Origin of the sequence: Pseudomonas sp. A014, assembly GCF_052378495.1 — a bacterium.
In the GTDB taxonomy this organism is placed as follows: Bacteria; Pseudomonadota; Gammaproteobacteria; order Pseudomonadales; family Pseudomonadaceae; genus Aquipseudomonas; species Aquipseudomonas machongensis.
Genome location: NZ_CP199001.1, coordinates 5,640,964 through 5,698,634, shown reverse-complemented (window position 1 = coordinate 5,698,634; position 57,671 = coordinate 5,640,964). Strand labels below are relative to the sequence as shown.

The 57,671-nt window shown below is 62.0% G+C and carries 42 protein-coding genes (2 of these 42 only partly in view); 25 read left to right on the top strand and 17 right to left on the bottom strand.

Annotated features, from left to right (window positions below):
- The 17 genes from ACTYOL_RS26270 to ACTYOL_RS26190 form a co-directional block, all read left to right on the top strand.
- Window positions 1–1,173 carry the 3' portion of an AAA family ATPase gene (locus ACTYOL_RS26270; RefSeq protein WP_065863946.1) on the top strand. The gene continues 426 nt to the left of window position 1, outside the view, so only the last 1,173 of its 1,599 coding nucleotides appear in the window; its start codon lies beyond the left edge, outside the window; its stop codon occupies window positions 1,171–1,173.
- A gap of 375 nt (window positions 1,174–1,548) precedes the next feature.
- Window positions 1,549–5,994: a glutamate synthase large subunit gene (gltB, locus tag ACTYOL_RS26265; RefSeq protein ID WP_054891193.1), complete on the top strand. Its 4,446-nt coding sequence runs from the start codon at window positions 1,549–1,551 to the stop codon at window positions 5,992–5,994.
- A gap of 123 nt (window positions 5,995–6,117) precedes the next feature.
- Complete coding sequence (locus ACTYOL_RS26260; RefSeq protein WP_054891194.1) at window positions 6,118–7,536, top strand: FAD-dependent oxidoreductase; 1,419 nt, start codon at window positions 6,118–6,120, stop codon at window positions 7,534–7,536.
- A gap of 179 nt (window positions 7,537–7,715) precedes the next feature.
- Window positions 7,716–8,780 carry a uroporphyrinogen decarboxylase gene (hemE, locus tag ACTYOL_RS26255; RefSeq protein WP_197890432.1) on the top strand — a complete coding sequence of 355 codons (1,065 nt, stop codon included), beginning with the start codon at window positions 7,716–7,718 and terminating at the stop codon, window positions 8,778–8,780.
- A gap of 198 nt (window positions 8,781–8,978) precedes the next feature.
- Window positions 8,979–10,409 (top strand): N-acetylglucosamine-binding protein GbpA, encoded by a 1,431-nt coding sequence (gbpA, locus tag ACTYOL_RS26250; RefSeq protein ID WP_197890430.1) that lies wholly within the window; start codon window positions 8,979–8,981, stop codon window positions 10,407–10,409.
- 68 nt (window positions 10,410–10,477) lie between these two features.
- Window positions 10,478–11,041, top strand: a complete 564-nt coding sequence (locus ACTYOL_RS26245; protein ID WP_153773292.1) for a type II secretion system protein N — start codon at window positions 10,478–10,480, stop codon at window positions 11,039–11,041.
- A gap of 11 nt (window positions 11,042–11,052) precedes the next feature.
- Entirely contained in the window at window positions 11,053–12,873 is a 1,821-nt protein-coding gene (gene gspD / locus ACTYOL_RS26240; protein WP_444757320.1) for a type II secretion system secretin GspD, read from the top strand.
- Window positions 12,870–14,333: a type II secretion system ATPase GspE gene (gspE, locus tag ACTYOL_RS26235; RefSeq protein ID WP_444757319.1), complete on the top strand. Its 1,464-nt coding sequence runs from the start codon at window positions 12,870–12,872 to the stop codon at window positions 14,331–14,333. The genes gspD and gspE overlap by 4 nt, the downstream gene beginning before the upstream one ends.
- A complete protein-coding gene (gspF, locus tag ACTYOL_RS26230) occupies window positions 14,334–15,536 on the top strand; it encodes a type II secretion system inner membrane protein GspF (protein WP_444757318.1) in 1,203 nt (400 codons plus the stop codon).
- 2 nt (window positions 15,537–15,538) lie between these two features.
- The gene (gene gspG / locus ACTYOL_RS26225) at window positions 15,539–15,985 is read left to right on the top strand and encodes a type II secretion system major pseudopilin GspG (RefSeq protein WP_444757317.1); all 447 of its coding nucleotides are present in this window, start codon (window positions 15,539–15,541) and stop codon (window positions 15,983–15,985) included.
- Complete coding sequence (locus ACTYOL_RS26220) at window positions 15,982–16,431, top strand: pilus assembly FimT family protein (RefSeq protein WP_444757316.1); 450 nt, start codon at window positions 15,982–15,984, stop codon at window positions 16,429–16,431. The genes gspG and ACTYOL_RS26220 overlap by 4 nt, the downstream gene beginning before the upstream one ends.
- Window positions 16,412–16,786, top strand: coding sequence for a type II secretion system minor pseudopilin GspI (gspI, locus tag ACTYOL_RS26215; protein WP_197890420.1), 375 nt, complete (start codon window positions 16,412–16,414; stop codon window positions 16,784–16,786). The genes ACTYOL_RS26220 and gspI overlap by 20 nt, the downstream gene beginning before the upstream one ends.
- Window positions 16,773–17,366, top strand: a complete 594-nt coding sequence (gspJ, locus tag ACTYOL_RS26210) for a type II secretion system minor pseudopilin GspJ (protein WP_200602917.1) — start codon at window positions 16,773–16,775, stop codon at window positions 17,364–17,366. The genes gspI and gspJ overlap by 14 nt, the downstream gene beginning before the upstream one ends.
- 2 nt (window positions 17,367–17,368) lie before the next feature.
- Window positions 17,369–18,217, top strand: coding sequence for a general secretion pathway protein GspK (locus tag ACTYOL_RS26205; RefSeq protein WP_197890416.1), 849 nt, complete (start codon window positions 17,369–17,371; stop codon window positions 18,215–18,217).
- Window positions 18,214–19,326 carry a type II secretion system protein GspL gene (gspL, locus tag ACTYOL_RS26200; protein ID WP_444757315.1) on the top strand — a complete coding sequence of 371 codons (1,113 nt, stop codon included), beginning with the start codon at window positions 18,214–18,216 and terminating at the stop codon, window positions 19,324–19,326. Before ACTYOL_RS26205 ends, gspL begins: the two co-directional genes overlap by 4 nt.
- Complete coding sequence (gspM, locus tag ACTYOL_RS26195) at window positions 19,326–19,793, top strand: type II secretion system protein GspM (protein WP_444757314.1); 468 nt, start codon at window positions 19,326–19,328, stop codon at window positions 19,791–19,793. Before gspL ends, gspM begins: the two co-directional genes overlap by 1 nt.
- Window positions 19,794–19,863: 70 nt before the next feature.
- Complete coding sequence (locus ACTYOL_RS26190) at window positions 19,864–20,211, top strand: YgiW/YdeI family stress tolerance OB fold protein (RefSeq protein ID WP_054891196.1); 348 nt, start codon at window positions 19,864–19,866, stop codon at window positions 20,209–20,211.
- Between the two features lie 48 nt (window positions 20,212–20,259).
- Here the strand turns inward: ACTYOL_RS26190 and ACTYOL_RS26185 are convergent, their stop codons facing one another.
- Complete coding sequence (locus ACTYOL_RS26185) at window positions 20,260–21,504, bottom strand: MFS transporter (protein ID WP_197890402.1); 1,245 nt, start codon at window positions 21,502–21,504, stop codon at window positions 20,260–20,262.
- A 107-nt stretch (window positions 21,505–21,611) separates the two neighbouring features.
- Between ACTYOL_RS26185 and ACTYOL_RS26180 the strand changes: the two genes are divergently transcribed.
- Both ACTYOL_RS26180 and ACTYOL_RS26175 read left to right on the top strand, forming a co-directional pair.
- Window positions 21,612–22,517, top strand: a complete 906-nt coding sequence (locus ACTYOL_RS26180; protein ID WP_153773304.1) for a LysR family transcriptional regulator — start codon at window positions 21,612–21,614, stop codon at window positions 22,515–22,517.
- 52 nt (window positions 22,518–22,569) lie between these two features.
- A complete protein-coding gene (locus tag ACTYOL_RS26175; protein ID WP_054891199.1) occupies window positions 22,570–23,343 on the top strand; it encodes a ParA family protein in 774 nt (257 codons plus the stop codon).
- Here ACTYOL_RS26175 and trxC read toward each other — a convergent pair.
- From trxC to betI, 7 genes are all read right to left on the bottom strand, one after another.
- Complete coding sequence (gene trxC, locus ACTYOL_RS26170) at window positions 23,340–23,774, bottom strand: thioredoxin TrxC (RefSeq protein WP_063541589.1); 435 nt, start codon at window positions 23,772–23,774, stop codon at window positions 23,340–23,342. The genes ACTYOL_RS26175 and trxC overlap by 4 nt on opposite strands.
- 142 nt (window positions 23,775–23,916) lie before the next feature.
- Complete coding sequence (selO, locus tag ACTYOL_RS26165; protein ID WP_444757313.1) at window positions 23,917–25,377, bottom strand: protein adenylyltransferase SelO; 1,461 nt, start codon at window positions 25,375–25,377, stop codon at window positions 23,917–23,919.
- A gap of 163 nt (window positions 25,378–25,540) precedes the next feature.
- The gene (gene mscK / locus ACTYOL_RS26160; RefSeq protein WP_197890398.1) at window positions 25,541–28,846 is read right to left on the bottom strand and encodes a mechanosensitive channel MscK; all 3,306 of its coding nucleotides are present in this window, start codon (window positions 28,844–28,846) and stop codon (window positions 25,541–25,543) included.
- 34 nt (window positions 28,847–28,880) lie between these two features.
- Window positions 28,881–30,623, bottom strand: coding sequence for a potassium/proton antiporter (locus tag ACTYOL_RS26155; RefSeq protein ID WP_153773307.1), 1,743 nt, complete (start codon window positions 30,621–30,623; stop codon window positions 28,881–28,883).
- 255 nt (window positions 30,624–30,878) lie between these two features.
- The gene (betA, locus tag ACTYOL_RS26150) at window positions 30,879–32,576 is read right to left on the bottom strand and encodes a choline dehydrogenase (protein WP_153773308.1); all 1,698 of its coding nucleotides are present in this window, start codon (window positions 32,574–32,576) and stop codon (window positions 30,879–30,881) included.
- A 76-nt stretch (window positions 32,577–32,652) separates the two neighbouring features.
- Window positions 32,653–34,125, bottom strand: a complete 1,473-nt coding sequence (betB, locus tag ACTYOL_RS26145; protein ID WP_112899397.1) for a betaine-aldehyde dehydrogenase — start codon at window positions 34,123–34,125, stop codon at window positions 32,653–32,655.
- 30 nt (window positions 34,126–34,155) lie between these two features.
- Window positions 34,156–34,821, bottom strand: coding sequence for a transcriptional regulator BetI (gene betI / locus ACTYOL_RS26140; RefSeq protein ID WP_054891206.1), 666 nt, complete (start codon window positions 34,819–34,821; stop codon window positions 34,156–34,158).
- A gap of 477 nt (window positions 34,822–35,298) precedes the next feature.
- On the opposite strand from betI, the gene ACTYOL_RS26135 reads away from it, so the two are divergent.
- Both ACTYOL_RS26135 and ACTYOL_RS26130 read left to right on the top strand, forming a co-directional pair.
- Window positions 35,299–37,302, top strand: coding sequence for a BCCT family transporter (locus ACTYOL_RS26135; RefSeq protein WP_054891207.1), 2,004 nt, complete (start codon window positions 35,299–35,301; stop codon window positions 37,300–37,302).
- A gap of 284 nt (window positions 37,303–37,586) precedes the next feature.
- Complete coding sequence (locus tag ACTYOL_RS26130) at window positions 37,587–42,191, top strand: dermonecrotic toxin domain-containing protein (protein WP_444758179.1); 4,605 nt, start codon at window positions 37,587–37,589, stop codon at window positions 42,189–42,191.
- A gap of 21 nt (window positions 42,192–42,212) precedes the next feature.
- Here ACTYOL_RS26130 and ACTYOL_RS26125 read toward each other — a convergent pair whose 3' ends face one another.
- The 4 genes from ACTYOL_RS26125 to gpmI all read right to left on the bottom strand — a co-directional run bounded on the left by ACTYOL_RS26125 (window position 42,213) and on the right by gpmI (window position 47,367).
- Window positions 42,213–42,977 carry a divergent polysaccharide deacetylase family protein gene (locus ACTYOL_RS26125; RefSeq protein ID WP_197890394.1) on the bottom strand — a complete coding sequence of 255 codons (765 nt, stop codon included), beginning with the start codon at window positions 42,975–42,977 and terminating at the stop codon, window positions 42,213–42,215.
- An 8-nt stretch (window positions 42,978–42,985) separates the two neighbouring features.
- Window positions 42,986–44,311, bottom strand: a complete 1,326-nt coding sequence (locus ACTYOL_RS26120; RefSeq protein ID WP_054891210.1) for a S41 family peptidase — start codon at window positions 44,309–44,311, stop codon at window positions 42,986–42,988.
- An 86-nt stretch (window positions 44,312–44,397) separates the two neighbouring features.
- Window positions 44,398–45,690, bottom strand: coding sequence for a murein hydrolase activator EnvC family protein (locus tag ACTYOL_RS26115; protein ID WP_054891211.1), 1,293 nt, complete (start codon window positions 45,688–45,690; stop codon window positions 44,398–44,400).
- 141 nt (window positions 45,691–45,831) lie between these two features.
- Window positions 45,832–47,367, bottom strand: coding sequence for a 2,3-bisphosphoglycerate-independent phosphoglycerate mutase (gpmI, locus tag ACTYOL_RS26110; RefSeq protein WP_153773312.1), 1,536 nt, complete (start codon window positions 47,365–47,367; stop codon window positions 45,832–45,834).
- Window positions 47,368–47,573: 206 nt separating this feature from the next.
- Here gpmI and ACTYOL_RS26105 point away from each other — a divergent pair, with 206 nt between their 5' ends.
- From ACTYOL_RS26105 to secB, 3 genes are read left to right on the top strand one after another with little or no spacing between them, the layout of a single operon-like run.
- Window positions 47,574–47,987, top strand: a complete 414-nt coding sequence (locus tag ACTYOL_RS26105; protein WP_054891213.1) for a rhodanese-like domain-containing protein — start codon at window positions 47,574–47,576, stop codon at window positions 47,985–47,987.
- 1 nt (window position 47,988) lies between these two features.
- Window positions 47,989–48,243 carry a glutaredoxin 3 gene (gene grxC / locus ACTYOL_RS26100; RefSeq protein ID WP_054891214.1) on the top strand — a complete coding sequence of 85 codons (255 nt, stop codon included), beginning with the start codon at window positions 47,989–47,991 and terminating at the stop codon, window positions 48,241–48,243.
- A 39-nt stretch (window positions 48,244–48,282) separates the two neighbouring features.
- Window positions 48,283–48,765 (top strand): protein-export chaperone SecB, encoded by a 483-nt coding sequence (secB, locus tag ACTYOL_RS26095; RefSeq protein ID WP_054891215.1) that lies wholly within the window; start codon window positions 48,283–48,285, stop codon window positions 48,763–48,765.
- Between the two features lie 70 nt (window positions 48,766–48,835).
- On the opposite strand, the gene ACTYOL_RS26090 is transcribed toward secB, so the two are convergent.
- Together ACTYOL_RS26090 and ACTYOL_RS26085 are read right to left on the bottom strand one after the other, a co-directional pair.
- Window positions 48,836–49,279: a hypothetical protein gene (locus ACTYOL_RS26090; RefSeq protein WP_153773313.1), complete on the bottom strand. Its 444-nt coding sequence runs from the start codon at window positions 49,277–49,279 to the stop codon at window positions 48,836–48,838.
- Window positions 49,280–49,355: 76 nt separating this feature from the next.
- Entirely contained in the window at window positions 49,356–51,458 is a 2,103-nt protein-coding gene (locus ACTYOL_RS26085) for a TonB-dependent receptor (protein ID WP_197890386.1), read from the bottom strand.
- Window positions 51,459–51,942: 484 nt separating this feature from the next.
- Between ACTYOL_RS26085 and ACTYOL_RS26080 the strand changes: the two genes are divergently transcribed.
- Window positions 51,943–53,262, top strand: a complete 1,320-nt coding sequence (locus ACTYOL_RS26080) for an OprD family porin (RefSeq protein ID WP_063541571.1) — start codon at window positions 51,943–51,945, stop codon at window positions 53,260–53,262.
- Between the two features lie 58 nt (window positions 53,263–53,320).
- On the opposite strand, the gene ACTYOL_RS26075 is transcribed toward ACTYOL_RS26080, so the two are convergent.
- From ACTYOL_RS26075 to ACTYOL_RS26065, 3 genes are all read right to left on the bottom strand, one after another.
- Window positions 53,321–54,112, bottom strand: a complete 792-nt coding sequence (locus tag ACTYOL_RS26075; protein ID WP_444757312.1) for a hypothetical protein — start codon at window positions 54,110–54,112, stop codon at window positions 53,321–53,323.
- 96 nt (window positions 54,113–54,208) lie between these two features.
- On the bottom strand, window positions 54,209–54,670 hold the full coding sequence (locus ACTYOL_RS26070) for a hypothetical protein (protein WP_153773316.1): 462 nt from the start codon (window positions 54,668–54,670) through the stop codon (window positions 54,209–54,211).
- A gap of 533 nt (window positions 54,671–55,203) precedes the next feature.
- Window positions 55,204–57,671, bottom strand: partial view of an RHS repeat-associated core domain-containing protein gene (locus tag ACTYOL_RS26065; protein ID WP_444757311.1) — the 3' portion only. Its footprint extends 1,837 nt past the window's final position; only the last 2,468 of its 4,305 coding nucleotides appear in the window; its start codon lies beyond the right edge, outside the window — the gene reads right to left on this strand; it ends in the stop codon at window positions 55,204–55,206.

Genomic DNA, 57,671 nt, shown 5'->3' with positions numbered 1-57,671 from the left:
CAAGCGTTGCTGGAGCTGGCGGCAGGCGTTCCGGAAGGGCGCCCGCATGTGTTCCTGTTCGGTGAACCTTCGCTGATTGCCGGGCTGGACGAACTCAGTGTCGAGGAAGAGCGCTTCCACATCATCGAGCTCGCCCCCTACAGCGAAGAAGAGACTCGTGAGTATCTGGAGCAGCGCCTGGAAGGTGCTGGCCGGGGCCTTGAAGTATTCAGCGCCGAGCAGATCGCCGATATCCACGAAAACTCCGACGGCTGGCCAGGAAACATCAACCAGGTTGCCCGCGATACCTTGATCGAAGCCATGATCGCTACCCGCAGTACGGAAAAGCGACCATCCATGGGGTTCAAAATGCCTAAGAAACATGTGCTCGCGTTGTCCGCTGTCGTTGTGGTCGCTGTCGCGGCCGCGGTCCTGATGCCCAAGAAAGGGGACAAGGCACCGACCGAAGCACCTGCGGCCCAGGCCCAGTTGCCACTGGGACAGTCGGGCAATGGCGGACCGACCGTCGAATTCTCCGGTTCTTCGCAGCCCATGCCACTGCCGCTGGTAGGGCAGTCGCAGCCGGTCATGCGTGAGCCGCTGGCCCAGGCTGCAGGCATGGGAGATGGCGACGAGGCGGGCCCTGCCGGTGATACTGCACTGCAGCCTTCAGCGCCCTCTGCTGCCGTTCCTCCCACCGTCACCACGACTGCGCCGCCCCAAGGTGTCGCCGCCGGTCCTGCACCCGCTCCGGCCCAGCCGGTTGCGCCTGTGCAGAAACCTGTCGCAACCCAGCCGGTCAAGCCGGTTGCGCCTGCCGCCAAACCAGCGCCGGCCCCGACCCAGGTGGCGACCGCCAAGCCCGCTGCCAAGCCTGCCGAAAAACCCGCCGCCGGTGGCGCAGGCAACAGCGGCTGGTACAGCGGCCAGAAGCCGGGCAACTATGTGGTTCAGGTGTTCGGTACCAGCAATGAATCCGCTGCCCAATCGTTCGTCAGGGAACAGGGTGGCGACTATCGCTACTTCAAGAAAACCCTGCAGGGCAAGCCGCTGTATGTGGTGACCTACGGCAACTTCAGCAGCCGCGATGCCGCAGCTGCGGCAATCAAGAACTTGCCAGCGAAGGTCCAGGCTGGTAAACCTTGGCCTCGTACCGTCGGCAGCGTTCAACAAGAGCTGGCCACGGCCCGCTGATCCTTCCGGGCGGCACTACCCCCGCCGCCCAGTTGCTGAGCGAATCCCGGACTCGACAAAGCCTGCTGTGCTGATGCGCGGCAGGCTTTTCTGTCCCAGACTGCCGGCCACAAGCCTTCTGTTGCAGTCACGGCTGAAACGCTTCAGACTCTGCTCAAGCCTTTACCACGGCGCATGACGCAAAAACATTCAAAAATGCGACATAAACTTTCAACGATTCGTCGTGAAAATTTGTGAGCTTCCCTGTCGCTGTGCAACAATGGTTTCCCTATACCCACCGCAAAAAAGCTGGCATTCGATCGGCGTGGATGGTAAGTGGTTGTACTAAAAAGAGATTTGCCTTGGTTGAGAGGCGAACCTGGTGAGAAAGTGTCTATGAAAACAGGTCTGTACCATCCCGAAGAGTTCAAGGATAACTGTGGTTTTGGCCTGATCGCCCACATGACGGGCGAGCCGAGTCACCACCTTCTGCAAACTGCCGTCGAGGCCCTGACCTGCATGACCCACCGTGGTGGGATCAACGCAGATGGCAAGACCGGTGACGGTTGCGGCCTGCTGATGCAGAAGCCCGATCAGTTCCTGCGTGCCGTGGCCCTGGAGCACTTCGCCGCCGAGCTGCCCAAGCAGTACGCCGTCGGCATGGTGTTCTTCAATCAAGACCCGGTAAAAGCCGAGGCTGCGCGCGCCAACATGGACCGCGAGATCCTCGCTGCCGGCCTGCAATTGGTCGGCTGGCGCAAAGTGCCGATCGATACCAGCGTGCTCGGTCGCCTGGCCCTCGAGCGCCTGCCGCAGATCGAGCAGGTGTTCATCGGTGGTGAAGGTCTCACCGACCAGGAATTCGCCATCAAGCTGTTCAGTGCCCGTCGCCGTTCGTCCGTGGCCAACGCCCACGACGCCGACCACTACATCTGCAGCTTCTCGCACAAGACCATCATCTACAAAGGCCTGATGATGCCGGCGGATCTCACCGCCTTCTATCCGGACCTGGGCGATGAGCGCCTGCAGACCGCCATTTGTGTCTTCCACCAGCGCTTCTCCACCAACACCCTGCCGAAATGGCCGCTGGCGCAGCCATTCCGCTTCCTCGCCCACAACGGCGAGATCAACACCATCACCGGCAACCGCAACTGGGCCATGGCCCGTCGCACCAAGTTCGCCAACGACCTGATCCCCGATCTGGAAGAACTCGGTCCGCTGGTCAACCGTGTCGGCTCCGACTCCTCCAGCATGGACAACATGCTCGAGTTGATGGTCACCGGCGGCATCGACCTGTTCCGTGGCGTGCGCATGCTCGTGCCGCCAGCCTGGCAGAACGTCGAGACCATGGACGCCGACCTGCGCGCCTTCTACGAGTACAACTCCATGCACATGGAGCCGTGGGACGGCCCGGCCGGTATCGTCATGACCGAAGGCCGCCACGCCGTGTGCCTGCTCGACCGCAACGGCCTGCGTCCGGCGCGCTGGGTGACCACCAAGAACGGCTACATCACCCTCGCCTCGGAAATCGGCGTGTGGAACTACAAGCCCGAGGACGTCATCGCCAAGGGCCGTGTTGGCCCGGGCCAGATCTTTGCCGTGGACACCGAGACCGGTCAGATCCTCGACACCGACGCCATCGACAACCGTCTCAAGTCGCGCCACCCCTACAAGCGCTGGCTGCGTCAGCATGCCACCCGTATCCAGGCGACGCTGACCGACGACCAGGGCGTGGCCAGCTACGATGCCGACCAGCTCAAGCAGTACATGAAGATGTTCCAGGTCACCTTCGAGGAGCGTGACCAGGTGCTGCGCCCGCTCGGCGAACAAGGCCAGGAAGCGGTCGGCTCGATGGGCGACGACACGCCGATGGCCGTGCTTTCGCAGCGTGTGCGCTCGCCGTACGACTTCTTCCGCCAGCAGTTCGCCCAGGTGACCAACCCACCGATCGACCCGCTGCGCGAAGCCATCGTGATGTCCCTGGAAATCTGCCTGGGCGCCGAGCGCAATATCTTCCAGGAATCCCCTGAGCACGCCTCCCGAGTGATCCTCAGCTCGCCGGTGATCTCGCCTGCCAAGTGGCGCTCGCTGATGGCCCTGGAGCGCGAAGGCTTCGACCGTCACCTGATCGACCTCAACTACGAGCAGGATGTCGGCCTTGAAGCGGCCATTCGCAACATCGCCGACCAGGCCGAAGAAGCGGTGCGCAGCGGCAAGACCCAGTTGGTGCTGAGCGACCGCTTCATCGCCCCGGGCAAACTGCCGGTACATGCTTCGCTGGCCGTTGGTGCAGTGCATCACCGCCTGACCGAGCAGGGCCTGCGCTGCGACAGCAACATCCTGGTGGAAACCGCCACCGCCCGCGACCCGCACCACTTCGCCGTGCTGCTGGGCTTCGGCGCCTCGGCGGTCTACCCGTACCTGGCGTACGAAGTGCTGGCCGACCTGATCCGCACCGGCGAAGTGCTGGGCGATCTGGATGAAGTGTTCAAGTACTACCGCAAGGGCATCTCCAAGGGCCTGCTGAAGATTCTGTCGAAGATGGGTATCTCCACCATCACGTCCTACCGTGGCGCGCAGCTGTTCGAGGCCATCGGCCTGTCGGACGAAGTGGTCGGCCTGAGCTTCAAGGGCGTGTCCAGTCGTATCAAGGGTGCGCGTTTCGAAGACCTGGAGAGCGACCAGAAGCTGCTTGCGGCCGAAGCCTGGAGCGCGCGCAAGCCGATCCAGCAGGGCGGCCTGCTCAAGTTTGTCCACGGCGGTGAATACCACGCTTACAACCCGGACGTGGTCAACACCCTGCAGGCTGCAGTGCAGCAGGGCGACTACGCCAAGTTCAAGGAATACACGACGCTGGTCGATCAGCGTCCGGTGTCGATGATCCGCGACCTGCTCAAGGTCAAGGTGGCCGATCAGGCCCTGGCACTGGATCAGGTCGAGCCGCTGGACGCCATCCTCAAGCGCTTCGACTCCGCTGGTATCTCCCTGGGCGCGCTGTCGCCGGAGGCCCACGAAGCGTTGGCCGAGGCGATGAACCGCCTGGGCGCGCGCTCCAACTCCGGTGAGGGCGGCGAAGACCCGGCCCGCTATGGCACCCTCAAGAGCTCGAAGATCAAGCAGGTGGCCACCGGCCGCTTTGGTGTGACCCCGGAATACCTGGTCAACGCCGAAGTGCTGCAGATCAAGGTGGCCCAAGGCGCCAAGCCCGGCGAGGGCGGCCAGTTGCCAGGCGGCAAGGTCAACGGCCTGATCGCCAAGCTGCGCTACGCGGTGCCGGGCGTGACCCTGATCTCGCCGCCACCGCACCACGACATCTATTCGATCGAAGACCTGGCGCAGCTGATCTACGACCTCAAGCAGGTCAACCCGCAGGCGCTGGTGTCGGTCAAGCTGGTGGCCGAAGCCGGCGTCGGCACGATCGCTGCCGGTGTGGCCAAGGCCTATGCCGACCTGATCACCATCTCCGGCTACGACGGTGGCACCGGCGCCTCGCCGCTGACCTCGATCAAGTACGCTGGCGCCCCGTGGGAACTGGGCCTGGCCGAAACCCACCAGACCCTGCGTGGCAACGACCTGCGCGGCAAGGTGCGGGTGCAGACCGACGGTGGCCTGAAAACCGGCCTGGACGTGATCAAGGCCGCGATCCTCGGCGCCGAGAGCTTCGGCTTCGGTACCGCGCCGATGATCGCCCTGGGCTGCAAGTACCTGCGTATCTGCCACCTGAACAACTGCGCCACGGGCGTCGCCACCCAGAACGACAAGCTGCGCAAGGACCACTACATCGGCACTGTCGACATGGTGATCAACTTCTTCACCTTCGTCGCTGAAGAAACCCGCGAGTGGCTGGCCAAGCTGGGCGTACGCAGCCTCGGCGAGCTGATCGGTCGTACCGACCTGCTCGAAGTGCTGCCGGGCGACACCGAGCGCCAGCATCACCTGGACCTCACGCCGCTGCTGGGCAGCTCGCACATTCCGGCCGACAAGCCGCAATTCTGCGAAGTCGACAAGAACCCGCCGTTCGACAAGGGCGAGATGGCCGAGAAGATGGTCGAGATGGCCTTGCCGGCGATCCGCGACCAGGCCGGTGGCGAGTTCGCCCTCGACATCTGCAACTGCGATCGTTCCATCGGTGCGCGTATCTCTGGCGAGATCGCTCGCCTGCATGGCAACCAGGGCATGGCGGCTAACCCGATCACCTTCCGCTTCAAGGGGACGGCGGGTCAGAGCTTCGGCGTATGGAACGCCGGTGGCCTGAACCTGCACCTGGAAGGTGACGCCAACGACTACGTCGGCAAGGGCATGACCGGTGGCAAGATCACCATCGTGCCGCCAGCCGGTAGTCCGTTCGAAACCCAGCACAGCGCCATCGTCGGCAACACCTGCCTGTACGGCGCCACTGGCGGCAAGCTGTTCGCCGCCGGTACCGCGGGCGAGCGTTTCGCTGTGCGTAACTCCGGCGCCCACGCTGTGGTCGAGGGCACCGGTGATCACTGCTGTGAATACATGACCGGCGGCTTTGTCTGCGTCCTGGGCAAGACCGGTTACAACTTCGGTTCTGGCATGACGGGCGGCTTCGCCTATGTGCTCGACATGGACAACACCTTCTTCGACAAACTCAACCACGAGCTGGTGGAAATCCAGCGTATCAGTGGTGAGGCGATGGAGGCCTACCGCAGCCACCTGGCGCGCGTCCTGGGCGAGTACGTGGAAGAAACCGGCAGCGAGTGGGGGCGTGAGCTCTCCGAGAACCTGGACGACTATGTGCGGCGTTTCTGGCTGGTGAAGCCGAAAGCGGCCAATCTGAAGCAACTGTTGTCCAGCACCCGTGCCAACCCGCAGTAAGAGCAGCTGCAAGTGGCGAGCTGCACGCTGCACGTAGAGGCAGCGTACGGTTCGCCCGGCTTAAGTGATCGTCTTGCGGCTTGCAGCGTGTAGCTTGCAGCTGCTGTTGAGAGGTTTTGAAAAATGGCTGAACGTCTGAGCAACGACTTCCAGTTCATCGAAGTGGGCCGCAAGGACCCGAAGAAAAAGCTGCTGCGCCAGCGCAAGAAGGAGTTCGTCGAGATCTACGAACCCTTCAAGCCGCAGCAGTCCGTGGAGCAGGCACACCGCTGCCTGGGCTGCGGCAACCCCTATTGCGAGTGGAAATGCCCGGTACACAACTTCATCCCCAACTGGTTGAAGCTGGTGTCCGAAGGCAACATCCTGGCGGCAGCGGAGCTGTCGCACCAGACCAACACCCTGCCGGAAGTGTGCGGCCGCGTATGCCCGCAGGACCGTCTGTGCGAGGGTGCCTGTACCCTGAACGATGGGTTCGGCGCAGTGACCATCGGCTCGGTGGAGAAGTACATCACCGACACCGCCTTCGCCATGGGCTGGCGCCCGGACATGTCCAAGGTCAAGCCGACCGGCAAGCGCGTTGCGATCATCGGTGCCGGCCCTGCGGGCCTGGGCTGCGCCGACGTGCTGGTGCGTGCCGGTGTAACGCCGGTCGTGTTCGACAAGAACCCCGAGATCGGTGGCCTGCTGACCTTCGGCATCCCCGAGTTCAAGCTGGAAAAGACCGTGCTGAGCAATCGCCGCGAAGTCTTCACCGGCATGGGCATCGAGTTCCGCCTGAACACCGAGGTGGGCAAGGACATCACCATGGAACAACTGCTCGCCGAGTACGATGCAGTGTTCATGGGCATGGGCACCTACACCTACATGAAAGGCGGTTTTCCGGGTGAAGACCTGCCGGGTGTGCACGACGCTTTGGACTTCCTGATCGCCAACGTCAATCGCAACCTAGGCTTCGAGAAGTCGCCGGAAGACTTCATCGACATGCAGGGCAAGAAGGTCGTGGTGCTGGGCGGTGGCGACACCGCGATGGACTGCAACCGCACCTCCATCCGCCAGGGCGCCAAGGCCGTGACCTGCGCCTATCGTCGCGACGAAGCCAACATGCCTGGCTCGCGCAAAGAGGTGAAGAACGCCAAGGAAGAGGGCGTGAAGTTCCTCTACAACCGCCAGCCCATCGCCATTGTCGGCGAGGACAAGGTGGAAGGCGTCAAGGTGGTCGAGACCCGTCTCGGTGAGCCAGACGCCCGTGGCCGCCGCAGCCCCGAGCCGATCCCGGGCTCCGAAGAGATCCTGCCGGCCGATGCCGTGGTGATCGCCTTCGGCTTCCGCCCGAGCCCGGCGCCTTGGTTCGAACAGCATGGTATCCAGATGGACAGCCAGGGCCGCGTGGTGGCTCCTGAGAAGGGCAAGTTCAAGCACCAGACCAGCAACCCGAAAGTCTTCGCCGGTGGCGACATGGTGCGCGGGTCTGACCTGGTGGTGACGGCGATCTTCGAAGGGCGTACCGCTGCTGAAGGGATCCTGGACTACCTCGAAGTCTGATCCTGGCTATTCGCGGGGCAGGTCGGAGCGTCGAACCGCCGTTCCGACTTGCCCCGCGATGCATTTTGTATACAAAAATCCTTGATCCACGGCACCCGATAGACAAAACGCATGGCCCTGGCCGTGCCTTTTGCGCTGGCGTCTGAGAAAATGCCCGCACTTTTTTGCTGGATGCCGACATGACTGCCCTGAAGAACGATCGTTTCCTGCGTGCACTGCTCAAGCAACCCGTAGACGTGACCCCGGTCTGGATGATGCGCCAGGCCGGCCGCTACCTGCCGGAGTACCGCGCCAGCCGCGCCAATGCCGGCGACTTCATGAGCCTGTGCATGAACCCGCAGTTCGCCTGTGAGGTGACGCTCCAGCCGCTGGACCGCTACCCGCTCGACGCCGCAATCCTCTTCTCCGACATCCTCACCATCCCCGATGCCATGGGGCAGGGCCTGTACTTCGAGACGGGCGAAGGCCCACGTTTCAAGAAGGTCGTCAGCACCCTGGCCGATATCGAGGCGCTGCCGATTCCCGATCCGCACAAGGACCTGGGCTATGTGATGGACGCGGTCAGCACCATCCGCCGTGAGCTCAACGGGCGCGTGCCTCTGATCGGCTTCTCCGGCAGCCCCTGGACCCTGGCGACCTACATGGTCGAGGGCGGCTCGTCGAAAGACTTCCGCAAGACCAAAGCGATGCTCTACGACCAGCCCGAGGCCATGCACCTGCTGCTCGACAAGCTGGCACAGTCGGTCACCAGCTACCTCAATGGCCAGATCACGGCCGGCGCTCAGGCAGTGCAGATCTTCGATACCTGGGGCGGTGCACTGTCGGCAGCGGCCTATCAGGAATTCTCCCTGGCCTACATGCGCAAGATCGTCAGCGGTCTGATTCGCGAGCATGAAGGGCGCAAGGTGCCGGTCATCCTGTTCACCAAGAATGGCGGCCTGTGGCTGGAAAGCATCGCCGAGGCCGGTGCCGACGCACTGGGCCTGGACTGGACCTGCGAGATCGGCGACGCCCGTCGTCGCGTCGGTGACAAGGTTGCGCTGCAGGGCAACATGGACCCGACCGTGCTGTACGCCAAGCCAGAGGCGATCCGCAACGAAGTGCAGCGGATCCTGGCCAGCTACGGCAAGGGCAGCGGCCATGTGTTCAACCTGGGCCATGGCATCACGCCGGAGGTGGACCCGGAACATGCCGGTGTGTTCATCAACGCCGTGCACGAGTTCTCGGCGGGCTATCACGGCTAAGGCGACCTGTGAGCGATCCGGGTCTGCAATGGGCTTCGGATCTCACAGGCCAGTGTGCATTGACGGCGCTTCCTCTCGGACTAGCCTTACAGTCCGCGCTCCAGCGTTTTCTTAATCTTCGTGCTCTTTCGGCTCAAGCCGTATCGGTCGTCCATGCAGATGACCGAGCGGACTTGGGCTTTGCCACGAGGATTTTGTATGAAACGAGTAGCTCCACGAAAAGGATTTCTGGCGAGCAGCGTATGCGCTGCGCTTGTCAGTACGACCCTGTTGCCGCAGTTGGCAAATGCCCATGGTTACCTGCAAGACCCGCCTTCGCGCGACATTCTGTGCAAGCAGAAGCAGAACACTGGCTGTGACTCGGTGGACTGGCCACCCAGTGCCGGAGAGTTCGCCCAGGGATTCCCAAGTGATGGTCCAGCTGATGGCAAATTGATCGGTGGTCACATATTTCCTGTCCTTGACGAGCAGAGTGCCAACCGTTGGCATCGTGTCCCGCTCGACAAGCATGAAATCGAATTCAAGTGGCTCTACACAGCAGCGCATGTAACCAAGAGATGGGAATATTTCATCACCAGGAGAGACTGGAATCCCAACGCTGCCTTGGAGCGCGCATCGTTCGAGAGCACGCCATTCTGTTCCGTCGATGGTGGCGGCAAGAAAGCCGATGATCCCTCGCATCCCAAGCACACCTGCGCAATTCCTGCCGATCGCTTGGGACATCACATCATCCTTGGCGTATGGACTGTCGGTGACACCAGCAATGCGTTCTACAAGGCTGTCGATGTCGATATCCAGGTTGACGGCGGGCCTGCACCCGAATGGCGCCAGGTCGGCAGCATCAATCCGCATCGCAATCTTAAGAAAGGCGACAAGGTCAAGGCCAGAGCGTTTGTCGGCGGTCATGAGTCCGAGCAGTTCAGCGCCAGCATCGTTATCGAAACCGCCGAGGAGGGTGGGGCGCCGAACTGGGCCTACAAACTGGCCAAACAGATCAACGCCATACAGGTGTTGGTCAGCGCAGGACAAAAGGACGCCGAGGGCAACGTCGCGCCGGTGCGCGGTTCCAATATCATCTTTGCCAAGCAGGAAAGCGGCGTTACGGGCTACGAGTTAGGCTTCGAAGGCAGCCCGCCGGACGCCTATATGCACTTGCACGGGGTGAAGCCGCAATACAGTTTGATAGACGGTAAAGCCACCATCGACTTCTCGGTGATGACCAATCGCTCGATGGAAGTCACCGCAACACTGTTCGATGCGAGCAACAAGCAAGTCGGCTACCAGCGTCAGCCGGTGGATTCGACCACGAAGCCGTTCGCCGTCGACGCCATCAGCGTGGAGGGTGGGCATGTGCTCAAGGTCGTCGGCAAGAATGAAGATGACGAGATCCTCCTGCAACAGGAGCGCGACCTGACCCTTGAGGCGCAAGGCGAAGAAGCCTATCCCACCTTCCCGGAAGGCATTGCAGGCTACACCGCGGGTACCCGGGTCTATGCCAGGGGAACTCGCGATGTCTATGAATGCAAGCCTTTCCCCTACTCGGGGTATTGCCGCCAATGGACCGAAAGCACCACCCAATATGAGCCCGGCATTGGTTCTCACTGGCAGAGCGCCTGGGACAGGCATTGATGAACAGGGGGTATCCGAACAGGGTGCCCCTTTTCATAAGCGGGAATGGGCATGGCTTACGACAAACAATGCTGGCAACTGCTGTCGTGGCAATCGGTGCTCGTCATCCTCCAGCGGGGGTTGCCTTGATACCTGAACATTACCGTCGTCATGCGGCGTGGCTGGTGTTGCCTGTACTGCTGGCGTCGTTCCTGGTGTGGCGAGAAGACCGGTTACGCAGTCACTGGCGCACCGAGGAACCGGCGGTCGCCACATTGCCGGACGTCGAAGTTGACCGCTCCCTTGCGGTTACCACGCTTGCGCTGGCGTTCGGTTTTCGGGCCGCGGATGCGAGAGCTTCCGTGCGCTCGGACATCATTCTCAAGGCCACTTTCGCCTCCAGTGCCGGAGGGTCGCGCGCGCTGGTTGCCCTGGATGGCAAGGTTGCGGCGTATCGCATTGGCGACCGTCTGGCGGGCGGTGCTGTCGTCCGGCGCATCGAATCGCATGCAGTTGCACTATGGATTGATGGCGTTGAGGAGGTTCTGCCCCTTGAGGGGACCAAGGGCTCCTTGCTGCACCTGGTGAGAGAAACCTCCCATGCGCCAACAAAACCGGATTCCCATCGTCTTTTCCTGCGGACTTCCCGATGAACATACGGCTCATGTTGCGGTTAGCGTCGCTGAGCGCGCTTTTGTGCCTGTCTGGCGTGTTTGCCCACGCGCAGCCTCCGGCCACCTGGCAAATGGCGATGAGCGATGCGGATGTTCGCGATGTGGTACGGGAGGTAGGGGCAATCCTCGACCAACCGATCATTCTCGATCCTCGGGTACAGGGGCGGATTACGGTGCTATCCAATGAGCGGCTGGACAGTGAAGGTATCCGCAGATTGTTCTACTCGGTACTCAATGCTCATGGCTTTGCTGCAGTGAACGATGATGGGCGTTTACTGGTACTGCCGGCGAGCGAGGCCAAGGCGTGGGCAGATCAGCAACTAGACGCTGCGCCGACAGCCTTCACTACCCGAGTATTCAGCCTCCAGAGCAGTCTTGCCGCCGATCTGGCAGGCCTTCTGCGTCCATTGGTTTCCAGCAATGGCTACATCGGCCCTTCGAGTTCGGCCAATGCCTTGATCGTTACCGACTCGGGGACGAATCTGGAACGCCTTGCGACATTGATTGCGCAACTCGACAGTGGTCAGCGACACGACCATGAAGTTGTCGTGCTGCGTCATGCCCAGGCCAGTGAATTGCTGGCGGTGATCGAGGCGGCGGCGGGTGGGACGGAGACTGGCGTGCGGGTACTTGCCGACACTCGCAGCAATACAGTGCTGGTGCTGGGCCCCATTCAGTCCAGGCGACGTCTGGCGCAGTTGGCACGTTCGCTGGATGTGCCGACGCCGCAGGCTTCACAGAATTGGCGAGTGATCAGGCTTCAGCACAGCAATGCCGAGCAATTGGCCGAAGTACTGGCTGAAGTTGGCGATGGCCTGAACGGCAAAGCATCAGGGGAGCGCAAGGGTTTCGACAACTTGTCGGGAAAAACCTCGGTCAAGGCGGATATCAGCCAGAACGCTCTGGTATTGCTAGGTGAGCCGGAAGTGTTGATCAGTCTGGAGCAGATCATCCATCAGCTCGATCAGCCGCGTGCCCAGGTGTTGATACATGCGGCCATCGTCGAAGTCAGTGGCAGTATCTCCGAGGCCCTCGGGCTGCAGTGGGGTATCGATCGAGGCAGCCTGAGGGGCGGAATCACCTTTCCTGACAGCGGGTCTTCATTGTCGACGCTGCTTGGCGGTGAGTCTCTACCAGCAGGGGCCGCACTGGCGATCGGATCTGATCGTTTTGCTGCATTGGTCAGTGCGTTGGCGAGCAACTCCAGCAGCAACCTGCTGTCCACGCCCAGCCTGGTGACACTGGATAACCAAGAGGCCCAGATCCTTGTCGGACAGAACGTGCCGTTCAGATCCGGCAGCTATGCAACCCCAGGCAGCGGCACGGAAAACCCCTTCACCACCGTCGAGCGCAAGGACATCGGCATCAGCCTGAAGATTCGTCCCTATATCAATGAGGGCAGCAGCTTGCGTCTGGAGGTCGAGCAGGAAAGCTCGGAGCTTGCGCCCAGCGTGGTCGAGAACGATCTGATTACCAGCAAGCGCACCCTCAAGAGCACCATTCTCGCTGCCGATGGCGAAATCATCGTGATCGGCGGATTGATCAAGGACAGTGTGCGTGCCGAGCAGCGCAGCGTGCCGCTGTTGGGAAGTCTGCCTCTGATCGGCGGATTGTTTCGCTGGCAGCGAGACATCGATGAGAAAACCAACCTGATGGTGTTCCTGCGTCCGACCATCCTGCGTACCCGGCAGCAACTGACCGAAGCTGGCGAGCGTGCCTATCGAGATGTGCGCTCTCCTGCGGCCTCTTCCTTCCCGGACGATGTGCAAAACCTGTTCGATTCCCCCTCCATCAGAAGTGACCGTCCATGAATGGGTCTCTGCCGTTTGCCTTCGCCAGACGCTACGGCGTGCTCTTCGACCAGCATGCCGAACCGCCCGTCATGCTCATGCGCAAGGACACCTCGCTGTCGTCGCTTTCGGAGGCGTATCGCTTGGTGGGTGCTGGTTGGGATTTGCAGTGCCTGGACGCCGAACGCTTCGCCGAACGTCTCGCCAGTTACTATGGTCGGACACAAGATGCTGCCCAGACTGTGGTTCAGGACATCGATCAGCAGTTGGACCTTGCGCGGCTGGCCGAGGAATTACCGCAAACCTGCGACTTGCTCGACCAGCAGGATGATGCACCGATCATTCGTTTGCTCAATGCACTGCTCAGCGAGGCCGTCAGGTCGCGTGCATCGGATATTCATCTGGAAACTTTCGAGCAGCATCTGCGTGTACGCATGCGCATCGATGGTGTCATGCGTGAAGTGCTGTCGCCGCCACGAGCGCTGTCGGCCCTTCTGGTATCCCGGATCAAGGTGATGGCACGGCTGGACATCGCGCAGAAGCGCATTCCCCAGGACGGTCGCATCAGCCTTCGCCTGGCCGGACACGAGGTGGATGTGCGGGTTTCGACCCTGCCCGCGGCCCATGAAGAGCGGGTCGTGCTGCGCCTGCTGGACAAGCAGGCGGTACGTCTTGATGTCGAGTGCATGCAGATGCAGCCGCAAACCCGCTCGGGGTTTGTGCGATTACTGCAAAGACCTCATGGCATTTTTCTGGTTACCGGCCCCACCGGATCGGGCAAGACCACCACGCTGTACACCGCGTTGTCGGTCTTGAACGAGGTGACGCGCAACATCCTGACTGTTGAGGATCCGATCGAGTATCACTTGCCCGGTATTGGCCAGACCCAGATCAACAGCAAGGTCGACATGACCTTCGCCAGGGGGCTGCGGGCGATTCTTCGACAAGACCCGGACGTAGTGATGGTCGGCGAGATCCGTGATCGCGAAACCGCAGAAATTGCCGTACAAGCATCCCTGACCGGTCACTTGGTGTTGTCGACGTTGCATACCAACAGCGCATTGGGGGCGATCACACGCTTGACCGACATGGGAGTGGATCCTTGCCTGCTCGCGTCGTCGCTGTCGGGGGTGATGGCCCAGCGTCTGGTCCGCCAGTTGTGTCCCAGCTGCAAGACGCCCATGGAGGTCGACGCCGTCACCGCGCAGTCGCTCGGCTCCCCTGCAAACCTGCCTGCGCGGATCTATCGTGCGCAAGGTTGCGAGCATTGTCTGCATGGCTACAGTGGGCGGCTTGCGTTGCATGAACTGGTGCTGGTGACTGCGGAACTTGCCGAAGCGATTCATCGGCGCTCCTCGCAGGCGCAGATGCTCGATTGGGTACGTCAATCCACGCCAAGCTTGTTTGACCACGGCGTGCAACGTGTGTGTGAAGGCCAGACCAGCGTCGAGGAGTTGCTGCGGGTGGCGGGGCAGGGATAGATGATGAGGTTCAGGTATCTCGTTCAAGACCCCCAAGGTGCGCGCAGGCGGGGCACCCTCGAGGCCGGAAACGCCAGGCAAGCTCGACAGTTGTTGCGCGAGCAGGGGCTGCTCATCATTGCGGTCCGCGCGGTTCGACTGCAATGGAACAGTCGCTTGCGGCCTGTCCGGCTTGGAGGGACACAGCTGGCGATCATCACGCGGCAGTTGGCTACCTTGTTGCGTGCCAGCATGCCGTTGAGCGATGCGTTGCTGGCGGTCGCTTCGCAAAGTGAAGATCGCCAGGCCAGCAAGCTGATGGGGGCCGTCAACGAGCAGATCGCCCAAGGGCGTACCTTGGCCGATGCCCTTGGCCATTATCCGCAGGCTTTTCCTGCGGTGTACCGGGCAACGGTGGCGGCAGCCGAGCGCTCGGGTCATCTGTCGAGCGTATTCGAGCGTCTGGCCGACCATGGCGAGCGTGAGCAAGCGCTGCGCCAGAAGGTTCAGCTGGCGATGGTCTATCCGCTGATCCTGTTTCTGGTGTCGTTGCTGGTGGTGGGGTTCCTGCTGGGATATGTGGTGCCAGATGTCGTCCAGGCCTTCGCCCGCGATCAGGCCCAGTTGCCCTACGCGACCTTGTTGTTGATCGCTCTCAGCGAGTTCACTGGGCATTTTGGGCTTTTGATCATCATGACCGTGCTGTGCTGCGTGGTGGCCGTTCGCTGGGCGCTGCGCCAGCCCGCCAGGCGACGGCGCTGGGATGCACTGGCTCTGCGTATACCGTTGTGGGGTGAGTTCATTCGTGCCAGCAACGCAGCGCGTTTTGTCGCCACGTTGGCCACACTCGGGCGCAGCGGCGTTCCTCTGGTCGAAGCCATGCGCATCGGTGCCGTGGTTACCAGCAACCTGGCATTGCGCGAACGTCTGATCCGCGCAGCCGAAGAGCTGGCAGAGGGTTCAAGCCTGGCCAGCAGCCTGACGCGCTGCGCAGCGCTCCCTCCACTGACCCTGCACATGATCGCCAGTGGCGAGCGGGCCGGTGAGGTCAACACGATGCTTGAGCGCGCCGCAGACCTGCAAGAAAAGCACCTGAGCTCGCGCATCTCGTTGCTGGTCAGCCTTTGCGAACCCGCGATGCTCCTGGTCATGGGCGCCATCGTGCTGTTCATCGTGCTGGCGATCCTGCTGCCGATACTCAACCTCAATCAACTGGTTACCTGATCATGTCCCCACGCAACAGTCGTCGCCGTAACGGCGGTTTCACCCTTATCGAAATCATGGTGGTGATCATCATCCTGGGCGTGCTTGGCGGGCTGGTGCTGCCCAACGTCATGAGCCGGCCAGACCATGCGAAAGCTACGGCAGTGCGTACCGACCTGCAGTCAATTTCAACCGCGCTGGAGATCTACCGGCTCGACAACGGTCGCTATCCCTCCACCGAGCAGGGCCTGCAAGCCTTGGTAGCACGTCCCACCCAGGCGCCTGCGCCAAGGATGTGGAACGAACAGGGCTATCTCAAGAGCATGCCGGTCGATCCTTGGGGAGGCGAATACCAGTACCAGAGCCCTGGTACTCGCTCGAATCAGGGCTTCGACCTCTACTCCTTTGGTGCAGATAACCTGCCGGGAGGCGAAGGTATGGACGGCGACATCGGTAACTGGCCCCAGTGAGACGTAGCCGCGGATTTACCCTGCTGGAGTTGCTGCTGGTAATGGCGGTGCTCGGGGTGGTGATCGGCATGGCAGGGTTTGTATCCATGCACAACCCGCAACGGTTGGCCGTACAGGAGGCGCAGTTGTTCCTGCGGTTCTTCGAGCACGCCCGTGCGCACGCATTGATCTCGGGACAGACCCTTGGCATTCAGGTCAACCAGGATGGCTACCGCATGATGAGGCTGACGCGCCTGGGGTGGGGTGCAGGTGGTGATCTGCAGCCCAGTGAGCTGGACCTGCGCCTGAAGCACACCGACTGGTCGCCGGTCGTCTCGGACGGCCTTGTGCAACTGGTGCTGGTCGGTGACGAAGAACACACGCCATTCATCCTGTATTTCAGCCACGCCGGGGAGCTTCTGGCATGTGTGACAAGTGACGGAATCAATGTGCAATTCGGCTGCTGAGCGGGGCTTCACCCTGCTGGAGGTCATGGTTGCTCTGGCGATCTTTGCGGTACTGGCAGGTGCTGCAAGCATGGCAATGCAGCAGGTCTTGCAACAGTCCCACCAACTGCGTGAGCGCATGTATGGCAGTTGGATTGCGGACAACCACTTGACCGAAATGACTCTCCTGCCCACGCCAGGCCCTGGACAACGCGTACTGACGATCGACTTTGCCCAGGGGCGTTGGCACCTGGAGGAGCGGCGTAGACGCAGGCACGCAATGCTCGAGGTCGAGGTACTGGTCACGCGCGTCCCGAATGGTCCGGCGGTGTATCAGGCCAAGCGCTGGCTGGAGATTTCGAATGAAACGCAATGAGTCTCGCGTCGGTCGCAGGCAGCGTGGCTTCACGCTCCTGGAGCTACTGCTGGCTGTGGCGATCTTCGCTGTGTTGGCTGCTGGTGCTGCCCGTTTGTTCGATGCGTTGCTGCGTACCGACTCGGCGCGCCAGGCGCAGGCCGATGAAATTCGTAGCTTGGCAAGGGCGATGGGTATGCTGCAACGGGACGCCCTTCAAGGGGTATTTCCAGCTGCATTGGAGAAAGAGCACTTCGCCTTGAGGCTACGGGAGCAACGGCTTAGTTGGCTGTCGAGTAGCGGGTATGACATCCACCTGCAGCCGCGCAGTGACTTGCGTGTGATCCAATATTGGCTGGAAGACGGTGTGCTATGGCGCCAACGCGACAGTCTCGTCAGTGGCGCAGGGCGAGCGCAATACTTGCTCGCAGGTGTCACGAGTCTGCGTTGGCGAGTCTTCGTGCCTGGCCTGGGCTGGCAAGCCGACTGGCCCGGTGATCGTACTGCGAGCGAACCGCCCATCGCTCTTGAAATTACCTTTTCCATTGGACGAGCAGAGCGGCTTCGCCGCGTTCTCCCGCTGGCGGGTATGAGCCTGTGAGAGTGAAACGACAAGAGGGCCTCGCGCTGATCACCGTGTTGTTGGTCATGGCACTGATGGTGATGCTGATCGCCGCGATGTTGCGTGACCACCGACAGTTGATTGCCAGTGTATCCGGCCAGACTGAGGCTTCGCGCGGGCTACAGGTGCTGATGGCCGCAGAGCGCCAGGCACTGGCGCTTTTGCGCGAGCGCTTGAGGCTCGACATGCGTGTCGTTCATGCGGGGCAGTCGTGGTCAAAACCCTATGAGTTCACTCTGGACGATGTGCGCCTGCGAGGGCGAGTCGAGGATTTGGCTGCGCGCATCAATCTCGCTGCGCTTGTCCGCAGCCGCGAGCCCGACTCCGTGTTGCTTGCGCGCTGGGAGCGTCTTTGCCGGACCCTTGGCCTGGTTACTCCGGATCTTGCCATGTTGCAGGGTGTTCCACTGGTGGATGTCAGCCAGTTGGCGCAGTTGCCGGATGTGAGTGCCGAAATATTGGAGCGCCTCAGGCCGTGGGTGGCGGTGCTGCCTGCGCAGGCTGGGCTGAACATCAACACTGCAGATCGATTCGTCCTCGGCACACTGGAGGGCGTGACGCCGGCGATCGCTCAGCGCCTGGTCGAGCAGCGCCCCAAGGATGGATATGCCAGCGTGCAGGCCTTTCTTGGCGATCCGTTGCTCGATGGTCAGGTCGCCACGGGGCGGGGTCTGGCGGTTGGCAGTCGATGGTTCGGCATGACCCTTCAGGCCGATCTCGAGACGAGCCGCTCGTACCTGCACAGCGAAGTGGAGGTGGACCTGGATGGTCATCGACTGCGCGTATCACGACGTATGTTTTCCACGGTACGACCAGCAGGTGCCGAATGAATGAGTACGCTGCCTACCTGCTGCCCGAGGGCGTGGGTGGGGTTCCGAAGCACTGGCCTGTTCGCGTTCTTCAGCCTGATGGCGTCACGCGGGAGTCTCGTCTGAGTGACCTGGAGGCATTGGCTGGACAGAAGGTGACGCTGGTGCTGCCGATGGAGCTTTTCTCCTACTGTCAAACTGGCTCGTTGCCGGGACGCAAGCCTGCCTACGATACCCTTGCCTTTGCGGTAGAGGATCAATTCGCCACCGCCTTGGAGACGCTTCACCTCGCGTTCGGCATGGCGAACCAGGCGTCATCGCGCCCTTGTCTGGTGATCGACCGAGCGTGCTTCGAGCAACTGCTGTCGTGTCTGCGCGTTCAGGGAGTCCAACCGCAGGCAGTGCTGGTCGATGCAGACATGCTCGCCTCGACCGGCCCCACGGCGTTGTGGCTGGAGGGGCGTTGGCTGTTTGGCGGCGGGGAGCAGCAGCGTCTTGCGGTCAACTGCGCGGCAGCCAGAGTGCTGAGTACATCGTTGCCTGAAATCAAATGGCTGGCAGAACCAGGGCAGGCGTCACGATGGGACGAGGTCGAGCTGGTTACCGACGCCTTTGCGTTGCTTTGGCAGGGGCGCTTTGACGCCATCAACCTGCTCCAGGGTGCTTTCGCACCCGGACGCGCCAAGTCAGTGCCTTGGCAAGCGCTACTGGGCGGATGCCTGCTGGCAGCATTGCTGGCCTGCATTGCCGAGTACTGGCACGTAGAGTGGCTGCAAGGACAGGTCGCGCAGTTGAAACAGCATAATGTGCGAGCATTCCAGCGTTGGGCGCCGGGACATGTACCGCGTGATGACCTTGCGCGTCAGATAAACGAATTGATGCAGCACCCTGCTCCGCCCACAGCGATGCAGCGTCTGGCCGTGTTGAGTGAATCCTTGGTCGAAAGCGGCGACTTGCGGATCGAGCGCGCAGAGGTTGTGGCTGGTCAGGGATGGCGGATCGAGATTCTTGCCCAAGGCTTCGATGATCTGGAACGATTTCGTCAGCGTCTGCCAGGGCTACAGGTCGAGCGTGCGCAGCAGGCTGCACAGCAGGTAAGCGCGACATTGACTTGGCCAGGAGGCCAATGATGGTTGGCCTGCTTGATTGGATCGGCAGAGAGTGGCGAGGTATTCCGGCCCCGCGTCGCTGGGTGCTCAAGGCCGTCGCCTGGGGCCTTGCCGCGATCACGGTCTGGCAGGGGCTCTGGTTGCCGGCTCAACAACGATTGGATCAGGCGCAGGTGCAATTGAACCGGGAGCGTGCGCTGGCTCAACAGTTGCGACGCCTTTCGGCGACTTCCGCAGCGCTGCCAACGCCCGCGCAGGCCTTGACGACAGCACGCCTGAATGAGAGGGCGCGGATCGATGGGCTGCAGATCGTTGACATGCATAGCAATGGCTCGCAGGTGACGATGACGCTGCAGGGTAGACCGCATATCTTGACGCTCTGGCTCCATGCATTGGAGCAGGATGGCGCGCAGTTGACCGGGATAAGGCTGCAGGCGGTCGATGACCAGCTGCAGGCGCATCTGGGCCTGGCCATGGATGATGGGTGATTGCCATTAAGCTTGGCTTCAGCAGCCGTTGTTAGCCTGTATCCATCGAAACCCATACAGGACCTGCATCATGAAAGCCCGTTACCTGCCCCTGATCCTCGCCCCACTGTTCAGCACCGCCGCTCTCGCTGCCGGCTACACAGGCCCGGGCGCCCAGCCGGTGACCACCGTCGCTGCCGCCAAGGAGGCCGCCGATGACACCCCGGTAGTGCTGCAAGGCTATGTGACCAAGAAGATCAACAACGACGACAAGTACGAGTTCAAGGACAACACCGGCACCATCACCGTCGAGATCGACAACGAAGACCTGCCGGTAACCCCGTTCAACGACAAGACCAAGGTCAAGCTGACCGGCGAGGTGGAGAAACACCTGATGAGTCGTGAAGTGGATGTGGATATCGTCGAGATCGTCAACTGACGAACACCGTTTCGCGGTGGTTCTGCGCCCCGAACCGCCGCGAATGCCTCACACCGATTTAGGTGCCAGCTTGCTCAGGTGCAGCGCCACCAGCAACGCCACCGCCAGCAGGCCGCCGATGAACAGGCCGATGCCGTTCCAACCGGCGTAATGCCAGAACACCCCGCCCGCCGTCCCGGCGACACTCGATCCCGCGTAGTAGCAGAACAGGTACAGTGAAGAGGCCTGCCCCTTGGCCTTGAGCGCGCGTCGACCAATCCAGCTGCTGGCCACCGAGTGGGCACCGAAGAAGCCGAAGGTGAACACCAGCATCCCGACGATCACCACTGGCAATGGGGTGAACAGGGTCATCAGCATGCCAGCGGCCATCACCAGGATGCTCGCCCAGAATACCCTGCGACGCCCCAGCCGGTCGGCCAGCGCGCCGACCTGTGCCGAACTGTAGATGCCTGACAGGTACACCACCGACAGCAAGCCGACCAGCGCCTGGTTCATGTGGTAGGGCTCGGCCAGCAGGCGATAGCCGATGTAGTTGAACAAGGTGACGAAGGCGCCCATCAGCAGGAAAGCTTCGAGGAACAGCCAGGGCAGGCCGGCATCCTTGAAGTGCATGAGGAAGCCATCGAGCAGATTGCGCGGCTTCAGCGACTGCGCGCGGAAGTTGCGCGATTCCGGCAGCACCTTCCAGAACACTACCGCGGCCAGCAGCGCCAGGCCGCCGATCACCAGCATCGCGGTGTGCCAACTGACGAAGTCGATCAGCACCCCGGTGATCAGCCGCCCGCTCATCCCGCCGATCGCATTGCCACCGATGTACAGGCCCATCGCCAGGCCAATGTGCTGCGGGTGGATTTCTTCGCTCAGGTAGGTCATGGCCACCGCCGCCAGGCCGCTCAGCGACAGGCCGACCAGTGCGCGGGTGGCAAGCACGCCTTCCCAGGTCGGCATCACTGCGCTGGCCAGTGTCGCCAGCGCAGCGCACACCAGGGCTGAGACCATCACCGGTTTGCGCCCGATCCGATCGGAAATGGGCCCGGTCACCAGCAGCCCGAACGCCAGCATGGCGGTGGACACCGACAGCACCAGGCTGCTCTGCGCAGCGTTGATCGAAAACTCTTGCGACAGCAGCGGCATCATCGGTTGCACGCAGTAGAGCAGGGCGAACGTGGCGAAACCGCCGCTGAACAGCGCCAGTACGGTTTTCATGAAGGCTGGGGTGCCTTTTTCGATCCACAAGTCGTTCAGGGGAGGCACTTCGGGTTCGGCGGGAAGGGGGGCTACAGCAGTTTTCACGGGTGATACCTCTGGCGCAATGAAAAAAGCATATAGCTGGCTAATGATTAGATCCAATATATTGTTCGACCTATTTGATAGCTTTAGCGACTTGTTCGGAGCCGATCATGGAACTGCGTCACCTGCGTTACTTCATCGCCGTCGCCGAAGAACTGCACTTCGGCCGTGCCGCCCAGCAACTGGGCATCTCCCAGCCGCCCTTGAGCCAGCAGATCCAGGCACTGGAACAGGAACTGGGGGCGCGTCTGTTCGAGCGCACCAATCGTCGGGTCGAGCTGAGCGAAGCCGGACGACTGTTCCTCGAGGAGGCGCGCCAGGTGCTGGCGCAAGTCGACAAGGCGGCCGACGTGGCACGTCGCGCACAGTTGGGCGAGCTGGGCGAGATGAAGATCGGTTTCACCTCGTCGGCGCCCTTCACCTCGAGGATTCCCCAGGCGATCCACGCCTTCCGCCGGCGCTTCCCGGCAGTGCACCTGCACCTCAAGGAGATGAGCAGCCGTGAAGTGGTCGATGCTGTGTTCGACGAATCCATCGAGGTCGGCCTGATGCGGCCGCTACCGGTGCCGGAAGGGTTGGCGGTCACCGAGTTGTTTCGCGAGCCGTTGGTCGTGGTGCTCAATGCCTCTCATCCGCTGGCGCTGGGCGGCGAGCAGGGCCTGTATATGCGGGACTTGGCCCACGAGCCGTTCGTATTCTTCCCACGCAGCTACGGCAGCGGTCTGTATGCGCAACTGATGGACCTGGCACGCCAGGCAGGCTTCAGCCCGCATTTCGCCCAGGAAGCCGGTGAGGCGCTGACCATCATCGGGTTGGTCTCGGCGGGCCTTGGGGTTTCGGTGTTGCCCGCGTCGTTCCAGCGCATCCGCATCGACGGCGTGGTGTACCGCACGCTGCTCGACGAGCAGGCGACCAGTGCGGTCTGGCTGGTGCGTCGCGAGGGCGCGGGCTCGGCGATGGCCCGGGCGTTCGTCGACCTGCTGGCGGGCCTGGAAAAGCCCGAAGGTGCTGGCTAAACCGCTGCGCCGGACACATACTCGGGCATTCCCTGATACACGGAGGTCAGTCATGCGGCGCGTGGTGTTCAATCAGAAAGGTGGCGTGGGCAAGTCGAGCATCGCCTGCAACCTGGCGGCGGTCAGTGCCAACGAAGGCTACCGGACCCTGTTGATCGACCTGGATGCCCAGGCCAACTCGACCCAGTACCTGACTGGGTTGACGGGTGACGACATCCCCATGGGTATTGCCGATTTCTTCAAGCAGAGCCTGTCCAGCGGGCCGTTCAGCAAGAAGAACAAGGTCGATATCTATGAAACGCCCTTTGACAACCTGCACGTGGTCACCGCCACCGCCGAGCTGGCCGACCTGCAGCCCAAGCTCGAGGCCAAGCACAAGATCAACAAACTACGTAAATTGCTCGATGAGCTGGACGAGGATTACGAGCGGATCTACATCGATACCCCGCCAGCGTTGAACTTCTATGCGGTTTCCGCGTTGATCGCCGCAGATCGTGTGCTGATTCCCTTCGATTGCGACAGCTTCTCGCGCCAGGCCCTGTACGGCCTGCTGGCCGAGATCGAGGAACTCAAGGACGACCACAACGAAGACCTCCAGGTAGAGGGCATCGTGGTCAACCAGTTCCAGTCACGGGCCAGCCTGCCTCAGCAGATGCTCGACGAGCTGCTCGCCGAGGGCCTGCCGGTGCTGCCGGTGTACCTGGGCAGCTCGGTGAAGATGCGCGAATCCCACCACGCCAGCCTGCCGCTGATCCACCTGGAGCCGAGGCACAAGCTGACGCAGCAGTTCGTCGAGTTGCACTCGCTGCTCGAAGAAAACGCTTAGATCCCTTGGCTGCGCACCCATTCCAGTAACGACTGGAGTGGAAACGCCCCTGCCTGGCGGCTGACTTCGCGGCCGTTCCTGAACAGGATCAGGCTAGGGATCGAACGGATGCCCAGTTGCCCGGCGAGGTTGCGGTTGGCCTCGCTGTCGAGCTTGGCCAGCCGGCAGCGGCCGCTGAGCTGGCGGGCCGCTTGTTCGAAGGTCGGTGCAAAGCTCTTGCACGGGCCGCACCAGTCGGCCCAGACGTCCACCAGCAAAGGCAGGTCGCCCTTTATCTGGCTGGCGTAGGTGCTTTCGCTGAGCTCGAAGGGCTTGTCGAGCAATACCGCCTGCTTGCAGCGCCCGCATTTCGGGCTGTCGCCCAGGCGTTCGCTGGGCAGGCGGTTGAGGCCGTTGCAGTGCGGGCAGGGGATTACCAGAGGGTCGGACATGTTTTCTCCGCTATAGCGTTCATATATGGCCTGTAGGCGGGCTTGCCAGGGCGCCGAACCGCCGCGAAGCCAGGGGCGCGGTGAGTGGCACCGGCTTTGCCGGTGTTCGCGGGCAAGCCCGCTCCCACAGGTCAGTCGTAGTTCAGGAAGAACAGCTGATTTCCAGATGCTTGCCCCACTCTGGTGGTCGCTCGGCATAGGCTTGCATCCCCGGCTGCTCCTCGAATGGCTTGCACAGCACCTGGTGCAGCCGTCGCACTTCACTGTAGTCCCCACCTTCGGCCGCTTCGATGGCGCGCTGCGCCAGGTAGTTGCGCAGGATGTACAGCGGGTTGACCGCATGCATGCGCTCGCGCCGACCTTCGGCGTTACCCGCTTCGCGCTGGCAGCGTGCGAGGTAGTCGGCACCCCAGGCGTCGAAGCCGGCGAGATCGATGAAGTCGTCGCGAACCACGTTCAGTGCCTGCTCCACTGGCTGCTCGCCAAGCCGGCGGAAGAACAGGGTGTAGTCCACGCCGCCACTCTGCATGCGCTGCAGCAGGCGTTCGACCAGGGCCATGTCGTCGTCCTCGGCGGTCGTCAGGCCGAGCCGACGGCGCATCAGGTCCAGGTAATGGGCCTGGTACAGCGGCAGGAACAGGCCGAGCGTCTCCTTCAATGCCTCCACTTCGATCACCGTGGTCAGGGCCTGGGCCAGGGCGCTCAGGTTCCAGTGGGCGATCGGCACCTGGTTGGCGTAGCTGTAGCGGCCGCGATCGTCGGAGTGGTTGCAGATGAAGTTGGCGTCGAAGTCGTCGAGGAAGGCGTAGGGACCGAAATCGAAGGTGATGCCCAGGATCGACATATTGTCGGTGTTCATCACCCCGTGGCAGAAACCATAGGCCTGCCAGCGTGCGATCAGCTCGGCGTTGCGCTCGACGATGCTGCGGAACATCGCCAGGTACGGCTGCTCGGCGTCGCGGCATTCGGGGTAGTGCTGATCGAGCACGTGATCGATCAGCACGCGTTGTTGCTCGGGCTGCTGGGTGTAGTAGAAATATTCGAAATGACCGAAGCGCACATGGCTCTGCGCCAGTCGCAGCAGCATGGCCGCGCTTTCGCGGGTCTCGCGCCACACCGGGGTGCTCGAGCCGACCACGCATAGCGCCCGGCTGCTGGGAATGCCCAGGGCGTGCAGCGCTTCCGAGGCGAGGAACTCACGGATCGACGAACGCAGCACCGCGCGGCCGTCGCCCATGCGCGAGTACGGGGTCTGGCCGGCGCCCTTGAGGTGCAGGTCCCAGTGCTCGCCCGCGTCGTTCAATACCTCGCCCAGCAACAGGCCGCGGCCGTCACCCAGGCGCGGGTTGTACGAACCGAACTGATGGCCGGAATAGACCATCGCCCGTGGATCGGCTTCTTCCCAGAGCTTGTGGCCGCTGAACAGCTCGGCGAACACGGGCTCATCGGCCTGGGCTGGGTCGAGGTCGAGCAGGGCCATGGCCGATTTGCTGGCGACCACCAGGCGCGGCTCGGCAATCGGCTCGGGCAGCACCTGGGTGGAGTAGGTGTCGCCGAGTTGGGCGAAGCGGTTATCGAAAGTGAGTTGGTCGAGGGCTTTCACGTGGCCGGCTCCTGGCTATCGGTGACAGGGGGCCGCCTTGCGGCCCTGCGCGGGGCAAAGCCCGCACCTACAGAACTCGGTTTCCTGTGGGAACGGGCTTTTCCTGCGATCAAGGGCAAAGCCCTAGCAGGCATTCTGGGCGCTTGCACCCATCAGCGTCCACTCAGCTCGGTGGCGTGCTGTCGGGTTTGCTCTCCAGCGGGATCATCTGCTGCTTGCCGCCCTTGGTGTCCATCAGGAACACCTCCACCTGGCGCACCGAGATCTTGATGTCGTGGGCCTTGAACTCACGGTTGATGTAGCGGTTGATCTCGTCCAGCGTCGGGTTGCGGTCGCCCAGGTCACGCACGTGCATGCGCAGCTCGTGATCCAGCGAGCTTTCGCCGAACTGCAGGAAATACACGATCGGCTCAGGGTCCTTGAGCACACGTGGGTTTTCGTGGGCACCCTTGAGCAGCAGGTCGCGCACCAGGTCCAGGTCGGAGCCGTAGTCGATGCCCAGCTTGAGCGTCACTCGGGTAACCGTGTCGGTCAACGACCAGTTGATCAACTGGCCGGTGATGAACGTCTTGTTGGGGACGATGATGTCCTTGCGGTCGAAGTCGGTGATGGTCGTGGCGCGAATGCGGATCTTGCTCACCGTGCCGGACAGATTGCCGATGGTGATGGTGTCGCCGATCCGCACCGGGCGCTCGAACAGGATCATGATGCCGGAGATGAAGTTGGCGAAGATCTCCTGCATGCCGAAGCCCAGGCCCAGAGACAGGGCGGCGACCAGCCACTGCAGCTTGTCCCAGCTCACCCCGAGGGTGGCCAGGGTGCTGACGATGCCCACCCCGACGATCACGTAGGACAGCAGCGTGGTGATCGCGTAGGCGCTGCCCTGGGCCAGGCTCAGGCGCGACAGCACCAGCACTTCCAACAGGCCCGGCAGGTTGCTGGCCAGGGCGATGGTGATGCCGGCGATGACCAGCGCACCGAGCAGGTCGCCGAGGCTGATCGGAACCATGCTGGCCGCCGCGCCGGTGCCGCTGGCGTATTCGTACAGGGTGACGTTGTTGAGGTAGGAGAACACGGTTATCAGATCCGACCATACCCAGTACAAGCCACCGATGAAGCCACCGAGCAGGGCCAGGCGGATCAGGCGCAGGGACTGCTGGTTGACCTGCTCGATGTCCAGGGTCGGTTCCTCGATGATGACTTCGCCGTCCAGCCCTTCCTTGGCAGCCGCGCGCTTGCTCAACGCGCGCTGGTAGGCCAGGCGTCGCGCCGCCACCGACAGGCCACGGACGAACGCCGCCTCGATCACCAGCCAGAACAGCAGCAGGTAGAGGGTATAGATCAGGCGGTCGGTGAGTTTCAGTGCGGTGTAGTAGTAGCCGAAGCACACCGCGACGAACAGTGCGATCGGCAGCGCGGTGAACGCTACCCCGACCGCCTTGCGGAACAGCGACGTGTCGCGGTGCGCCGGACTGCTCAGCAGCAGGCGGCTGAGCAGCCAGGCCATCAGCGCATAGCACGCCAGCACCACGCCGATGCCCAGCACGTCGTCGGCCAGCGCCGAAGGCTGGTGCTCGGCCACCGCGACCACACCCACCAGGGCCAGCACCACCGTGCCGAGCCTGCGTACCCAACCGCGCAGGAACTCCACCTGCGGCTTGTGCCAGCGGAAGTGCACCTCGGCCACGCCGCCGGGGGCCAGCACGCGGTAGGCGGTGTAGAACACCAGCCAGGCCTGGGCCAATTGCCACAGCGCAGCGCCGAGGTTGGCGTTCTGGCCGCGGGCGTCGATCTGCAAGGCATAGCTGCACAGCGCCAGGCCCAGGCTTACCGGCATGGCCAGGAGGATGTTGATGAGGATCGCTTGTGGCGTGTGCCACTGGCTGTCGCGACGGAAGTGGCCGATGTCCTGGTGCACCTTGCCCAGACGCTGGTACAGGTACTTGCGCCGCCACAGCAGCGCGCCGATCACCAGCAGCAGCGGCAGGAACAGCAGCGGGCGCTGGCTCAGGCCGTCGGCCAGTTCCTTGATGCCCGAGCCCCAGGGCAGGCTGGCGACCTGGTCGGCGAAGCGCTCGGGCACATAGCGCAGCCAGTCCCAGTCCAGCGGCTTGTTGCTGGGGATCCAGAACATCTGCTCATCGAGGGTGGTGCGCAGGTTCTGCGCGGTGCCCAGCAGTTGCTTCTGGTTGAGCTGCAGGGTGATGGACTCATTGAGCAATGCCGAAAGCTCGCGGTTCAGGCGCTCGAGCAGGTCGCTGCGGGTGATGGCGACCTCCAGCAGCGCCTTGCGCAGTTGCGGGGTAACATCCTGCTCAGGCTGGGTGGACAGCAGCTTGTCGACGTAGCTGACCGGGCTGCTCATCTGCTCGCGCTGCTGGTTGACCTCGAACTGGTACAGGCGGATATCGGCGATCTGGTCGGCCAGGTCGCGGTCCACCTTCAGGTGCGGCAGCGCCTGTTTCTGCTTGTAGAGGATCTTCGACAGCAGCAGGCTGCCCTTGAGCACGTTGATCTGCTCGTCCAGCGCCTGGTCGGCCTGGGTCAGGGTGTCGAGCTGCTGCTTGGTCTGCAGGTTCTGCTGGGTGAGTTCGTTGAGGCGGTCGGTGCTGCGCAGCAGGTAGTCGGAGAGCTTGAGGTTGGCGGCGCTCTCGTTGGCCAGCAGGGTGCTGCCGCCGGCTTTCTGCGCTTCGATCGACTGCTGGGTGACGGTCTGTTGCGACTGTGCCAGGCGCTTCTCGTTGATCAGTGTCTGCAGGTCCTGGATCTCTTGCTCCAGGCGTGCGGCACGCTCGATCAGCAGGTCGTGACGGGCATTGCCCAGGTCCTGCAGCAGGCTGTTGCCGGCCAGCTCCTGGCGGCGCAGCAGGGTGAGGGCGTTGAGCGAGGCCAGCTCGGCGTTGAGCTGGTTGCGCTGGTCGGCGGAAATCGCCTTGCCGTTGTCCTTGCCCGATTTCAGCGCGTTGTTGATCTGCTGGGCGCGGGTCTGGTTGTTGCTGATCTCGGCCTGGGCACGTTCGGGGCGGGTCTGGGAGTTGATGATCAGGCTGTTGGCTTCGGACAGCGCCTTTTGCAGCTCGCCCTGCTGGGTGCTGCGCTCGCTGAGCATCTGCTCGAGCTGCGGTACGCTGAGGCTGGCATAGCGCTGGGCCACGGGCGTGACCTTGCTGTCCTTGAGTTTGGCCAGTTCGCGCTGGCTGTCGCGGGTTTCCTGAGGGGCACCGGCCAACTGCTGCTTGAGGTCGGCGAGTTTCTTCTCGCTATCCTCTTTGCTGGCGATCAGCGCGAGCGTCTGCTCCAGCACCTGCTGGAGCGCCTTCTGCTCGGGTTCCGGCAGCTTGCGCTCGGCAATCTTGTCCAGGCTGTTCTGAATACCGGGAGCGGCCGGCACCTCGGCCGCCACAGCGGCGAACGACAGGGAAAGGCACAGCCCGAGGAGGGCTGCGCGGGCATACACGCGCAGGGACATAGGCAGACTACTTGCGAGAGGGCACTAACGGAGTTTAGAGGAACAGCCCCGGGCCGGGCCGGGTTCCTTCGGGGAATCTGACGCCCACTTTCTGGATCTTGTTCCCGTCCATGGTCGCGACCGTCCAGATCGTGCTGTGCCATTCGACCTGGTCGCCTACGACTGGAGCGCCTCCGACCTTCTGTCGGATGAACTGCGCCAACGGCATTTTCGCATCCAGGCCGTCGAGTTTCAGGCCATAAAGCGCTGCCACGGCGCCGAGTTCGGCATCGCCTTCGAGGACGAAGTCGCCGAAGAAGCGCAGGTCCAGGCCGCGCTGTGGCGCCTGGCTGAACAGTTTGCCCAGGGCGGGCAGGTTGTGCTCGTGGCCGATTACGCAAAGCATGTCGCCGACCTCCAGCACGGTACTGCCCGAGGGGTGCAGCAATTGCTCGCCACGGAACAGCGCGGCGATACGCGTGCCCTCGGGCATCTTCAGCTCGCGCAGGGCTGCGCCGATGCACCATTTTTCCGCGCCCAGGCGGTAGACGAACAGCTCCCATTCGCTGGTGATATGCACCTCAAGCGCCGAGCGCGAGATCGGCGCTGGATCTGGCGGCACCGTGACCTTCAGCAGCTTGGCCATCCACGGCAGGCTGGTGCCTTGCACCAGCAGTGACACCAGCACGATGAAGAACGCCAGGTTGAAGAACAGCTGCGCATCCGGCAGGCCCGCCATCAGCGGGAACACCGCAAGAATGATCGGTACCGCGCCGCGCAGGCCAACCCAGGAAATGAAGCCCTTTTCGCGGCCGTGGAAAGCCTTGAACGGCAGCAGTGCGGCCAGCACCGACAGTGGGCGGGCGAAGAGGATCATCCACAGCGCCAGGCCCAGCGCGGGCAGGGCGATGGGCAGCAGGTCGTGCGGGGTGACCAGCAGCCCCAGCACCAGGAACATGCCGATCTGCGCCAGCCAGGCCATGCCGTCGAGCATGTGCAGGATGCCGTGGCGGCTGCGGATCGGCTTGTTGCCCAGCACCAGGCCGCACAGGTAGACGGCAAGGAAGCCGCTGCCGTGCAGGGCGTTGGTCAGCGAGAACACCGCCAGGCCGCCGGCGACCACCAGGATCGGGTACAAGCCGCCGGCCAGGTTGATGCGGTTGACCAGTTGCAGCATCAGCCAGCCGCCGCCCAGGCCCAGCAGGCCGCCGATGCCGAACTCGCGCAGCAGGTGGGTCAGCAGGCTCCAGTGCAGGCCGGTCTGACCGCTGGCGATCATGTCGATCAGGGTGACGGTGAGAAATACCGCCATCGGGTCGTTGCTGCCCGACTCGATCTCGAGCGTTGCCGTGACCCGTTCGTTCAGGCCTTTGCCACCGAGCAGCGAGAACACCGCCGCGGCGTCGGTAGAGCCGACGATGGCGCCGATCAGCAGGCCCTGGATCAGGCTCAGGTCGAACAGCCAGGCAGCGACCATGCCGGTAAGGCCGGTGGTGATGAGCACGCCCACCGTGGCCAGCGACAAGGCCGGCCACAGTGCCACGCGGAAACTCGCCACCCGCGTGCGCAGGCCGCCGTCGAGCAGAATCACGGCCAGCGCGAGGTTGCCCACCAGGTAGGCGGTCGGGTAGTTGTTGAAAATGATGCCGCCACCATCGACACCGGCGACCATGCCGACCGCGAGGATGATGACCAGGATAGGGATGCCCAGACGCGACGACAGAGAGCTGACCAGGATACTTGCGCCCACCAGCAGTGCGCCGATCAGGAACAGGCTGTTGATGGTGCTGGCATCCAAAGGCAGGTACTCCGGGATATCGCAGAAAGATGACTTGACTGGCAAGTCGCGTGCCAATCGATTCTAACCTGATGAATTGCCAGCATGTAAAGCGTTTCTGCAGATGTACAAAAGGCACCGCGGTGGGTGCCTTTTGTTGTGTTGCCTATGCGGGCCCTTTCGCGGGCAAGCCCGCTCCCACAGGTACTGCACAGTTTTCATAATCTGTGCGAACCCTGTGGGAGCGGCTTTAGCCGCGAAGGGGCCGGTGCAGGATTACGCCTGCTTCACCTCACGCATCGGCTTGCCCTTCACCGGCGCACCGTTGGCCTTGTAGTACTTAGCCGTGCTGCGTGGCAGTGGCTTGCGTCCACGGATCTTGTCGGAGATTTTCTCGGCGATCATGATCGTGGTGGCGTTGAGGTTGCCGGTAATGATAATCGGCATGATCGACGCATCGACAACGCGCAAGCCTTCCATGCCATGCACGCGGCCTTCGCCATCGACCACCGCCATGTCGTCGGTGCCCATCTTGCACGAGCAGGACGGGTGGAACGCGGTTTCGGCGTGCTCGCGGATGAATTTGTCCAGCTCTTCATCGGTCTGCACGTGCGCGCCCGGGCTGATTTCGCGACCGCGATACGGGTCCAGCGCCGGCTGGGCCATGATCTCGCGGGTCAGGCGGATGCCGTCGCGGAACTCTTGCCAGTCCTGTTCGGTGGCCATGTAGTTGAACAGGATGCTCGGGTGCTGGCGCGGATCCTTGGACTTGGCCTGGATGCGGCCACGGCTTGGCGAACGCATCGAACCCATGTGCGCCTGGAAGCCGTGTTCCTTCACGCCGTTGGAGCCGTTGTAATTGATCGCCACCGGCAGGAAGTGGTACTGGATGTTCGGCCATTCGAACTCAGGACGGGTGCGGATGAAACCACCGGCCTCGAACTGGTTGCTGGCGCCGATGCCGGTGCCGTTGAACAGCCACTCGGCACCGATGGCCGGCTGGTTCCACCACAGCAGTGATGGGTACAGCGACACCGGCTGGGTGCAGGCGTACTGCAGATACAGTTCCAGGTGGTCCTGCAGGTTCTCGCCGACGCCCGGCAGGTCGTGGACCACCGGAATGTCGAGGCTCTCCAGCAGGGCGCGCGGGCCGACACCGGAGCGCTGCAGCAACTGCGGCGAAGCGATGGCGCCGGAGCTGACGATGACTTCCTTGCGGGCACGGGCTTCGACGCGCTCTTCGCTGTCACCGACCAGATAGGTCACACCCACGGCGCGCTTGCCTTCGAAGAGTACGCGATCGCTCAGGGCGTGGGTGACGATGGTCAGGTTAGGGCGCTTCTTGGCCTGGTCCAGGTAGCCACGGGCGGTGCTGGAGCGACGACCGTTCTTGGTCACCGAACGGTCCATCGGACCGAAGCCTTCCTGCTGGTAGCCGTTGAGGTCTTCGGTGCGTGGGTAACCGGCCTGTACACCGGCTTCGACCATGGCATGGAACAGTGGGTTGTTGCCAGCTTTTGGCGTGGCAACGCTGACCGGGCCGTCGCCGCCGTGGTAGTCGTTCGGGCCGATGTCGCGGGTTTCGGCCTTGCGGAAGTACGGAAGGCAGTCGAGGTAGGTCCAGTCTTCCAGGCCTGGCAGTTCAGCCCAGCCGTCGAAGTCCATGGCGTTACCACGGATGTAGCACATGCCGTTGATCAGCGAGGAGCCACCCAGGCCCTTGCCGCGGCCACATTCCATGCGGCGGCCATCCATGTGTGGCTCAGGGTCGGTCTCGTAGGCCCAGTTGTAGCGGCGGCCTTGCAGCGGGAAGGCCAGGGCGGCCGGCATCTGGGTGCGGAAATCGAAGCGGTAGTCGGGGCCGCCGGCTTCCAGCAGCAGCACCGAGACGTTGGCGTCTTCGGTCAGGCGGGTGGCCAGGGTGTTACCGGCCGAACCGGCACCGACGATGATGTAATCGAATTCTTGGGACATGCAAAGTACCCTCGTTGGCAGTGTTCAGGGAGCGGGAGCGCCCGTGCGCAATGTCACGGGCGTGGCCAGACCGGTCTTAGAAGACCGAGTTGTAGCCGCCCAGCTCGACCTGCACCGACTTGATGCGAGTGTATTGAGCCAGCGAGCTGACGCCGTTTTCACGGCCGACGCCCGACTGCTTGTAGCCGCCAACCGGCATCTCGGCTGGCGATTCACCCCAGGCGTTGATCCAGCAGATACCGGCTTCGAGCTTGTGGATGATGCGGTGTGCGCGGGTGATGTCGTTGGTGCATACGCCCGCAGCCAGGCCGTACTCGGTGTCGTTGGCGCGGCGGATGACTTCTTCTTCGGTTTCGTAGGTGAGGATGCTCATCACCGGGCCGAAGATCTCTTCCTTGACGATGGTCATGTCGTCGCGGCAGTCGGTGAACACGGTCGGGGCGACGAAGGCGCCCTTGGCGAACGCGCCTTCGGTCAGACGCTCCCCGCCGCACAGCACGCGGGCGCCTTCTTCCTTGCCCTTGGCGATGTAGCCCAGGACGCTTTCCATGTGCGCGAAGCTGACCAGCGGACCGAAGTTGGTGTTCTCGTCTTCCGGGTTGCCGATGCGAATGCGGGCGACGCGTTCGGCGATCTTGGCTTCGAAGGCGGCTTTCATCGCTGCCGGAACGAACACGCGGGTGCCGTTGGTGCAGACCTGACCGGAGCTGTAGAAGTTGGCCATCATGGCGATGTCGGCGGCCTTGTCCAGGTCGGCGTCGTCGCAGATGATCAGCGGCGACTTGCCACCCAGTTCCATGGTCACTTCCTTGAGCGAGGAGCTCGAAGCGCTGGCCATGACTTTCTTGCCGGTGGTGGTGCCGCCGGTGAAGGAGACTTTCTCGATGCGCGGGTGCTCGGTCAGCAGGGTGCCGACTTCACGACCGCTGCCGGTCAGGACGTTGAACACGCCATCCGGCAGACCGGCTTCGGTGAAGATCTCGGCCAGCTTCAGGGTGGTCAGCGAGGTGACTTCAGACGGCTTGAAGATCATCGCGTTGCCGGCGGCCAGGGCTGGCGCAGACTTCCACAGGGCGATCTGGATCGGGTAGTTCCACGCGCCGATACCGGCAGTCACGCCCAGTGGCTCGCGGCGGGTGTAGACGAAGGACGATTCGCGCAGCGGGATCTGCTCGCCTTCGATGGCCGGGATCAGGCCTGCGTAGTACTCCAGCACATCGGCACCGGTGACGATGTCGACGTAGCGGGTTTCGGAGTACGACTTGCCGGTATCCAGGGTTTCCAGCATGGCCAGCTCGTCGTTGCGCTCGCGCAGGATGTCGACGGCGCGGCGCAGGATGCGCGAACGCTGCATGGCGGTCATCGCGGCCCAGACTTTCTGGCCACGTTCGGCGCTCTCGACGGCGCGCTCGACGTCAGCCTCGGTCGCACGCTGGACGTGGGCAAGGACTTCGCCGGTGGCCGGGTTGATGGCTTCGAAGGTGGCATCGCTGCCAGCGTCGACATAACCACCATCGATGTAGAGTTTTTGCGTTCCGAAACGGGCCATAGAGTCCTCGCAAGTGCAGTGTGTGATTGGCTAGCCGCGTCGTGCTCCCGCCGGTTGGGCAGTCGCTGCGTGCGATCGTTCAGCCGCCTGGGGGTTGGTAGCCAGGTCGTGCTGCTTAGCCAGTTGTAGATCCATGTATTCGTAGGCGATCCGTATTGCCTGCTCGGTGTCGAACGCGTCGCCCGAGAGCGCACCACGCAGCCACAGGCCGTCGATCAGGGCCGCCAGCCCGCGAGCAGCCTTGCGTGCATGGTAGAGCGGCAAGACACGACGGAACTGGCAGCACAGGTTGGAGTAAAGGCGGTGATCGTTGATCCGCTGCAACCTGTGCAAGGACGGCTGGTGCATGCTGGCGGCCCAGAAGGCCAACCAGGTTTTCATTGCCGGGCCGCTGACCTGGCTTGCGTCGAAGTTGCCTTCGACGATCACTCTCAGGTGCGCCCGCGGGCTGTCGTCGGTGAGGGCTTGTCGGCGGGCGACGGTGCCTTCGCTCAACGCATTCATGAGGTAGCGCATGGTCGCTGCGATCAGGCCGTTCTTGTCCTGAAAGTAGTGACTGATGATGCCGTTCGACACACCGGCCAAACGGGCAATCAGCGCAATGCTGGCATCTCCCAGACCGACCTGGTCGACAGCCTGCAATGTGGCGTCGATCAACTGCTGGCGGCGGATGGGTTGCATACCGACCTTGGGCATCTTGCTATCTCCTCAGGCCTGCGAGCGGACAACACGCATCCGACTCGGCGAGGGCCAGTCTATTTTGTTTTGATTGAACGTTCAATCAATAAAGAATAAGCTCTGCGACAATTTGTGCCATTGACAGTCTTTCAGGCAGTCGAGAAGGCACGGATTGACACCCCAGGAAAACGTGTAACCCCCGGAATACAAGGCGTTGACGGGCAAGAACGGTGCATGAACAGATTCTGCCGAGTGGTCGATGACCGCGCGGACGACCCTTGGAGCGGGTCAGGCGAGCTGTGACCAATGCGCGCATCCAGTGAGGATGAAGGCGCTCAGGTGCAGTCCGCCGGTCTGTTTTTTTGCAGCGTTTCGATTCGGGATCACGGTTTCCAAGGTGCTTTTATAACACCTGACGCAGTGGAGCTATTGCACCAATTGCGCGGGAAATGACTGATTAGCCTCCACAGCCGTACTGCCCGGAGCATTCGTGCAATGAGTTCTGCCTCCCTGACAAAGCCCCCCGCCGAGAGGGTTCGGGTCAACCGCGTGGTGTTCCTCACCTCCGCGCTGCTGGTCCTCGCGTTGACTGCCTTGCTTATCGCTGTACCCGAAACTGCCGGCCAGGTGCTGGGCGTGGCCCAGAAGTGGCTGACGCGCACCTTCGGCTGGTACTACATGCTGGTGATCTGCGGTTACCTCGTGTTCGTCGTCTACCTGGCCTTCTCCGACTACGGCAAGCTCAAGCTGGGCGGCAAGGATGACCAGCCCGACTTCAGCTACGGCGCCTGGGCCGGCATGCTGTTCTCCTCCGGTATTGGCATTTCGCTGCTGTATTTCGGCGCATCCGAACCGCTGGACCACTACTTCAATCCGCCGGAAGGCACCCCTGCCAGCCTCGAGGCTGCGCGCCAGGGCCTGCAACTGACCTTCCTGCACTGGGGCCTGCACGGCTGGGCGATCTACGCCTTGGTGGGTCTGGCCGTGGGCTACTTCGCCTACCGCCACAACCAGCCGCTGGCGCTGCGTTCGGCGCTGTACCCGCTGGTCGGTGAGCGTTGGGTCAAGGGCGCGGCGGGCAATGCCGTGGACATCTTCGGCATGTTCGTCACCCTGCTGGGCCTGGTGACCAACCTCGGTATCGGCTCGATGCAGGTCTCCTCGGGCCTGGAGTACCTGTTCGGCATGGACCACAGCAAGACCAACCTGCTGGTGGTCATTCTGGTGATGGCCGGTGTGGCCACCGTAGCCGCGGTCTCGGGTGTGGAAAACGGCATCCGCCGCCTGTCCAACCTCAACATCATGCTGTTCAGCGGGCTGTTGATCTTCGTCCTGCTCGGCGGCAATACCCTGCACCTGCTCAACGGCTTCGTGCAGAACGTCGGCGATTACCTCAACGGCATCGTACTCAAGACCTTCGACCTGTATGTCTATGAAGGCGAGGCCGGCAAGTCCGAGCGCTGGCTGGGCCTGTGGACCGTGTTCTACTGGGCCTGGTGGATCTCCTGGGGCCCGTTCGTGGGCATGTTCATCGCCCGTATCTCCAAGGGCCGTACCGTGCGCCAGCTGGTCAGCGGCGTGCTGCTGATCCCGCTGGGCTTCACCCTGGCGTGGCTGTCGATCTTCGGCAACACCGCGCTGGACCTGGTGATCAACCAGGGCGCCGTTGAGCTGGGCAAGACAGCGCTGGAGCAGCCCTCGATGTCGATCTACCAGTTGCTGGAGTACTTCCCGGCGGCCAAGATCGTGATCGGCGTTGCGGTGTTCGTCGGCTTCGTGCTGTTCCTCACCCCGGCCGACTCGGGCGCGGTGATGATGGCCAACCTTTCGTGCAAAGGTGGCCAGGTCGACGAGGATGCGCCGCACTGGATGGTGGTGTTCTGGTCGGTGATCATCACCCTGGTTACCATCGGCCTGCTGTTCGCCGGCAACTTCGAAGCCATGCAGACCATGGTGGTGTTGGCCGGCCTGCCGTTCTCGGTGGTGCTGGTGCTGTTCATGTTCGGCCTGTACAAGGCGATGAAGCAGGATGTCGCGGTCGAGCAGGAGCGCGCGGAGCTGGCTGCCCGTGGCCGTCGCGGCTTCAGCGAGCGCCTCACGCAACTGGAGCTTGAGCCGACCCAGGCGGTGGTGCAGCGCTTCATGGACAAACAGGTCAGCCCGGCCCTCAAGGAGGCGGCGGAACAACTGCGCGCCCTGGGCTTCGAGGTGGAGACCCGTGTCGGTCAGTCGCGCAACATGATGGGCGTGCGGGTGATGATGGAAGAGGGCAACCCGTTCGTTTATGAAGTCAGCCTGGACGGTTACCTGGCGGCACCGAGCGAGGCGTCTGCCGGGGGCGAGCCAGAAGTGCGCCAGCGCTTCTACCGCGCCGAGGTGTACCTGCACAACGGCAGCCAGGAGTACGACCTGATGGGCTTCCTGCCTGAGCAGATCGTGCGCGATGTGCTCGATCAGTTCGAAAGCCACCGCCAGTTGCTGGGGCGTGTCTACAGCTGATCGCGTAGGCGGCTTATCGTTGTGAAAAGGGCTCTGTCGAATGACAGGGCCCTTTTTTTCTTCAGCGGGCGGTCACGTTGGGGCGGACCGCCGACTGCCGTTGCCCATGGTCAACCGGTGCGCAAAAGCATTATGTACCCCCCAGTGATATCGACTGGCGCGGAGGCTTTGGCTTCATTTCACAACGAGCCTTGAGCATGTCTACTACCTCCGTGAGTCACCCACCCTACGACCTGTACAGCGCAGTCGCTGCGCAGTTCGCTAATCGACCGACCTTGCGCGAAGTGCTCGACCAGCAGGTCATGAAGATAATCGTCGAGCAGTATCCGCTGATCGCGATTCATCGCCCCGAGATGACTTCTGCACAGCCACTCTCGCTGCTTTGCTCCACCGCAGATGACACCTACCGCACTGAGTTGCTGATCGACCATCTGCTGCAGTTGGTGCTCGATGGCAAGCGCGTGGATTTCGCCAGCATGGGCGCTTATGCGTTGAGCCTGAATCCGTACCAACGCCTCTTCGCCATCAAGTCGCCCTTCGAAACCAGTGATGGGGACCTGATCAAGCCTGAGACGCTGGTCGAACCCTTCGAGAAGATGCTGCCTCTGTTGCCCCACTATCTGCAGCAGGCGCAGATCGGCTACTGGAACGGCGACGGCCAGGGCAACCGCGATCTCTGGTTGCAACAGGTGCTGCGAGCCAGCCTACTGCAAGGCCTGGACGAGGCTGACCTCGAGGAGGCCGAGCGCGCCTGCCTGCGCCAACTGCTGTTGGGGAACACGCGTAACGTCGAGGTGCAGGCCGTTCGCGTGCAGATGCACTTGGGCGATCGACAAAGCAGTGAACTGTTGCCCGGCTTACTGGTGACGACCCTCGACACGCCGCGTCCGTTGGTCTTGTGGTGCCAACCGGATGGGGAGGTGCGTAGCTTCGAGTCACTGAGTGCCTTTGGCCGAGGGCTGCAGCTGCAGATGGCGCGGCGTTGCGAGTTCGATCGTATGAGCTGGAGTGGTTTCACGTCGGAGGGCGATGCGTTCGCCCTGCAAAGCGGGTTGCTGCTGGAGATCCTGCTCGAGCGTCAGGCGCGTGTGCGCTGGGGGGCAGCTGATAGCGTCGCCGAGCTGGAGCGCCAGGTCGATGGAGCCTTGGACCCCTCTCAGTTTTTCGCTCAACGCAGCAATGTGCCTGCCAAGCCGGTGGCTCTGCAGCTACCTACTGGCCTCCGGAGAGCCGGGTCTGAGGGGCAGGCCACCTATTTGCAGGCCATGCTCGATCTGACGCTGTTGCAGGGGAGTGACGGTGGTGAGCGCGCCCTGGACGGGGTGGATGATCTGCACACCTATGCAGCCCGCCGTCTTCGCGAGGAAATGCTTGCCGATCATCCGGTCGATGCCAACTACTTTGCCGATGATCTGCTCCTGACCATCGACACCTTTGTCAGCGACGGTCATGGCCTGGATTTTGGGCAAAAGATCGACAGCCGTACCGTGACCCTGACCGAGCTGGCCATCGGTCGGCTGGCTGCGTCGCAGGGTGGCGTGGTGACACACATCGCCCACCGTAATGAACAGTTGATCCTGGACTGGATGAATGTCGATTACATCCGTGAACTGGTCGCACGCGTCGATATCGGCGGTACCTACCCGACCTACGTCAACAACCTGCTCGCAGATGGCACCGAAAACGCGGAACGTATCGCCCGTTTCGGTCGTCAATGGCGTATCACTTTGATGTTCGATGCCGCTCGGGCGGTGGTGGTCAATCGCCTGGATACCTTTGCCTATGGTGCAGTGGCCCGCTTCTGTCGCGATGGGGACGCGCAAGCGGCTGGGGTCAGGATTGCGCCCTTGGCTTTCAGGCGTTCGCCGACCTCGAAGAAAGTTGATCGGGTGCATGGGTTCTATGTCATTGAAATCGTCGAGTCCGGCCAGTGCGTGCTGTATTGCCCGATGTACACAGACGGCGCGGTCCATGTCTTCAAGGACGTCGATACCTTGATGGGGGCCATCCGCAAGCCTGGCAAGCTACAGAACCTCGCGCTGATGTGGATGGATCAGAACGAGCGTCCTGTCTACGACAATGGTGGATTCAATGAACCTCACCTGCCGCACTGGGTGTTCGACCCCTTCGGTCCATTGGATAAGCCTGATCCTGCTCAACTGGCGCTGGAGGCCTGGGGGCAAGACATCGACGCACAGATGTTCGAGGCGCGGCATCAGGTGTTGGTCGAGCTGGCCGACCGTTCGGCGGTGAGCAACAGCGAGTTGCGGTGGGGGGTAGTGATCGCGTTTGGCTGGGAGCTGCTCAATGCGGTGCTGCCTGTGCTGCCGGGACCGGTGGTATCGATCACCTGGCTGTACATGGGCATCCGCAGCCTGGCCAGCGATGTACAGGGGCTTGGCAGTGACAGCGCGGGGGAGCGAATCCAGGCCGTGACCGACCTTTTGAACAATACCTTGATGGCGTTGATCCATCTGCAGACCCCCAGAAACACAGTACTTGGGTCGCAGCACGATGTTACGTCGCTCGAGGAGCTGCCCGTGGCGCAGGACGTAGCGCTTCACCCGTTGCCGGAGCCTGAACGCAAGCCTGCGGGGCTGGTGCGTGACTTGTACGGCACCACGCAGACACACCTGGATTTTTCGTGGCGTGGGGCTGGTGGCCTCAACGGACTTTCGGCTTCTCAACGCAGTCGCGTGCGCGAATTGGCGGTCGAGGTATCGCTGGCTGGACACGCGCCCGACACGCAAGGTGCAACGGCGGGCTTGACTGCTGTCGACGGCAGGTACTACGTCAGGCTGGGGCAGGAGGTCTATCAGGTCGTTGTTCATGAAGGGGGGGCGAGAATCGTGGGGGCTGACCTGACGCCAGGGCCTTGCCTGCACAACGATGGCGGTGGCTGGCGCATCGATACACGGTTGCAGGGGGGCGGTGGGCGTGGGCGCAGCGCTGCGCAGGAACGGCTGCGCCAGAAGATTGCCGCTACGATCCAAAAGTCGCTGGAAGAGGTGGAGCATCATTTGCTTGAGGCAAACAAGCCGATTCCTGAGTACCTGAGACAGAACCGCCAGATCGAGGAGCTGCGGACCAAGATCGTGAAGCTGGAGGAAACACTGAACCAACCTCCTCCCACGAACCCGGATGACCTCTCCCGGTTCAAGACGTTGACCGAACTGTACACAGCAAAGCGCGATGAGCTAATGGGCGCGATGCGCGACCTGCGCCGGCAGCGTGTCGAGCTGGTCTACTCGATGTTCGAGCACCAAGCCAGCGCGCAGCGCAGCATTGTCGAGCTGCTGGATAACCCCAACTATACGCGCACAACCGCCCATGGCAGGGACCTGCGACAAGCCCTTTCGAATGCACGTCACGACTTGATTGGCTATGGCGTATTCCTTCTGAATGAAGCGGTGGCTGTGGGTAGTTTCCGCGAGTATGACCAGATCGTCCGCAGCCTGAGCGGAGCTACGCCAGAAAACCGCGCGGTTCTCTACGCCAAGTGTCGAGAGCTGCTCGAGGGCATGGTCCTGGACCAACCAAGGATCATGGAGGTCTCAAGCCAAATGGATCATGTGCTGGCGGTCAGCGATATTGACATGGAAATCCAATCGAGCACCGGCTTGGTCAGCGTTGCCCAGGTCATCGCCGCGCGCAAGACTTCTACGGTCATGATTCGCTTCTTCCAGGCGATGAGCCTGGTGGAACTCGCACTGCGCTTCGAAGAGGGTGCCGCCAGCCAGCATTACACGATCTTCCGCGACGCGATTGCCAGCTACCGTTTGCGTGTAGCCGCAAACGCCCACCATCTGTCGATGTTCTACGAACTGCCGATCCTTGAGCGTATCGAGGTGCTGCAAGGTGCCTGGGATGAATATCTGGCGGCGATTCTCAACTGCGACCGCATCAGCAAGCTAGGCAGCGGGCTGGTCGATACCCAGCGCCTTGCCGCCTACAGAGAGCAGATGGTGGGTCTGAAGAAGATGGCAGGCGACGCGCTGGTCGAAGCCATGCGTGAGCAGGCTTCCGGACAAGCTCAGGCCTCGCGCCGTATGGTTTATCCACTGTGGGCGCTGCAAGTGGCGCGTACCCTTGCAGGGCAGACAGTGCTAGGTACAGAGGTGATGGTTGATGGGCGGGCGCAGTTGCAGGTCAAGGGCGCGTTCAGCTCCAAGATTCAGCACCGGTTTCAAAAGGTAGGCGGGGCTTGGTTGGAAGAGGTCGCGAGTACGGAACCTGAGTCGCAGTCGCGGGCCTCGACGCCGGAATTCGAGAAGAAAAGCCGTGAACTGGCCGAAGGCATATTGGCGCAAAACGAGAGCGTCATCGAGCAGGCCAAGGCATTGGTAAGCAATGACGCGCAGGACAGCGGGTTGATCTCGATGCTTGATGCGCAGATCGCTGAAGTGCTGGAGTTGCGCGAACAGCTGGCGGACGCGGATAGCACCGACAGTCTGTTGGGGCGCCTGGATGACGCTGTTATCCGGTTGCGCGAGCAGAAGCGAGAATGCCTGGTCGAGCTTTATACCAAGACGCGCTATCCCGGTGCCCGGGGTCTGAGCTTTCTCCATCAGCAAGGCTTGATCACGGTTGAGTACGTGGGGCCGCGCAAGCAGGTTTCAGATGGCTATCTGGATGAATACCGCATCAACCTGCTCAAGTCGTCCGGCGACAGCAAAGGCCGACCCCTGTGGGCCGCGCACTTCCACTTCGCCGACTCACAGGCGGCGCCCACAGCATTCGGCAAAGGCCATCTGAAGCTCTGGAGCCAGCGCAAGATGGGCTACAGGGAGCAGATGAGGGCTGCGAGCGAGGGGCAGGTGCTGAGCATCTACCGGGGCAACCTGACCTACGCCCAGGCCAAGGACATCATTCCCTTCAACAGCCTGTAGGCGCTCTGAACGGCCAAGCGATCAACGGTTGCTGTAGCGACCGTTGCGACCGTGCGCCGACATGGCCTGGTTGCTGCGTTCGGCGATCATCTGGCGCAGTTCGATCAACTCGATGCCCTGGCGCTTGAGCCCGGGCATCTCTCGTTCGAGCACTTCGAGAGTCTGCGGGTAGGGGTGGCCGATCAGCACCGCTGAACCTTGCTTGCGGGCAAGCTCGATGCCTTGGCGCAATTGACCGGCGATGGCTTCGGTTGTGCGTACGTCATCCAGAAATACATCCCGCGAGACGTGCGCCAATCCGATTGCCTGGGCCTCGGCCGCCGCCACCGTGGCGGCGCTGGTGCGGCTGTCGACGAAGAACAGCTCGCGGCCCTGCAGGTTACCCATCAACCAGGCCATGGCGTCGCGCTGTGCGGTCATGCGGCTGCCCATGTGGTTGTTGATGCCTGCGGCGAAGGGCACCTTGAGCAGCGCGGCGTCGAGGCGTCGTGCCAGCTCCTCGATGGGTAGCCCCGGATGCCAGGCATAGGGCCCGGTGGCGGGGTCCATGGGCATGTGCAGGATCACCGTACGTCCGGCCTTGTGTGCCTGGCGGGCGAAGTCGGTGGCGTGCGGGGTGTCGGGCATGATCGCCATGGTGACCGGCCCGGGCAGGGCGAGGGTGCGGCTGTCGCGTTCGTTGTTCTGGCCCAGGTCGTCGATGATGATGCTCATATAGGCCTTGGCCGGTGCCGCATGTGCGGTACCGGCCAGCAGGCAGAACAGCGTGAACAGCAGAAAACGCATGGTGGTTATCAATCACCCTTGGTGATGTTCAGGCCCTTGAGCAGGCTGAGCGCCTGGCTCAGCTGGAAGTCGTTGTCCTGCGGGCGCTCGGTACGCTTGCTGCTGCCGGTCGGACGATCGGCGCCACCATTGCCGTTGCCCAGGTGACCCTGCAGGTCGGCTTCCTTGAAGTTGTCCGTGTCGGCTTCGGCAGTGAGCTTGGCCTGGCGTACTTCGATGTCCGGCACGATACCCTGTGCCTGGATCGAGCGTCCGTTGGGGGTGAAGTACAGCGCGGTGGTGAGCTTCAGTGCGCGGTCGTTGGCCAGTGGCAGCACGGTCTGTACCGAGCCCTTGCCGAAGCTGTCGGTGCCCATCAGCACGCCGCGTTTCTGATCCTGCAGGGCGCCGGCGACGATCTCCGAAGCCGAGGCGCTGCCGCCGTTGATCAGTACCACCAGCGGTACGCCTTCGCTGGCGTCGGCCGGGTCGGCGGAGAAGCGCAGCTCGGAGTTGGCGATACGGCCCTTGGTGTAGACGATCAGGCCTTTGGTGAGGAAGTGGTCGGCCACTTCCACCGCCGACTGCAGGACGCCGCCGGGGTTGTTGCGCAGGTCCAGCACCAGGCCGCGCAGCTTCTTGCCGTTATCCTTGCGCAGCTTGGCCAGCGCCTTGCCGACTTCTTCGCCGGTCTTGACCTGGAACTGGGTGATACGGATATAGCCGTAGTCGTTCTCGAGCAACTGGCTCTTCACGCTCTTGACCTGGATGACCGCGCGGGCCAGCGTCACATCGAAGGGCGTGCCGCCGTCGCGTACCAGGGTCAGGGTGATCTTCTGGCCGATCTTGCCGCGCATCTTGTCGACGGCCTCGGTCATGGTCTGGCCGCGGGTCGGGGCGCCGTTGATCTTGACGATCAGGTCGCCCGCCTCGATGCCGGCGCGTGAGGCCGGAGTGTCGTCGATGGGCGAGACCACCTTGACGAAGCCGTCCTCCATGCCAACCTCGATGCCCAGGCCGCCGAACTCGCCGCTGGTGCTTTCCTGCAGCTCCTGGAAGTCTTCAGGGCCGAGGTAGGCCGAGTGCGGGTCAAGGTTGCTGAGCATGCCCTTGATGGCATTTTCCAGCAGGGTCTTGTCATCCACCGGCTCGACATAGGCTGCCTTGATGCGGTCCATGACCTCGGCGAAGGTGCGCAGTTCGTCCAGCGGCAGCGGCGCCTTGGCCGTCACCTCGGTGGCCGGCACGGCAGCCGCCTTGGCGGGCTTGACCGGCTCTGCGGCGCTGGCCAGGGGCGCGCCGACGACCAGAGCTATGGTCAGGGCCAGCTGGGTGAGGCGAGACGAGTGCAGCATGTCGAACGAACTCCTGATCCTGTAGGTGCTCCCGTGGGAGCATCGGTGCGGCCCACCGTCGGGCCTGACCGTAAATGTTGCGGTGCCTAGCCTCGGCACCATTGCGCAGGGTCGGTGGGCCGGCCCTGCTGGCGAATCGCGAAGTACAAACCTGCGCTGTCCTGGCCGCCGCTGTCGCCGACGGTAGAAATGGCTTCCCCGGCCTTGACGATGTCGCCGGCGCTCTTGAGCAGGCTCTGGTTATGGCCGTACAGGCTCAGGTAGCCATTACCATGGTCGAGAATGACCAGAAGTCCAGCGCCGCGCAACCAGTCGGCGAACACCACGCGCCCGCCATGTACGGCGCGCACCTGAGTGCCGGCGCTGGCGCTGATCATCACGCCGTCCCACTTGGCACGCGCATCACCGCCTCGCGTGTCGCCGAAGCGTGCCAGCAATCGACCATTGACTGGCCATGGAAGTTTTCCACGGGCGGCGGAAAATGCACCACCGTAGTTGGCGCCATCGCTGGACACCAGCGGGCCGAGCACGGTGCGGGCCTTTTTCGGCGGCTCTTGCGGCTCGTCGCGGCGAGCGTCGGCCAGCGCCTGTTCCTTGCGCCGCTTCTCTTCTTCCTGCTTGGCCAGCAGCGCCTTCTGCCGCGCTTCTTCGGCTTCACGGGCCTGGCGGGCGAGGGTTTCCTCGATGGTCTTGAGCACCTTGGCGAGGTCGGCCTGGTCCTGTTCGCGGGCCTGAAGCTTCTGGTCGCGATCCTTGACGTCGCTGTTGAGCTTGGCCAGTACCTGCTGGCGCTTGCTGCGTTCGGCCTCCAGTGCCTGGCGGCGGCTGTCGAGGTCGGCGCGCTGGGCCATCAGCTGTTCCTGCTGGCCGGAAATTTCCAGTTCGACATTGGCCAGCTGGCGCAAGGTTTCGTTGAAGGTGCGCAGTTGCTCCAGGCGCGCCTTGCTCAGGTAGTCGTAGTACGTGAGGGTGCGAGCGAACTTTTCGGGATTCTGCTGGTTGAGCAGCAGCTTGAGGTATTCCTCGCGACCGTTCTGGTAAGCGGAGCGGGCCTGGATCGCGATCAGTCGTTGCTGTTCAACGCGGGCGCTCTGGAGTTTTTTTTTCTCGTGGTCAAGGCGCTCCAGCTCGCCCTCGGTCTTTTTTAGTTCTTGCTGAAGACCCTCCACCTGCTTTTCGAGATTGCCGATATCGGTCTCGGTGGACTTGAGGTCTTTCTGCACGCCGGCTTTCTCTTCCTGGAGCTTGCCCAGCATTTTCTTGAGCTCGGCGATGTCCTGGCGAGTGGCGTCCAGTTGTTGCTGGGTCTGCGCGCGCTCGTCGGCGAACGCCGGACTGAGCAGGCATGACAGGGCTAGGAGTATGAGGGCGCGGCGCATGGAATCGGGCGTACCAGGGATGGAGACTGGCCTAGTATGCCCGCCTGAGCGAGCAAAAAAAACGCCCCGCTGCGGGTGCGGCGGGGCGTTTGTCCGGAAATCACGTCAGGGTGCGCTGCACCGCGACCCCAATGCGCAGTCTCAAGTGTCGATCAGGATCGAGGTTCCGGTCATTTCGGCAGGCTTCTCCAGCCCCAGCAGCTTGAGCATGGTCGGCGCCACATCGGCCAGCACGCCGCCGTCACGGACTTTCACGCTGCGCTTGCCGACATAGATGAACGGCACCGGCTCGGTGGTGTGCGCGGTGTGCGCCTGGCCAGTGGACTCGTCTTCCATCTGCTCGACGTTGCCGTGGTCGGCGGTGATCAGTGCTTCGCCACCGACCTTGCCCAGCGCCTCGACAATGCGCCCGACACAGCCGTCCAGCGCCTCGACGGCCTTGACCGCCGCGTCGAATACGCCGGTGTGGCCGACCATGTCGCCGTTGGCGTAGTTGACCACGATCACGTCATAACGCTGTTGCTCGATGGCCTCGACGATACGGTCGGTCACTTCCGGCGCGCTCATCTCAGGCTGCAGGTCGTAGGTGGCGACCTTCGGCGACGGGATCAGGATGCGCTCTTCGCCTTCGAACGGCTCTTCACGTCCGCCCGAGAAGAAGAAGGTCACGTGAGCGTACTTTTCGGTCTCGGCGATGCGCAGCTGGGTCTTGCCGTTCTTGGCCAGGTACTCGCCCAGCACGTTGTTCAGGCTGGCTGGGGCAAAGGCCGCGGGGGCGGGGATCTTCGCCGAGTACTGGGTCAGGCCGATGTAGGCCGCGAGCTTCGGCAGGCGCGCACGGGGGAATTCATTGAAATCGGCTTCGACGAACACTCGCGACAGTTCGCGGGCGCGGTCGGCGCGGAAGTTCATGAAGATCACCGCGTCGCCGTCTTCGACCTTGACCGCCTCGCCGATGCGCGTGGCCTTGACGAATTCGTCGCTCTCATCGCGTGCATAGGCTGCTTTCAGCCCAGCCACGGCGCTGTCTGCGCTGTACTCGGCGGAGCTGTCGACGATGAGGTTGTAGGCTGCGCTGACGCGGTCCCAGCGGTTGTCACGGTCCATCGCGTAATAGCGGCCGATCAGGCTGGCGATGCGGCCCTTGCCCAGCTTGGCGAAGGTCGCGTCGAGCAGTTCGATGGACGACTGGGCGCTGCGCGGAGGGGTGTCGCGGCCGTCGAGGAAGGCGTGCAGGTAGATTTTCTCGGCGCCACGCTGGGCGGCCAGTTCGGCCATGGCGACGATATGGTCCTGGTGGCTGTGCACGCCGCCGTCGGAGAGCAGGCCCAGCAGGTGCACGGCCTTGCCTGCTGCAACTGCCTTGTCCACGGCGCCGGTGAGTACCGGGTTTTCGAAGAACTCGCCGTCGCGGATGGCCTTGGTGACCCGGGTGAAGTCCTGGTACACCACACGGCCCGCGCCGAGGTTCATGTGACCGACTTCGGAGTTGCCCATCTGCCCGTCCGGCAGGCCGACATCCATGCCGGAACCGGAGATCAGGCCATGCGGCTGGGTGGCGCGCAGGCGGTCATAGACCGGTGTGTTGGCGGCGTAGATGGCGTTGTATTCGGGGCTTTCGCTGTGACCGAAACCATCCAGGATGATCAGGACCAGGGGCTTGGGCGTGCTCGTCATCAATCAAACTCACGGTTGTTCAAAGATGATAAAGACACGCATTTTAGGGCAAATCGGCCAGCGACGGCGAATATTCGTCGGTTCGTACGACCAGCGTCCCGACGGGTTGCAGATGAAGGCTGTTTCCGAGCCGGCCCGGCGGGCTTTGGCGGGCATGGGTGGCTGTGTATACTGGCCGGCATTTTCAATCGCCTGGAACACCCCTGATGGTTGCTCACCTGATTCAATTCGCGACAGATCACTTCATCCTGGTTGCGATCTTCTTCGTCCTGCTGATCCTGCTGCTGGTCAATGAAATCCGCCGCGGCGGCCAGAGCCTGAGCAACGGCCAACTGACCGCGCTGGTCAACGCCGAGAAGGGCGTGGTGATCGATATCCGTCCAAGCAAGGAATACTCCGCCGGCCACATCGTCGGGGCGCTGAACATTCCGCAGGACAAAGTCATCGGCCGCATTGCCGAGCTGGAAAAACACAAAGAAAAGACCCTGATCATCGTCGATGCGATGGGCCAGCAGTCCGGCACCATCTGCCGCGAGCTGCTCAAGGCTGGCTTCACCGCTGCCAAGCTCAGCGGTGGTGTGTCCAGCTGGAAAGCCGATAACCTGCCCCTGGTGAAGTGATATGAAGCCCGTCATCGTCTACTCCAGCGACTACTGCCCCTACTGCATGCGCGCCAAGCAACTGCTGGCGAGCAAGCAGGTGGCGTTCGAGGAAATCCGTGTCGACGGCAAGCCCCAGCTGCGCGCCGAGATGGCGCAGAAGGCCGGGCGTACCTCGGTGCCGCAGATCTGGATCGGCAGCACCCACGTTGGCGGTTGCGATGACTTGTTTGCGCTGGAGCGCTCGGGCAAGCTCGACGCCCTGCTCGAGGCCTGATTCACGCCTCTTTCAACCATTTTCAGAAAAGGATCTGCCATGACTGACCAACAGAACAACGGCGCCGCCGAAGAGAACAGCCCACAATTCTCCCTGCAGCGCATCTACGTGCGTGACCTGTCGTTCGAAGCCCCGAAAAGCCCGCAGATCTTCCGCCAGCAGTGGGAACCCAGCGTCGCGCTGGACCTGAACACCCGCCAGAAGGCCCTGGAAGGTGACTTCCACGAGGTCGTGCTGACCCTGTCGGTTACCGTCAAGAACGGCGAAGAAGTCGCCTTCATCGCTGAAGTTCAGCAGGCGGGCATTTTCCTGATCTCGGGTCTGGATGCAGCTTCCATGAGCCACACCCTGGGTGCGTTCTGCCCGAACATCCTGTTCCCGTACGCGCGTGAAACCCTCGACAGCCTGGTGACCCGTGGCTCGTTCCCGGCGCTGATGCTGTCGCCGGTGAACTTCGATGCCCTGTACGCACAGGAACTGCAGCGCATGCAGGAAGCCGGCGAAGCGCCTTCCCTGCAGTAATCGTTATCGCGCGGCATAAAAAAACCCTCGGGATCGACCCGAGGGTTTTTTTGTGGGCGCAAGCCGAGCTTCAGCCGAACTGCTTCTGCTGTTGCTGCTGCTTGGCCACTGCCTCCGACGCCGCCACGTAGGCGTCCTGGAACTCATCGCTCTCCAGCCAGGCCATGGTCGCCGCTTCATCGGCGCCATCGAGCCAGGCGCGGTAAGCGGTGAACACCAGGACGATGTAGTCGGTGGCGTGCTCTTCCTTGTGCCCCTTGAGTACCAGCGCCAGCAATGGATCGACCAGAAACACCGAGATCATCGACACCAGGCTGGTTTCCTGGGCCTCCTTCATCTTGTCGAACAGGGCGTCATAGCTCCCCGACTCCATGGCCTTGTTGTACACCTGCTCGACACTGGCGCTGTCGCCAGCGCTGGCCTTGACCGCCTGGCCGCCGCGGACCATGCGGTTCTGCTTGGCCTTGGAGGCGGCGCGCTTGGCGCGTTTCTGTTGCTTGGTGTTGGAAGCCATGGGTGAATCCTTGGGTGTGTCCGGAAAAAACGCGTATTGAAGCCTAGTTGCCGCGGTTCTGGATAGGGCCCATCGGTCAGAAGCTGTAGGTGCCTGTCACCACCAGGCTGCGCGGATCGCCGAACTGGATCTGCGCGGCGCTGGTCGCCGAGCTGTAGTAGGTCTTGTCGGTGATGTTGTTCAGCGCAGCGCGAACGTCCCAGTCGTGGGTGCGGTAGCCGGCCAGTGCATCCCAGTGCCCATAGCCTGGCAGCACCGTGGTGTTCTGGTTGTCGGCGTAGCGTTCGCCGACCAGTACCAGGCCGGTTTCGGCGTACCAGCCCAGCTCCGGCTTCCAGGTCACGAACAGGCTGGCGTTGCGCCGCGCCACGTTGTTTACCCGGTTACCCTCCAGGCCGCTGTTGTCCTTGGCGATGATGGCATCCTGCAGGCCGATGCCGCCGCGTACGTACCAGTTGCCGACCACATTGCCCTGGGCGGTCAGCTCCACGCCACGCGAGCGTTGCAGGCCGGTGAGGATGGTGATGCCAGGGTTGTCCGGGTCAGTGGTGCGACGGTTGTAGAGCTCCAGCTCGTAGATGGCGAGGGTGGTGCTCAGGCGCTCGTCGAACCAGTCGCTCTTGACCCCGATTTCCTTCTGCCGGGTGTTCTCTGGAGCCGTTTCGTTGGTGTTGCCGGCAGCGCCGGGGGTGATACCGATCAGGCCGCCGCCGACCGGGGAATAGGTCTTGCTCCAGGAGGCATAGAACGAATGCTCCTGCCATGGCGAATAGACCACTCCCAGGCGCGGGCTGGTGCTGTTGTCGTCCTGTTTTTCCGAGATGCCGCGCAGCTTGTTGGTGGTTTCCACCTCGAACTGGTCGAAGCGCACGCCCGCCAGGATCTGCCATTGGTCGTTGAGGCGGATCTGGTCCTGCAGGTAGACGCCACGGCTATCGACCACCGTGTGGTTGTAGCTCGACGGCACCATGGGACCGTTGTGTTGCAGGCGCCGGTTGGGGTTGTTCAGGTTCAGCGACGGCACCGCCTGGCCACCGGCACTCACCGCCCGCGCGGTGTACAGGCGCGGATCGCGGCGCTGATTGCCGAATTCCAGTCCCAGCAGCAGCTTGTGCTCCAGGCCCCAGGTGCTGACATCGCCCTCGGCCTCGAGGTTGTTGAAAAGGTTGCGGGTGTTCAGGTCCTGCTGCCAGCGCTGGCGGGTCACCAGATTGGTGCTGGGGGTGTAGCCGGTGAGGTAGGTGTTGTCGAAGTCGCTGTCGAGCTTGAACAGGCTCAGGGTATGGCGCACTTGCCAGTTGTCGCTGAGCTGGTAGTTCAGGCGCGAGCGTAGCGACTGCGACTTGTCGTCGATGAAATCGCGCTGCGTGTCGCCGTACGTAGTGCTGCGCCCGACATCCGCCGGACGACCGCCGACGCCAGGAATGCCGCGATCCGGGGTGCGGTTGTAGCGGCTGTATTCGTACTGCACCAGCCAGTTCAGGTCGGGGTTCAGTTGCCAGCTCAGCGACGGGGCGAACAGTTGGCGGTTGCCATCGACCCCATCGCGGAAACTGTTGTTGTCCTGGTTGCCCATGTTCAGGCGCACGCTGATGTCGTCGCTCAGGTCGGCACTGAGATCGGCGTACAGGCTGCGCAGGTCCTCGCTGCCGCCCTGGGCTTCGATGGTCGAGCGCCGGCCATGCTCGGGCGCCTTGCTCACCCGATTGACGATGCCGCCCTGGCTGCCACGGCCATAGAGCACGGCTGCCGGGCCCTTGAGCACCTCGATGCGCTCGATGTTGTGCAGGTCGCGCACGTACTGGCTGTCATCACGCACGCCGTCCAGATAGAAGTCGTTGCTGGCGTCGAAGCCGCGGATACGCAGGCTGTCGAAGCGAGTGTCGGCGCCGCTGCTGACGTTGGGGATGCCTTCCAGTGCCTTGCCCAGGCTGTTGTTGCCGTAGTCCAGTACGTTGGCGGTCTTGACCGTGTCGATCGCCTGCGGGACGTAGCGCACCGGCGTCGAGGTGCGGGTGGCGGTGCTGACGTCCTTGACCCGCGGATTATCGCGCTCGCGTTCACTTTCAGCAGTGACCGAGAGCTCAGGCAGGGTAGTGGTGGCAGCGCTGGCAAGGCCTGCGCTGAACATCAGTGACAGGCCCAGAGACAGGGGAGACAAGCGGCAGGGGACAAGCATCGGCAGGCATCCAGCAGAGATTGTTATGAAAAGGATGCGAATGGTAATGCTTGCTATTTGCTCTTGCTTGGCTATTTGTAAAGGCGCGTATTTACGAATGTATCAAATTGTAACTGGTAATTATTCGCTTTTATCGAGGTGTTTTTGTCAAGCCAACCAGAAGTGAGTTGCCTGTACGAAAGTACAGAAAAGAGAGGGAATAACTGTCTGCTCTGCGATTCAGCACAGTTTTGCACCAGCTCTGGCCTTTAATTTGGTTATATCAACCTTCATTTCACGTTTTTTTGACATTGCGAAGCACACGCGGCTAGGATTCGGCCTCTACGCCTGCCGGCCATCAGTTGGCCGAGCGCCGGACGAAGCCCGCTACCTGCAAAAGGAGCGGGGTTTTCAGTTTGGATACAAGCGTCGAACCTACGAAGGGGCGTTGGTTCCTGGCGTTTTAGGTAGCAGAGCGTTCTGATTCGGTAATAAGGAAAACAACATGTTGAATACAAGGATCAGCCTGGTAGCGCTGGCACTCATCGCCGCCACTCAGGCCCAGGCCAACGACCAGGCCGAAAGCAAGGGCTTCATCGAGGACAGCCACGCCAACGTCCTCCTGCGCAACGCCTTCATCAACCGTGACAAGAAGCACCACACCAACGACCAGTCCCAGTGGGGCCAGGGTGTGATCGCCAACTTCTCGTCCGGCTTCACTCAAGGCACCGTGGGTGTCGGTGTCGACGCCTTCGGCCTGTACGCCGTGCGTCTGGATGGTGGCAAGGGTCGTAATCAGGGTGGCGGTGTCGACTTCTTCAAACGCTCCGACCCCACCTTCGACGGTGAGAAAACCAACGCCCCTCACAACCTGGCTCGTGGTGGTGCAGCGGTGAAGTTCCGCATCTCCAACACTGTGCTCAAGTACGGTGACCAGATGCCGGCTCTGCCGGTCCTGCAGTACGACGACGCTCGTCTGCTGCCAGAGAGCTTCACTGGCACCATGATCACCTCCAAGGAGATCAAAGGCCTGGAGCTGAATGCAGGCCGCTTCACCCAGGAAGCCCGCAAGAGTGCCGAGCGCCGTGATGGCGGTGGCCTGAAGTCGATCAACGTGCTCGGCGGCAGCTACAAGTTCACCGACAACTTCACCGCGTCGCTGTACACCGCGGACAACGAAGATGTCATGAAGAAGCACTACCTGGGCCTGAACTACGTCTTCCCGATCGCGGCCGACCAGTCCCTGACCCTGGACTTCAACGGCTACAAGTCGGACATCGACAACAAGTATGTGCGTGAAGCTGGCTTGAATGGCGACCGCAACACCATCTGGAGCCTGGCGGCTACCTACGCCTATGGCCCGCACTCCTTCACACTGGCCCACCAGCGCAGCACCGGCAGCACCGGCTATAACTATGGCTGGTACCAGAACGAAGGCGGTGTCGGTGACGGTGGTTCGACCATCTACCTGGCCAACTCGTACTGGTCCGACTTCAACGCCGAAGACGAGCGCTCCTGGCAGTTGGGCTACGGCCTGGACTTCGGTGCCTTCGGCATCCCTGGTCTGACCTACAAGCTGGCTTACGTGGTGGGTGACAACATCAACACCCGCAACCTCAAGAACCCGGAAGGTTTCGGCGAGGGTAAGGAGCGCGAGATCTTCAACCAGGTTCGCTACGTGGTGCAGGACGGCCCGGCGAAGGACCTCTCGATCAAGCTGCGTAGTTCGTTCTTGCGTACCAACAACGCTGTGCGCCAAAACGGCTACAACGACGACGGCAACGAAGTTCGCGTGTTCGTCGAATACCCGATCAGCATCTTCTGATACTGATCTGGCGTAACGAAACAGCCCCGGCATTTGCCGGGGCTGTTTCGTTTCAAGGCTATTGCGCCAGCAGTTGCGGATAGTCGCCGAACCAATATTCCATCGCGTCGGCGTCCACACCGTTTGCCCCGGTCCAGAAATCCACCGGATAGCTCCAGTCCGACGAGCGCGAGCTGCTGGGCGCCAGGCCCTGGTTGGTGAAACGCTGCAAAAGCCCGGGGTGTTCGGGCGTCTGCAGGATCGCGCAATGCCCCAGCAGATCGATAACGCTGCGCGCCTCCTCTTCGCTCATCTTCACGCCCTTGAGCTTGCGCAATTGCTTGAGCATATCCTTGGGCCTGGCGTTGTCCGGCAAGGCCCGGATCATCTCGAAGATGCGGGTCGTGAGCGGCAGTGCCTCAGGGCGGGGACTGTCGATGGCGTTGGCCTGCTGCAGGAAGAACGCCATCTCGGCGATATCGCCACTCAGCACGCTGCCGCACAGGTAGCGTGTCTGGTTCAGCAGGACGAAATCGATGTCCAGATGCTCGAAGGCCCCGCACACCTGGCAGTTGAGCTGCTTGTCGACGCTGAACGGGTGCTGCATGAAGTGAGTTGCGCTGGCGAGTGAGGAAAGGCCGGCGCGCAAGTGTGCCTGGTTCGTTTCCACACCGTGCAGGAACTGGGCGACGATATTTGCCTTTTCAGCCTTGTCACGCTCCTGCAGCAGCCACTGCACTACCTGGTCGTGGGACATTTTCTGGCTTGCAGGTGCCAGCCCGGCCTTCTTCAGCACCGGGTCGATCGCTTCGCCTTCTTCGTAATCTTCCAGCGCCTCGCGAATCGCCGCCAGTTGCTGGTTTGTTGTCATTTGCCACATGTCCTCGTATTGACCTTTGGTCAGTACCGGCAGTGAGCTGACCTTGCTGACACCCGGATCGCGCAGGTAGGTCCTGGCTGCTTGATGTTACTCGGCTGAAAAATAATGCTCGATCGGCAATCCTGCACTTTCAAATTCAAACAGGACTTTCCACGTGAATGCGGTGGCCCAGCGATCAATCATCTCTCGTGCTTCATAACGATTTTCAGTGGTGCAGGTCAGTGAGAAAATAGACGTTTTCTTCTTGCCTTTGTACACATTTATCGAAGCCTGATACTCGATCATGCGTTCTTCATCCGGTGCTCTGCACCAGAGGTCCAAAGTGGCGTAAATAGGGACGCCACTATCGAGTGTTCGCTCACTGCCCGCCATGAATATGTTATCGGCGAAAAAATTCTGTGTTACCAGAAAGCGCACATGCTCATCGTCGATTGTTTCCAGGATGTCAGGGCCGATATCGACGAAGTCATTTTTCGAGATCGACCAACCGGTAGGGATTCGCAGAGCCATCAGTGTGTGTTGCTGCACAATCGTTTGGATGATGTTCATATTTTTGATTTCAGATAGCTCATGTAGTCTGCCTGCGAGATCGGATGCCCATGGAATTCGGGCAAACAACGCGGTACGGCAGGACCGCTACAACGACGACGGCAACGAAGCTCCCATGTTCGTCGAGTACCCGACCGACATCTTCTGATACTGAGCTTTCTGATGCCCGAATTGCGCAGATAGATCTTGGCCGACTTGAGGGCGTTCAGGTGGGCGTCCCCCTGGCGTCAAACTCGAGGCGCGCTACGGCCCGTCGTCCCTCGTAGACTTCCAGCGTACTGCCAGGGCATAACAGGTCCCTGGGGGCATTGGGGGCAAGGAAGCGCGCGGTTCCGGTTCCTATTCTGATGTCACGTGATTGGTGATTCTTCGTGACCTCAAGTACAACACTCCAGGCCGCCCGTGAGCCGTCAGGGCCTTCAATCGGAGCGGTGATGACGTAGTAGGGGTGGTTGAGGGGAAGCTGGGCCTTACCGCCGTCACTTACATTTCGCCAGTATATGGTTACGTGAACAGGTCTGTTCATTGGTTGATCACTTTCCACAAGAGATACCCCGCGTCCAACGTGGCTTGATGCGAGCACGATTCAAATCTGCAATTTCTATGTATCTGGCTTTGCCAATACTGTCCAAATTGCTGGAGGAGAACGCTGCATTGGCAAGTTTGTCAGGAACCTTGACCTGAACTATTTTGAAGTCTCCGCCGTGACCCATCGTCTTACCCCATGTCACAGCATCTTTGTATGACTCAGCAAACCATTTTCCTTCCATGGTGCCATTCGATGTCCACGTGCCGGTTCGCATAAGTCCGTTATATTCTTCCATGCTCATGGAGCGGTAGAGGACAGTCTCCCACCCTAGCGGGTCAATCCACATAAATGGATTGGGAGCATAGCGGTAAAGGTTCCACCCCCCCGCCAACCCTATCGGATCCGGCTGGGTAAAGCGTCCGATGTCGGGATCATAGAATCTGAAGGTGTTGTAATGCAGCCCGGTCTCTCGATCCAGGTACTGGCCTTGGAACCTCAGGTTCTGCTCCATGCCCTGGTCTGGGTTGCAGCGCTCGGCGGCAGTGTTGCCCCACACCCGATAGGTAGCTTCCCATTGGGTCTGTCCATCTTCGTCGGTCTGACGATATGGCAGACCGTTGAGGTGGTTGTGAAAATGCAGTACGCGTTGATGGGCGCCGTTCCCATCGACGCGTGCAAGGGGGTCGTGGCCAGATTCTGCATATAGGTACAGACTGCTTCGACCGTTGCGGCGCTCATGCAGCAGACGCAGGCCATCCCACAGGAAGTCGGTTCTTCCCAGCAGAAGGCCGCGTACATCGTATTGTTCCTTGGCAACACGTCTGCCGAGTGGGTCGTAGTGCATCCGTACGCAGGTTTCTCGACCGGCATGCAGGGTGCGGACTTCCACCAGTCTGTGCTCAGCGTCGTAGTGAAAGTGTTGGATGCCTCGTGCGCTGCTGACCTTTTCAATCAGGCGCCCGAAGCCGTCGTAGCGATAGCGCTTGTCCTGATACTTCAGCAGTTGGTTGTACTGAACCGAAGAGTTGTTGATTCCGTCGAGCAGGTTTGCGGCGGGGTCGTAATTGAACTGTTCTTGACGACCACCAGATGAGGCATAGCTTGAGCGCACCCTGGCTGTAACGTCGTAGGCAATGGTCTCAAGCGTGTTGCCTGTCGTGTGAAACTCCTCCACCTGAATCAGATTGTCGGCGCCGTCATAGCTGTAGTGCCGACGTCCCTTAGCCAAAGTGGCGGATGTCGGATCGCTTGCGTGATTGCCACGGCTGCGAAGCCGACCCAGCTGGTCGTAATCGCTACGGTACAGCAGGCGTCCCTGGGTACGATTGATTTCTCGATGCAGCCGATCGCGCTCGAAGTCGGCGATGACGTGCCCATCGAGGTTCAGTTGATGCAGATGACCCGAGCCATACATCAACCGGTTGATCGAACGGCCATCCGGAAGGATGAGCCTGGTCTGATTACCCAGCTCGTCGTAGGAGTAGCCAAGAGTGCCATGTGGTGTGTGCTCCTCGAGCACATGCCCCAGCTTGTCATAGGCATAGCTCAGCGTCTGGGAGTTACCGTCCAGGGCAATGGTCTGCACCGCGAGCAACTGGTCCAAGGCATCAAACCGGTACTCCGTGCGGCCATCGGAGGTGATCTTGGCCACGAGCCGACCGACGGCATCGCGTTCGAGCTGGTGGGTGACAGGAGTATCGGGGCTCTCTGGCGCTGGGTGGAACACCAGCCGTATCAGATTGCCCAGAGCGTCATAGCTATAGGCCTTGTGACTACCACCCAGATCGCGTTGCATCGCCAGGCGGTTACACGCGTCCCAGGAGAATCGATAAGCTTCGCCGTTTTCGTTGACGAGCTCTACCAGTCGGCCGTAGTGATCGTACTCGAAACGCACGCTACGGCCGGCCGCGTCAACTTGGCGGCTGAGCTGTCCGCGTGCTGTGTATGAGTAGCGCGTGGTATGGCCAGTCGCGTTCACATGGGCAATCAGGGCGCCATCGGCTGCACGCTGGTACTGCTCGTGCGTACCGTCTGGCCGAGTGATGGACTGCAACCTGCCCTGTGCGTCATGGCTGTATCGAGTCGTGCAGCCCTCTGCATCCGTCATCTGTGCTAGATGGCCGCGGTGGTCGTAGCTGTAATGAGTAACGGAGCCCGTGCAATCGACTGTCTCGATGACTTGATCCAGGTCGTTCCAGCGCTGTGATCTTGTTTTTCCCGCAGCGTCGACCATCTCGACCATTCTGCCGTGATGGTCATGGCGAAACCGCGTCAGATGTCCTTCAGGGTCTTCTTCACGGGTGCAGTTGCCACGCGGGTCATAGCGGTATTTCCAGCGATTCCCAGCGCGGTCGACTTGCTCTCTGGGTAGCGCCCAATGTTCCAGCCAATACGTGGATTCGCTGCGCCCGAGCGGATCCACCGTCTCGGTCAGGTTGCCGGATTCATCATAGAAGTATTGCCAGCGTCCGC

Bases quoted from the DNA above. Each gene is read 5' to 3' on its own strand.
- gltB (WP_054891193.1), top strand. From the start codon at position 1,549: ATGAAAACAGGTCTGTACCATCCCGAAGAGTTCAAGGATAACTGTGGT.
- ACTYOL_RS26260 (WP_054891194.1), top strand. From the start codon at position 6,118: ATGGCTGAACGTCTGAGCAACGACTTCCAGTTCATCGAAGTGGGCCGC.
- hemE (WP_197890432.1), top strand. From the start codon at position 7,716: ATGACTGCCCTGAAGAACGATCGTTTCCTGCGTGCACTGCTCAAGCAA.
- gbpA (WP_197890430.1), top strand. From the start codon at position 8,979: ATGAAACGAGTAGCTCCACGAAAAGGATTTCTGGCGAGCAGCGTATGC.
- ACTYOL_RS26245 (WP_153773292.1), top strand. From the start codon at position 10,478: ATGCTGGCAACTGCTGTCGTGGCAATCGGTGCTCGTCATCCTCCAGCG.
- gspD (WP_444757320.1), top strand. From the start codon at position 11,053: ATGTTGCGGTTAGCGTCGCTGAGCGCGCTTTTGTGCCTGTCTGGCGTG.
- gspE (WP_444757319.1), top strand. From the start codon at position 12,870: ATGAATGGGTCTCTGCCGTTTGCCTTCGCCAGACGCTACGGCGTGCTC.
- gspF (WP_444757318.1), top strand. From the start codon at position 14,334: ATGATGAGGTTCAGGTATCTCGTTCAAGACCCCCAAGGTGCGCGCAGG.
- gspG (WP_444757317.1), top strand. From the start codon at position 15,539: ATGTCCCCACGCAACAGTCGTCGCCGTAACGGCGGTTTCACCCTTATC.
- gspI (WP_197890420.1), top strand. From the start codon at position 16,412: ATGTGCAATTCGGCTGCTGAGCGGGGCTTCACCCTGCTGGAGGTCATG.
- gspJ (WP_200602917.1), top strand. From the start codon at position 16,773: ATGAAACGCAATGAGTCTCGCGTCGGTCGCAGGCAGCGTGGCTTCACG.
- gspL (WP_444757315.1), top strand. From the start codon at position 18,214: ATGAATGAGTACGCTGCCTACCTGCTGCCCGAGGGCGTGGGTGGGGTT.
- gspM (WP_444757314.1), top strand. From the start codon at position 19,326: ATGGTTGGCCTGCTTGATTGGATCGGCAGAGAGTGGCGAGGTATTCCG.
- ACTYOL_RS26190 (WP_054891196.1), top strand. From the start codon at position 19,864: ATGAAAGCCCGTTACCTGCCCCTGATCCTCGCCCCACTGTTCAGCACC.
- ACTYOL_RS26180 (WP_153773304.1), top strand. From the start codon at position 21,612: ATGGAACTGCGTCACCTGCGTTACTTCATCGCCGTCGCCGAAGAACTG.
- ACTYOL_RS26175 (WP_054891199.1), top strand. From the start codon at position 22,570: ATGCGGCGCGTGGTGTTCAATCAGAAAGGTGGCGTGGGCAAGTCGAGC.
- trxC (WP_063541589.1), bottom strand. From the start codon at position 23,774: ATGTCCGACCCTCTGGTAATCCCCTGCCCGCACTGCAACGGCCTCAAC.
- mscK (WP_197890398.1), bottom strand. From the start codon at position 28,846: ATGTCCCTGCGCGTGTATGCCCGCGCAGCCCTCCTCGGGCTGTGCCTT.
- betA (WP_153773308.1), bottom strand. From the start codon at position 32,576: ATGTCCCAAGAATTCGATTACATCATCGTCGGTGCCGGTTCGGCCGGT.
- betB (WP_112899397.1), bottom strand. From the start codon at position 34,125: ATGGCCCGTTTCGGAACGCAAAAACTCTACATCGATGGTGGTTATGTC.
- betI (WP_054891206.1), bottom strand. From the start codon at position 34,821: ATGCCCAAGGTCGGTATGCAACCCATCCGCCGCCAGCAGTTGATCGAC.
- ACTYOL_RS26135 (WP_054891207.1), top strand. From the start codon at position 35,299: ATGAGTTCTGCCTCCCTGACAAAGCCCCCCGCCGAGAGGGTTCGGGTC.
- ACTYOL_RS26125 (WP_197890394.1), bottom strand. From the start codon at position 42,977: ATGCGTTTTCTGCTGTTCACGCTGTTCTGCCTGCTGGCCGGTACCGCA.
- ACTYOL_RS26120 (WP_054891210.1), bottom strand. From the start codon at position 44,311: ATGCTGCACTCGTCTCGCCTCACCCAGCTGGCCCTGACCATAGCTCTG.
- ACTYOL_RS26115 (WP_054891211.1), bottom strand. From the start codon at position 45,690: ATGCGCCGCGCCCTCATACTCCTAGCCCTGTCATGCCTGCTCAGTCCG.
- gpmI (WP_153773312.1), bottom strand. From the start codon at position 47,367: ATGACGAGCACGCCCAAGCCCCTGGTCCTGATCATCCTGGATGGTTTC.
- ACTYOL_RS26105 (WP_054891213.1), top strand. From the start codon at position 47,574: ATGGTTGCTCACCTGATTCAATTCGCGACAGATCACTTCATCCTGGTT.
- grxC (WP_054891214.1), top strand. From the start codon at position 47,989: ATGAAGCCCGTCATCGTCTACTCCAGCGACTACTGCCCCTACTGCATG.
- secB (WP_054891215.1), top strand. From the start codon at position 48,283: ATGACTGACCAACAGAACAACGGCGCCGCCGAAGAGAACAGCCCACAA.
- ACTYOL_RS26090 (WP_153773313.1), bottom strand. From the start codon at position 49,279: ATGGCTTCCAACACCAAGCAACAGAAACGCGCCAAGCGCGCCGCCTCC.
- ACTYOL_RS26085 (WP_197890386.1), bottom strand. From the start codon at position 51,458: ATGCTTGTCCCCTGCCGCTTGTCTCCCCTGTCTCTGGGCCTGTCACTG.
- ACTYOL_RS26080 (WP_063541571.1), top strand. From the start codon at position 51,943: ATGTTGAATACAAGGATCAGCCTGGTAGCGCTGGCACTCATCGCCGCC.
- ACTYOL_RS26075 (WP_444757312.1), bottom strand. From the start codon at position 54,112: ATGACAACAAACCAGCAACTGGCGGCGATTCGCGAGGCGCTGGAAGAT.
- ACTYOL_RS26070 (WP_153773316.1), bottom strand. From the start codon at position 54,670: ATGAACATCATCCAAACGATTGTGCAGCAACACACACTGATGGCTCTG.